The organism is Pseudomonas benzopyrenica, from assembly GCF_036884265.1.
Taxonomy (GTDB): Bacteria; Pseudomonadota; Gammaproteobacteria; order Pseudomonadales; family Pseudomonadaceae; genus Chryseomonas; species Chryseomonas benzopyrenica.
On record NZ_CP145723.1, the window covers coordinates 2444221 to 2497311 of the forward strand.

Sequence of the window (53091 nt, forward strand, 5' to 3'; positions counted from 1 at the left end):
CGCGGCCCTGCTCGCCGAGCGCGGCTATCGGGATCCACAGGTGATACCTGCCACCGTGATGGACGAATGGCAGCTGGTGGCCCGGGCGCCGAATGGCAGTGCCGTGGCCATACAGATCGCCGCCCATGGCTCCAGCACCGGCTTCAACGCCCTGGCCGCGGGCACCACGGATCTCGCCGCGGCCTCCCGGCCCATCAAGGACAATGAAGTCAGCGCCCTGGCCAATCTGGGTGACATGGGCAGCAAGGACGCGGAGTACGTGATCGGGCTGGATGGCCTGGCGATCATCGTGCATCCCGCCAATCCCCTGCGAGAGCTCGATCTCCAGCAATTGGCGCAGGTCTTCGCTGGCGATGTCACCGATTGGCAGCAACTAGGCGGCCCGTCCGGGCCGATCCGGATCTATGCGCGGGATGATCGATCGGGCACCTACGACACCTTTCGCGAGCTGGTGCTGAATCCTGCCGGCAAACGCCTGAGTACGGCCGCCAAGCGCTTCGAGTCCAATGAAGAATTGGCGCAGCAGGTGGCTGCCGATCCTGGGGGCATCGGTTTCACCAGCCTGGCGGCTGCCGTCAAGGCGCCAAAGCTCGCCCTGCGTGACGGTGAAGGCCGCGCCATAGCACCCAGCGAAGCCAGCATCGCCACCGAGGACTATCCACTCGCCCGGCGACTCTTCCTCTATGGCTCGCCCGCCCAGCGCTCGGACTGGGCGCGCAGTCTGCTGGAGTTCAGCCAGACCCCTGCCGGCCAGGCGGTGGTGCAACAAAGCGGCTTCGTCGCCCAGCGCATCGAACCCCTGACCATCAGCGATACCCGTGGCATGCCACCCGCCTATCTGGAGCTGGCTCGCCGCGCCCAGCGCCTTACGGTGAATTTCCGCTTCACCGCCGGCAGCGCGCGCCTGGATAACAAGGCACTGCGCGATGTCGAGCGCCTGGCCGCCTTCATGCGCCGGCCGGAAAACGCCCATCGGCAGCTGATCCTGGTGGGCTTCAACGACGCCACCGAGGATCCGGCACGGGCGGCGCTGCTGGCCCGTCTGCGCGCCACCGCGGTCGCCACGGCGCTGCGCCACCAGCAAGCCTTCGCTGGTGAGCTGCTCTCCCTTGGCGACCAACTGCCTGTCGCAGGGCTGTCAGCCAACGGCCGGGTAAAGAATCGGCGGGTTGAGGCGTGGATTCAATAGGGACCGGTCGGGCCTTTCCAGGAAGCGACTTGGGGCAACACGGGAACGTCTCCCGCAATGCTGTTCGGGTTCGTGCCAGGCACCCCAGGTGCCACTATCGATAGCGATAGTCATCCCGATCAAGACTTAAAGTACTTTCTCAACATACGTCTAGAATCTAAATCAAAAATCGCATCCAACTTTTTGATTTAGAACGGATATTTCCATGAATTTTTGCGATAGCGGGGTGAGGACAAGCGGGACTATCGGGAGGCAGGCGCCACCTTCTCCAGCCCTTGCAGACGCTCGCCCGCGCGAATCCCCCGCGTCGAAAACCAGCCAGCCTGGGTTTCCAGGGCATAGCGCGCCGGGGCCCGGGAGCAGTGGCGGGTATCGGTCAGCGGCTGCATTTCGACGGTATTGAGGATCTTGCCGCCGGCATCGATGAAGGCGGCGGCTAGCGCGCTGGGGGTATCGCGCATCCACAGGCAGCGTTCGTCATCCCCGGCAAAGACGAACAGCATGCCTTCGTGGGCTGCCAATGGCGGTCGCCCCATGAGTCCCTGGGCCCGCTGGGCTGGAGTCGTTGCCACTTCTACAGCGAGGCGCTGGTCGCCGATCCGCAGCTCGATGCGCTGTGCCGCCCAGGTGGGCATAGCCGCCAGTGCGGCCAGCAGCAGGCCGCTCCGACCAGGGCCCAGCGCCCGTTTCGCTCCGTCTCGACCCTGGATAAAAAATGTCATCGCATGTGACCTTTGCCAGGCGAAAGCAATCTATCCCACATTGTCAGACAACCTCTCGAGTCCGATGTCGACCGCCAGCCTACCGCCTGCACCCTCACCCGCTCTGGCCACCCGCATTACCTTGGGTACGGTCCTCTTTACCTTTATCGCCTACCTTACCATCGGCATCCCCCTGGCCGTGCTGCCGGGCTTCGTGCACGACCAGCTGGGCTTCAACTCCATCATCGCCGGCCTGGTGATCAGCAGTCAGTACCTGGCGACCCTGTTCTCGCGCTCCCATGCCGGACGCATCATCGACACCGTGGGCGCCAAGCAGTCGGTGCTCTATGGCATGCTCGGCTGCGGTCTCAGCGGCGTGCTGATGCTGGCCTCGGTACTCTTGCAAGCCTGGCCCTGGGTCAGCCTTGGTGCCCTGTTGCTCGGCCGACTGGTGCTGGGCTGCGCCGAAAGCCTCTCGGGTACCGGTGCCATCTCCTGGGCGATTGGCCGGGTCGGCCCGGCCAACACCGCCAAGGTGATCTCCTGGAACGGCGTCGCCAGCTACGGTGCCCTGGCCATAGGCGCCCCCCTTGGCGTGGTGTTGGTGGACAGCCTGGGACTGTGGAGCTTGGGCGCCAGCATCATCGGTCTGGCGGCGCTGGGCTATCGAATCGCCAAGCCCCGCCCGCCCATCGTTCCGGTGCGCGGCGAACGCCTGCCCTTCACCACGGTGCTGGGCCGGGTATTGCCCTTCGGCCTGGGCCTGGCGCTGGGTGGCATCGGCTTCGGCACCCTGGCGACCTTCATCACTCTCTATTACGCCAGTCAGGGCTGGAGTGGCGCGGCCCTGTGCCTGACGGTATTCGGCTGTTTCTTCATCGGTGTACGCCTGGTCTGCGCCAACGCCATCAATCGCCACGGCGGCTTTCGCGTCGCCATCGTCAGCCTGGCGGTGGAAGCCGTGGGCCTGGTCATCCTCTGGCTGGCCCCCAGCATGACCACCGCCCTGGTGGGCGCCGCCCTCACCGGAATCGGCTTCTCACTGGTGTTTCCTGCGCTGGCCGTGGAAGCGGTCCAGCGGGTTCCGGCCTCGAACCGCGGTGCCGCCCTGGCCGGCTATTCGGTGTTCATCGACCTTTCGCTGGCGGTGACCGGCCCCCTAATCGGCGCCGTGGCCACTCATTTCGGCTATGCCGCCAGCTTTCTCTGCGCGGCCCTGGCCGCGCTGGCAGGCCTGGCCCTCAGCGTTCGCCTCCTCTGCCGTTTCGACGAGTCCTCTCGAGAGCAGCCATGACTACGACCGCCCCGCCCGCCCCTTCGCTCGCCATCACGCTGCGCATCGTTTCCATCGTCATCTTCAGCTTTCTGCTGTTCCTGGCGATCGGCCTGCCACTGGCGATCCTGCCGGGCTACGTGCACGACGATCTCGGCTATGGGTCGGTCATCGCCGGACTGGCAATCAGTATCCAGTACCTCGCCACCCTCTTCACCCGCCCCCTCGCCGGCAAGCTGGCCGACAGCATCGGCGCCAAGCGTGGGGTGATCTACGGGCTGTTCGGCTGCGTCGCCTGCGGCGTGTTGACCCTACTGGCCACCTCGCTGCAGAGCGTGCCAGGTCTCAGCCTGGGCCTGCTGATCGTCGGCCGGGTCATCCTCGGCATGTCCCAGGCCATGATCGGTACCGGCTGCCTGAGTTGGGGCATGGGCAGCGTCGGCATGCAGCACGTGAGCAAGGTGATCTCCTGGAACGGCATCGCCGCCTATGGCGCCCTGGCTCTGGGCGCGCCCCTGGGCGTGGCCATGGTAGCGGGCCTAGGGCTCTGGAGCCTAGGCGTGGCCATCGCCCTGCTCGGTGCCCTGGGTCTGGCCCTGGCCTGGAACAAGGAGCCGGCGCCGGTGATTCCAGGCGAGCGGCTGCCCTTTCACAAGGTGTTCTGGCGAATCAGCCCCTTCGGCCTCTGCCTGTTGCTCAGCTCCATCGGCTTCGGCGCTATCGCCACCTTTGTCACGCTCTACTACGCGAGCAACGGCTGGCCCAACGCAGCCTTCTGCCTGACCGCCTTCGGTGCAGCCTTCATCTGCGCGCGGCTGCTGTTCGCCGGCACCATCAACACACTCGGCGGCTTCCGCGTCGCCCTGGCCTGTTTCAGCGTGGAGACCCTAGGGTTGCTGCTGCTTTGGCTGGCGGTCACCCCACAGATGGCGTTGGTGGGCGCGGCCATGGCGGGTTTCGGACTCTCGCTGGTCTATCCGGCCTTGGGCGTGGAGGCCATCGTCAAGGTACCGCCAACCAATCGCAGCGCGGCGCTGGGCGCCTACTCGCTGTGCCTGGATCTGGCGCTGGGGATCACCGGCCCTCTCGCCGGCGCCATCGCCAACGGCTTCGGCTTCAGCGCCATCTTCCTCTTTGCCGGTCTCATGGCCCTGGCGGGCCTGGGTCTGAGTGCCCTGCTCTATCATCGAGCGCTGCGCGAGAGCAAAGACCCGATCAAGACCTGAATGGCCGCATTGGTCGAGGGCGAAGCCCTGGATCGGGAGCGCCCAGGCTGCTGCCCCCTGTGATCTCTACAATGGGCCGGGATCCGGAATCGGTGCGGGCGGCTTGGCCGGTTCGGTAAGATTCTCGACCACCTCGTCAGGGATCTCGGTATCGATCTCTTCATCGGCCATGTCGGAGTCGTTGAGGGGTGCCTGATCGCCGCCCAGCCAGAGGGCCAGCGGAGCGGTGGTGTCGGGCGCGGGAGAAAGAGAAAGGATCATGCCGTGGCTCCTGTGCCGTTCGGTCTCAAGCTTTAGTTGGTCGACGACGCCAGATGTTTCACCCTGGCGCCTACCGCACGTCGCCCCATTCGCCAGCGGCGTCAGTGCCTTGCCAGAGCCTTCGGGCGGAGACGCCGTCCCGGTTGGCAAGTCCATACCCCGAGTAATCGCCAGTCTTTTCGGGCCATTGGCCAGCAGCCTGGCCTGCGCCTGACTAGACTCCAGGGATCCTCCCATGCCGGATTGCCTGCCTATGGATACCCCGACCCGCTCTGCCAGCCCCGCGAATCTGCTCGCGGTCGTTTCGGAAGACGAGCTGCTGCTGCAAGCCCTGGTACGCGAGGTGCTCAAGCAGGAAGGCTTCCATGTGGAAACCTTTGGCACCGCCGACGCCGCCCTGCAATTTCTGGAGCTGCACTGGCAGCAGGTGAACGTCGTGGTGTCGAACGTGCGGATGCCCGGCGTGATCGATGGCGTGCAACTGGCCAAGATCGTCAGCGAGCGTTGGCCCGCGGTGCCCTTCGTCTTGATGTCCGGCTACGCCGGCTTGAGAAATGACATCCCGTCCGGGGTGCCCTTCCTGCACAAGCCGTGGACGCTGGATCAACTGACCGAGGCCGTCTGGAAGGTGGTACCCCGGCCAGACTTCCCCGGCCCCGCCGCCAGTTAGTCCAGCGACAGCCAGCCGCCGCCTGCCCCGTACAAACCACCTCGCAGCTATGCCACAATAGGCGGCATGTCGGGCGCCGCCCGCCTTTACCGCAGCCCAGCCAGGCCGCCGCGCACCGTCGCTGCCCATCGACCCTGCCCGCTGGAGCTCTGCCCATCCGACCGGAACGCCCTGTCCAAGCCGCTTGCCGGCCCGGACAGCGGCCGAGCTCCGGTCTGAAACCCCTTACAGGTACCCCCCTTGATCTCCACCGCTAACATCACCATGCAGTATAAGTGGCGTTAGCTTGGGTTCCTAAGGCCCTGGTTTTGCTGGGTTTCTAGGCTTTCTAGGATCGCTTCCGGACCCCTAAAAACGCTCCCGAACGCAACGAGTGGTATCAGAATTGGTATCGCTCGCTGCCCCTCTCCCGGCGTTCTGCCGAACCGAAAACTCCTCCTTTCGTCACCACCTGCTCGACATCACCTCCGGTGGAATTACTGTATGCCCGAACAGTAAGGACGCGACCATGTTTCTCGACCCAGACAACCCCACCGTCACCGCCCTGCGGGATTACCTCGCCGATGAGCGCGACCGGCTCAACTTCCCGGAGATGTGGCATCGGTTCTGCACCTCGGCCGCTATTGCCCTGCTGGAGCGCAGGGCCATCAGTCATCCTTATTGCGTCGAGTTCTGCGAGCTGGCTGACGCCGGGATCGAGCACACGCTGGAGATTCACGCGACCTGGCCTCGTGGATGGGACATCAGGCTCAGCTACGAGCTGAAGTGCCCGCTGACTGGCGAGGTGTGGGCTACCTCGGGCGGTCCCAGCTTCGTCAGGCCAGAGCTCGGCCGTCTGCCGGTTGGCCAGTTCAGCCGCCGCGGCGAGGGGCGCATCCACCTGGTGGACATGCGCCAGGAGGAGGTCCTAGGCGTGTTCGTGACGCCGACCGCCGCTGAGATCGACGGCCGGCTCTACGAGATGGTGCTGGCCGGTCGATGGGACGGTGTGAGCGTTGTGCCCATCTAACAGACTGGCACACCATTCTGATGTGGCTTATCAATGCCACTGCAGATACTGTCACACTTCCCAAATACCAAATTCACTGCGTCCTAATTGACTTAAGCAGTAAATTGTTTGCCTCAAGAATATAGCTCATTGCTATTTCTGCCTTTCCGGATCTAATCTGACTTTCCCTGACCGCCTCCGGCGACAACTTATATCCTATCTTATCCATAAAGCTATTAAGCTGATGCACATAAGACTTCGTATGCGCACCTTTATCATCTCCATCGCTATTAACGACCTCATGATAGTGGTCATACTCGTAAGTTTTAGTTGCGTATAGTCGATCGAGACCATGTTCAAGCTCATAAACACGTAGCTTGAGCGCGTTTTCCTCATCGCCAGCCACCACTAGGAAATCTTGATTTTTCACCATATCCAAGATGCATGACGCGATGATGCTCGGCTTGTAGTCAGCCATCACGCGCTCACTATCAGCAGAAAACACGTCTGGAATACCTAAACAATTTGTGGCGCTAATAGCAAAGCTTTGCAGCTCTCGCCTCAACAACTCTGACTCTATTTTTGCAGCTTTCTGTTGAATATGATCTAGCTCGAGTTCCTTCCGCGCGAGAGACTCTTCCATCTGAGCACTTTTGTACAGCGGAATGACGGTATAGTAGATAGTCCAAAGCGTCGCCACAAAAAGGCCGATCTGAACCACATGCGAGATACGACCGAGATAGACGTCTAACTTATTCATGCGGGATACCTAATCACAAAACTTGATAGCTGCCTGTAATTCTCGTTCATAGCCAATACGCTGTCGACGCTCAGCCAGCAGTGCCCTCACCTTCACCTCTAGGCTGTCCTCCCTCCGCAGTCCATCCGCCGCCCAGGCCGGTACCGCCGGCGCCTTCACCCGGCACGGCACCGGGACCGGCACCTCCACGCGCACCACGCGCGGCTCTGGCTCGGCAACGCGTTGGGCGCCGCACCCCGCCAGCGCGACCAGCATCCCCACGATGATCCACCTCATAGGCCCAGCTCCTTGTCGATGATGGCCGCGGCGGCCGTGGCCGGGTCGCCGCCAGTGCGCTCCTGCTGCAGGCGATTGGCAGCCTGGTAATCGCGGGCGGCGGCCTTCGCGGCCTGCTGCTGGATCGGCTCAGCCTCCTTGGCGCGCTTCTCGGCGGCCAGGCGGAGATCGGCCAGGGCCTGGTTCTGCTGCCCGACCTGCCCTTCCAGTGTGCTGGCGGTAGTGCGGCATGACGCCAGGAAGCTGGCCGAGGCCTCCGCTGCTCTCGTCTTGGCGTCGACGATGGGCCGATAGTGGCCGGCGGTCACCCAGTAGGCCGCGCCGGCACCAGCCAGCGCACCCACGGCGAGCAACACGACTGCGGTGACCCATAGCACGGCCACCCTGTACTGCTCGACGACGGCCATTACTGCACCCGATCCAGCAGCAGGGTCAGGAAGGCCTTCGGGATGGCCTTGAGCAGGATGTGGCCCACGTCGTTGGGATGAACCTTGTCGGCGTTCACCGCCCCCTCGCGGATCTGGTCCTGACCGCTGGCGTCCCGCGCGCCGGTGATTGCCGCGGCGTAGCCGGACATGAGCACCACCCCAGACAGGCTCGGCAGATAGACCGCGTTGAAGTCCCGCCGGATGCTGTCCGCGGCGCCCACCGCGCGGTAGTCGGTGTTGCACGGCAGCGCCTCGAGGATAGCCACCAGGGGCCGCTGGCCTTTGCCCTGGAGCGTGGCCATCACCCTGGCCAGCGCACCCTTTGCCCGGCGGAGCGCTGCGGTGGTGATGCCGCCGGCTGCAACGTCGTTCACCGACCAGGGCGCATAGAACAGCACCGTGGGCCGCACGCGGTCGACGTGATCGTCCACCATTCGGCTGTAGACCGCCGGTGCCTGGGCGTGTAGGCCGGCATTCCAGTATTCGATGGGCCGCGCCGGCGTGCTCAGTTCATAGGCCGCGCGCTGGATAGCGCCATAGTCCCGGACATCGCCACCGAGGCCTTCGACGATGCTGTCGCCACAGAGCATCAGCTGGTGGCCTCGGGCCTGGCTGATGTACTGGATCGCTGGCACCACAGCCTTGGCGTCACCGCCGCTGGAATAGACGTTGTTCTGGGTGAAGGCGCCCTTGTTGGTGACGCCCTGCACTTCCTGGTTCGAGCAGCAGTAGATGCGCGGGCCGATCGAGCGCCAGTAGTAGAGGTCGTTGAAGGGGGTCGTCAACTTGGAGCCGGCCGGGTATTCGATCCGCACCACGACGATGGGCCGGCCATTCGCGACGTCCGTGCGCGCGATGCTGGGCAGCTCGATCAGATCCGACCAGGTCATGCTGTAGCGCTCGGCCTCGATCTGCTTCGGCAGGTCCACGGATGCCGCACCGTTGAAGGTGCAATCGATCCACTCGCCGCCCTCGGGCGAGGTCTGCACCAGGTAGTTCGCGGCAGGCGCCGAGGCCGAAAGCCCGACACAGGCCTTCACGCCGGTGACCGGTGCGGTGTGGATGTTGGGGATGCCGATCCGGAAGGCCATGAACGGCGCCTCCAGTTCGATCTGCATATTGAAGGTGATGGCGTTGGCGGCGTCCTGAGTCTTCATCCGGCCGAACAGGTGCTTGGTCAGAACGTTTGTCCCGGTGGTCATCAGGCCATCGAGGCGACCCTGGTCGTCGAGGCGCTTGTAGAGGTCGCCGAACAGGCGCTGGAACGGTAGATCCGAGATAGGCAGGGGCATGGTCCCTCTCCTTGAGGTGACGCGGTGGGTACAGCGGGATGGATGAATCAGGCGATAGCGCGCTTTGCTCGATCGCCGATGGCGATCGCCACTGCGGAGGTAGCGCCTAGGAACAGGGAGCGCTCGGCATTGCGCCGCTTCGTGAGGCCGTGCAGGACAGCGCCATCGTTCTTGTCCCAGCGCAGGAACTGCTCAGCGGCGCCGGTCTTGTCGCCGGCCTGGTACAGGCGCATCAGCGTCGAGCCGCGCAGCGCTGCGGCACCCAGGTTGTAGGCGAACGAGACCAAGGCATCGAACTCGGCCTGAGTGGCGGTGGGCGCCATCTTCTCGACCAGGTACTCAGTGGCCTGCAGGTCTCGCAGGAAAGCGGCGTCGGCTTGGGCCTGGGTCCATACCAGGCCACGCTTGACCTCCGGACCGGTGTGGCCCCAGCCGATGGTCCAGGGGCGGCCGTCCACGCTACCCGGGTCGGGATAGGCACTAAGGCGACAGCTTTCGTAGTGGTGCATGAGGGCGATGCCCTCCGCGGATGTGCGCATGGCCTTTTCTCCGGGCACAAAAAAGCCCGCGCAGTGGCGGGCTGATCGGGTTGTGTGTCCTCACGAACGCGAGGATTCAGGTGGTGGCGGGACTATCTGGCGCGCGATTCCGCGCGAACGTGAGGATTCAGCGCCGGCCGTACCGGCGCCGGCCACCCAGGACCGGGCCCAGGTAGAAGACGGCGGCTCGTGGGCGCGCCATGCCCTCCCCGGTCCGGGCCATGCGCCAGAGGATCTGGTCGCACACCGCTTTCGGGAAGCGCCTGGAGCGGTACAGGAAGTCGTGCATGGCGCTCATGCGGTTTCCGTAGCCGGCGATATAGGCGTACAGCAGGACAGCCAGCGCAGCGATCACCGCGGCGACGATGGCCAGCACTACCGGCAGCCCGAAGGCGGCGCTGAAGATGCCGAACACCACGGCAAGGATCGCGCCCCAGCGGAACACCTCCCGCAGGAACCGGATGCTGGCCAGGTCGGTGGGCGACGGCGCCGGGCAGGTGATCACGCCCATCACCGGGTCGTGGAAGGAGAACACCTCCTCCACCACCCACTCCCAGCGCGCCGTCTGCCGCATCAGCGGGTACCGGTCGAACTTGCCGACGGCGGGCGTCATTTGCGGGTGGTCTTGGCCGTGCTGTCCAGCGGCGGCCAGTATTTATCGTCTATGTAGTCGGCCGGGATCGGGTCCATGGCCTTCAGCGCCAGGCCGGCGCCGACCAGCAGCGTCTTCCGTCGAACGGCTGAGCGGGTGAAGGCCAGGCATGTCTGAGCATCCATCGGCACCAGGGTCCCATCCGCAGTGCTCCAGGCGAAATCGTACTCTGGGCTGGCCCAGCGCAGATCACCGGGCTGGGCCTGGTCGATAGTGATCGCTGCCAGGGAATCGGTCATCTTGCCGAGTATGTCGTCGATCTGGCTTTGGTTCTCGGTCTGGTAGGCCTTGCCGTCGTAGACGAAGCCCATGGCAGTCCGGCGATCGCGCTCGGCATCGATAATAGGAGACATGTAGGCCAGCTCTCGGGCACGTCGCTCATCCTTCTCTTCCTGAGTCAGCGGAATCTGCTCGCGAGTGATTTCCACGATGTGGTTTTCGTAGTCCAGGTGATAGGACTCATCGCCCCACTTGAAGTCTCGACCTAGCTCACCGTCAACAAACTTCGATGGCCACCATTGGGTGTCATAAAGACCTAATGCCGGATCTACCCATGTCAGATCAAGCAGGATTTCGGGTGGCAATCCATATATAGACTCTGGAACGGGAGTTCTGGATGCAACGCCGTCTTTAACCATCAGTAGGTTTTCGTACATGACAACTCCTCAAGGCCAAAGCTCAAGATAGATGGCACTATCACCACGGTTACCGGATTGTGTGCCCGCAGGGTCTCCGGTTTCCTTCGCACCGAAACCGAATCCCTTTCCAGGGTAAAATGAGCCCTGCCCTCTGCCCTCTATTCCAAAAGGCCCATTTAAGCCGCCATCAGATCCTAATGCATTCTGGCCGTCACCATACAAGGTTGCAGCCCCGCCACCTGCAATGCCAGTTGCAGAGGTGCTGGTGCTTCCCTGCCCTCCAGAATAGTTTTTCAGACCACCGATGGGCCTTGTAGTGGTATTGAACCCATATCCTGAGTTTGGCATATATATGGAAAAAGCGGAAGAATAAGACAGATACTGGTTTCCAGACTGCTCTAATAAATCAAGCGTTTTACCAGGAATCAGATTAAATACATCTGTGATTGAGCAACCAGCTCCATTACCTCCGTAATAGGTTGATCCGGAAACAGATCCTAGCCCACCTTTACCAATAAAACTAACCCTGGCCTTTTTGTACCCGTCGGGAATCTTAAAGCTCTTGCTTGCTGTATCAGTGGCAGAGATTACGATAACTAAGACCGTCGGTGGCGGAGATGAATCTGACTTTCTAGGAATTCCTCCAAGCCCGTTCCCAGCGCGCGGAGAAAGCTGAGGGAGATTAGGGCTAGGCATCAGAAATCCGTCCATTCAATGCGGAAGCAAATGCCCTGAGCGTTTGCCACTTGAGAGCCGACATAGAGCTTGTCGCCGGCGGCAAGACGAATCGGCGTTGCTTCGCTGTAGTTGGCGAACTGGGTTTCGGGCAGTGCGGCGCTGGTGGACGACGCAAAACTCGGCATTGCCTCAGAATCGATCACACGGATCGCACCGTCAGCACCAGCTAAGCAAAGAACAAGGCTGCTGGCGGAAACAGTGCCGCGAGGAATTGCCCAGACACGGGTGACAATGGCGCCGTCAGGGCCGGCCGTAGCAATTAGGCTCAGATTGGTCGGCGCATCGCTAGTAAGGTTCGCCGCTGCAGCGGTCACGACGGCAGTACCGGTGCGGGGAGTCTGGGCGAACGGGCAGGTGTAGGTCTTGGACATGAGGTGGATTCCTTGTCAGAAGCAGAGAGCGACGGCGTGAAGTAGGCCGAGGCGGATGGGGTTGCCTGCGGCGGCTTCTGCCGCTGCCTGGGCGTCTTGCGCGGCCTTCGCTGACTTGGCCGCAGCGTCAGCACTAGCCCCTGCCGCTTCCAGGGTTGGAATCAGCGGATTGAGTGCCTTAGCGAAGTCGTTGAGCTGTCCGGTGTAGGGCCCTAGGGCAGCCGCCCAGGCATCGGCCGTGGCGGGATAATCAGTACGGGACTGGCGCCGGTTGGGTGCCGGTGGGAGCGGAGTAATCAGCGGGATGGACATCAGATCAGCTCTCCTACTTCGAGCGTGCATTCAGAAAAAGAGGGTTGCGGCACGGTGACGTTGAGGTCCTTGTAGCGCCCATAGATCAGCGACCACTCGCGGTCGATGTCGCCGATGAACACCGCTGGCTTGGTCCGGTACTCGATCAACAGGTCTCGAATGCTCGAAACCATGTCGTCGTAGATGGCGATGGGATAGGTGACGCGGTTGCGGTACCCGCGCTCAATGAACGTCTCATTGCCGAAGGCATCCGCGTCCTTGGTGCTGAAGTCGGTGATGCCGAAGCCACCACCGAAGAGGGCCTCCCCCAGCTCTTCGAGAGCGCCCACCACCACCATGGCGCACTCGGCTTTTTCACCAGGACCCGCCTCGATGAGGATGCGGATGGACGCGGTACCGTAGGCCGGTAGGTCGGTGAGCACGATCCGTGAACGGCGCCGAGATCTCGTGAACAGCCACTCCCACATGTTGCTGGCCGCCGGATCCACCAGGCTGACCTCCTCCGGCCCGTAGACCACACCGTCCACCGAGTCCTGCATGGTGATCGTCACGCGGTACCCGGACAGGCCGAAGAGCGCCACGCTGTCGACGACAGTGCCTGGCTGCAGGGTGATGTCGATCGAGCCCGGATTGCTGGTCTTGGTGCCGATCTGGAAGATTTGCCGCTGAACCTGAGCGCCAGAGGCGTTGGCCAGCTGGCCGGCGGACTTGTCGAACATCCTCCACTGATTGATGGGGCCGGTGTCCAGCCACTTCGAGGGAACGGTCGTGTCGGCGGAGGGCTTCACCGCGGTGTTGCCCTTCGTATCGCTGAGCCACTCCCAGAGGTGGGTGCCGTCGATCACCTTCTCGCCCTTGGCGTAGTCAGTGCGCGCCGGCGCCCACTCGGCCGCGTCGTTCTTGGGAACGTTCGATGCCACGAGAGTGGCCGGCACGATACTGGCCGGCTTGATCATCATCATGCTGTTGCTTCCTGCTGAAGGGCGCGATCGCGCAGAACCTCGGTGTTGGTCGCGGTCTTGCGGCTGTTATCGGTGATCCAGAACAGGCGCTCATTGCCAGTGCCAACCGCGGCCAGCAGCTGGCGCAGAAGCGCCATCATTCCGGACAGGTCGGCGCTGGAGAGCATCCCGGCAGATTCCCGGGCGGTGTACACGTACCCAGGCCGCTGGAAATTGATGATCTCGGGACCACGCTCGCCGACCATGGCCAGGCCGCCGGCGTAGTCCCCGCCATTGGCGAAGGCCGGGATCTTCAGCGCCGCCTCGGCGGCCTTGTCGCCGTACTGCTGACGATAGGCGTCGATACCGTAGACCGAGATGTAATCCCGGGCGCCGGCCGCGATGGCCTTCTGCAGGTCTCCCGCAGAGAGCGCGCCGCTGGTGACCTTCTGCTTCCAGAAATCCAACCCGCCAGCGTCGACGTTACGACCAAGCATCTGGTTGTAGATCCGGCCGATCTGGCTATCCAGGGAGGCGGTACTGCCTGCCTCGTTCTGGTTCTTCTGGCCGGCATAGGCGGCGCCCAGGGCGGTGGCGAACTGTGCCAGCGCGTCCTTGACGCTGAGCACGCTGCTGTTGATGCCGTTGAGCATGTCCAGCTGCTGCTGGGCCAGGTCGATCTGGCCCTGGAAGGCCTTCATCTGCGCGTCGTAGGCCGACTTGCCCTGGTCCAGCTGCTTGTTCAGCGTCTCCAGCGTGCGCTGCTCTACCGTCAGCTGGCCGCCGGCGGCCTTGTTCAGCTCGTCGATGAGGTTGGCAGCCCGGCCCTGGTCCCGAGCGAAGTCCTCCCAGTTGCTGTAACGGTCGGCCGAGTTGCCGGTGACCGCGTCCAGCGCCTGATCGAGACCCTCGAAGTTGGCCAGCGATCCGCCCGCCTTCGCGATGGCGGCCGCCGTCTCCAGCGTGGCACGACCCTGCTGGTACAACATCGCAGTTGCCGCGTCGCTCTGGCCCAGTAGCTGCTTTAGCGCCCCACCTAGACCACTGGTCATCGAGGTCAGGCTGCTGACGATGTCGCCCGACGCCGAAATCCGGGCATTCAGCGCGTCGACCTGGGCGTTGTAGCTTTCGGTCAGCGCGTCCTGCTCGCCCTTGATGGCGCTGGTGATGGCAGACATCGCCCGCTGCGCGTCAGACGCATAGGCCTGCTGCATCGCATCGGCATAGCTGATCTTCGCCAGGCGCGCCGCTTCCAGCTGCTGAGCAGCAGCCTCCGCTGCGGCCTTGGCTGCCTGGCTCTGGGCATCCGCCAGGGCCTGCTGAGCATCCGCGGCTTCCTTGGTGCGGCGCTCGAGCACGTCATAGACCGATTTCGCTGCAGCGGCCTGGGCCAGCAGGAAGCTGAGCGTCTTCTGCCCGGCGTCATAGTCGGGGCTCATCGACTCGACGAGCGCGCGGTATTCCTTGCTGGTTTCCGGCAGCACCAGGTTCATCGCCTCGAACTGCTTGCGCAGCGCGGCAATAGCGTCATCCTCGCGCTCGGTCTGCGAGAAAAAGCCCTGGTAGTAGCTATTCACGTTGGCGCCGAACTGCTCCATCCCACCAGCGAACTGGCGCAGGGCGTCGGCGGCATAGGCGCTGGCCGGGCTCAGCTTCAACGTCGTGACGTGGATTTGCTCCAGGCCGGCATTCACCGCCACCAGGTTGTTCAGCAGCGAGGTCAGTCCGCTGAAGGTCAGCCCCTCACGGAACTGGCTGCCGGTGGCCACGTTGAGCTGGTCGGTGATGCTGTCGAAGGTGTTGTTGAACCAGTCGTTGATCAGCCCCTGGACCTCTTCCGAGGTCTTGTCCTTGGTGCTGAACGTCGTGGTGGCTACTTCCAGGCCGTCGATCGCGCTTTCAGTCAGCTCGATCCCGAACTGCTTGTAGACGTTTTCTATGCCCAGGAGGCCAGCGTAGTACGTGGCATCCAGCGCGTTCTGGTTGTCGTCCTCCAGGTCACTGTAGCGGGTGCGCTTCTTGTTCTTGCCGAACAGGCCGCCTTTCTTCTTCTGGTATTCGTACTGCTGTGCATCCAGCTCTCCGCCAGACACGCCGAGCACCAGGCCGGTATCCTTGGTCTGCCAGTCGCCGCCCCACAGCGAGCCACCCACAGTGCCTCCGAGGAACGCGCCGATGGCGGCCCCGATGGCGGTCCCGATGATCGGGATGACCGAACCGATGGCAGCGCCCGCGTAGGCGCCGGCCACGGCACCACCCGCACCAGTCACCGCGCCTTTGACGCCCGCCTGCTGGTAGCCCATGAGTGCGCCGCCGATGCCGTAACCCACAGCGCCAATGGCGGATAGGCCGGCATTCGCTGCAGTGCTGCCGGCCGCTGCACCAGTACCCGCATAACTTGCACTGCCAACCGTGCCCTGAACTACGTTCTGGCCGAGCGCATAGCCCGTGCTGCCAGCAGCGGTCCCGATCGTGTTCGCACCAACGGTGGCAGCGCCATTGCCAAGCCAGCTGCCAACGGCAGACGCACCGTAGTTGTAGAGCCCGGTGAGCCCGCCGGTGCTGTAGGCGTTCCACAGGTTCGCACCAGTGCCGGTGATAAAGTTGTAGGCGCTGGATCCGTAGTTGTAGAGGCTGGCCAGGTTCAGGCCGCCACCCGAGGAGCCGCCGCCAGTGGTGAAGCTTCCGAACAGATCGCTGATGCTGCCGACGATACCGCCGCCGCTTCCACCCGACCCGCCGACGCTGCTGATCAGCTTGCGCAGCTCGATCCGCGCAAAGTCCGCGATGATCGACTTGACCAGGTCCTTGAACGACGCCTTGGTCCCGGTGATGAACGAAAGGAGGTAATCCTCCATGCCTTTCAGCGCATCGGTGAAGGCGCTGCGAGTCTGGCCGGCGACGTCCCGGGCATTGCTCAGGTAGTCCTGCCAGGCGCCATGGGCACCGTTCGCCCAATCAGCCTGCGCCACCTGCAGCTGGGCGTAATTGTCCTGTACCTGCTTGGCGAGGGCGATCTGGTTCTGGCGCAGCTCCTGTTCGCGCTTGGCATAGGTCTCGGCGCTGATCGAACCCTCGTCCCGCTGGCGGTTGAGTGCCTTGAGGTCCTCGATGTAGCGATCGTTCAAGCGATTGAGCTGCTCGAACAGTGCGGCCTGGTCTTTGCCCATGCCGACTGCCGCAGCCGCACGCTCGCCTTGCAGGCGCAGCGCCTCCACCTGGGCCTGCAGCGAAGCGGTATAGGCGTTCGATGCCAGGGTCAGCTTGCGGAGCCTACCCTCCTCCTCGGTCTGCAGCGTGGCGCGCTTGGTGTCGAGGTCCGCAAGAGCCTTGGTTCGTGCGGTCTCCGCATCGTTGAGCTGGTTGGCCAGCTGGATGCGCTGCTGGGCAGACAGGTTGGCACGACCCTGCAGCTGCTCAATAGCATCGATCTGAGCGCCATAGGCCTCGGTGACCTTGCCACGCTCCTGGTCCAGTAGCGTCACGCGCTGCTGATAGACATCGGCCTGGCTGATCAGCCCGGCACGACCCATGGCCTCGATCTTCTTCTCGGCCGAGTCGTATTCGCCGACGATCAGCTTGAGGTTGTTCTGCAGCTGGTTGACCGACTCGGTATCGAGCGCGGGGGCTTTGACCGTAGGGGTCTTGGCGTCCTTGTACTTCTCGGCGATGTTCGCCAGGACCTTGTCCACGTTGGCCTGGGCGACCAGGTCAGAGCTCGGGTCGACGGCCTTGATCTGCCGCACCCACTCCAGATATTCCTTCTTCTCCTTGTTCCGCTTCTGCTCGTTGGTGAGCGTGGCCTCGGTCAGGGCCTTGACCTTGACCGCCGCCTCGGTGCCCGCATTTTCGCTCTGGCGCTGCCGCCCCTGCTCCGCCGCCTGCTGCTGCTGGACGGTGAGCTGCTCCTTCAGCGTGGCGAGCTGGCGCTCGTAGGCAGTGTTGTCGTAGCCACCCAGGTTCTTGCGCTTCTCGATGAACGCGGTCAGCTGGGAAATCTTGGTTTCGAGGGTGGTGTCGCGACCGATGCCCAGCATCGCGTCCCAGGCCTTTTTGGCCACGGAGCCCAGGCTGTTCCAGGCAGACTCCAGCGTCCCCAGGTTCTGCCGAACCTTCGTCGCCATCTGCTCCTGGGCGTCCGCAAAGGTCCTTTGCGCCAGTGACGCGGCTTCCTGGGTGCGGCCCTGCTCGACCAGTGCGGTGATCTGCTGATAGACCGCGGTGGTCAGGTAGCCATACTGCTCGTTGAGCTTGCGCGAAGCCTCCACCGGCGACTTGCCGAGTTCGGCGTACTGCTGGACCACGTCGCCAATGGCTGTGCCGGTGGCACTGGCGAACGAGGTGGCTGCGGATCCGATACGCTCAAGGTTGTCGGCGGACACCTTGCCGGTACCGGCAAGCAGGGTCAGTGCCTCGGCCGCCTGGCCAGTGGTGCCGCGGACGGAAGCCATGCGCTCGGCGATGACCGCCAGCTCGTTCGCCGAGGTGCCGGCGGCGTTGCCGGTGAGAATCAGAGACCGGGCGTAACGCTCGGACTCTTCGCTGCCCTGGTAATAGGCCACGCCCAAGACCGCCACAGCAGCGGCCGCGAGGGTGAACGGATTCACCAGGCCCAGGACGTAGCCGCCCAGAGCCTTCGCAGCAGGCCCTACGCCACCGAACATGTCCTTAAGCTGGCCACCCTGTTGCAGCAGTACGGTCAGCGGGGCCTGGCCGGCCTGGAGGCTGACGACGATGTCGGTCAGCTGGGCAGGGACACCACGCATGGCCGCGGCGGTGGCCTTGGCAGACATGCCGGTGCGTTCGAGCTGGGTGTCGAAGTTGCCGAGACCGGCCCGGGTCTGTTCCAGCCGGCTGTTGTACTGCTCAAAGGTGTCGGCATCGATGAGGCCGGACTTCTTGAAGCTCTGGAGCTTGCGCTGCTGGGCATCCAGGCGGTCCAGGGCCGCGACAGTGGGGTCGATCTGGCCGAGCAGACGTGCGACTTGGTCGCCCTGCTCCTTGATGGCGCGCGTGGTCTTGGGCGCGGTGGTGGCCACTGCCTGATTCTGCGCGGCAACTGCCTGCAGAGAGAAGGTCATGGCGCGAATTTCGGCCGTGGACTGGCCCACCACGGTGCCCAGGTTCTGCAACAGCTGCGCGGTCTGGCGCTGCTGGGCATTCAGATCCCGCAGCTCGGTGACGGTCAGGCCAGACGATTTGGCCAGGTCGCCCAGGACTTGGGCGGCGTACTGTTGCTTGAGGTTCAGCGCGGCCAGTTCGGCGTTGGCGCGGTTGGCGGATTGCGCCACCTCACCCATCGCCCGAGCGGTATCGCCAGCCGACTTCGCGGCTTCGCGTTGTTTCAGGTTGAGCGCTGCCATCTCCTGGGCAGTGCGCGCGCCAGACTGGACCAGCTTGTCGAGCGCATCAGAGGCCTGATCGGCCTCCTCGGAATTTACGCGGATGCCGAGTTGTGCAATGGACGGTCCGCTCATGCTTTTCTCCGGGCGAAAAAAAACCGCCCTGAGGCGGCTGTTCGTCTGTCACTTGTCGTTTCGGTTATCTGCCATCGTGCGGAGAGCTTCTTTCTCCATCACCCGGATGTCGCGGAACACCTCGCGGCGCCGGACCTTGCCCTTGATGCCGACCATGTCCATGACCACTGGCACGGCGCTGTAATCAAGGCCAGTGGCGCCACCCATGCCGGTGCGCCACTGGGTCATCATCCCCTCGAACACCGCGAACGACTCTTCGTTGGCCGCCCAGATCTCGATCACCTCCTCGCCCATGTCCTCAGGGAGGAAGCCCAGCGCCGACAGCTGGTCGGTGCTGGCGGTAGTCACGTAGAGCAGGTGGGCGACCTCGGTCAGTTTCCCTCGCGCGCTGCCTGGTACGAGGTCTTGTAGGTGTTGATGATCGCTGTAGGTACGGCGTCCCAGCCCCTGACGAGCTCGCGCAGGTTCTCCTCGTTGAATTCCTCCTCGAAGCCCCAGCCGGCCACGATCTTGGTCAGGTAGGAGACCTGGAAATCCTCCATCTGCACGGCGATGTCTGCGGCGCTAGTACCACCAGCAGAAAGCTGCTCGGCGACCTTCTGCGAGTGCAGGATCTCGCTGTCGATCATCTGGGCGACCTTCGCCCGATCCAGGAAGGTGAAGGTGAAGAGCACCTTGATGGGTTTGTCGCCGACGCGCGGGATCTCGACTTCGCGCTGGAAGGTGGGCTTTTGCTTGATGCTGATCTTGGCCATTTACTGGGCTCCGAAGGGAATGAGGGGGTACCACACCGCCGGTTAGGCGGTGTAGCGGGTGCTGCGGCTGGACAGAGCGAAGCTGATGGTGCGGGTCATCAGCTGGTTGCGGCCCATGGTGGGGAGCTGAGTGATGCTGATCGAACCAGGGATCAGGATCAGGCCGCCGCCGGGCAGGACAACGAACAGGACGGTGCCGAGCTTCGCCTCCTGGTAGCCCTCGACGACAGCGACGTAGGGGGCGTCCGGATCGTCCTGGACGGGGATGGAGACGCTCATCGGGTTCCGGTTGCTGGGGAACTGGCGATCGTCGTCCTCGCTCAGGTAGCCGACAGTCAGGAACTGCTGCTCGCCGCCGCTGGTGGTGAAGTCGGTCACCTTGGTGATTTCGGAACGAGTCATCACCTTGCTGAAGCTGCCGGCGCCACCGTTCGGCGTGTAGAGCTGGATATTCGAGGTGTCCACCTTCTCCAGCTGGAAGCTGTCAGTGGTCACGCCGGCGACCCGGGCGACTCGGTTGTCCAGCTTGCTCCAGCCACTGGAGAGCACGACGATGTCGCCATTGCTCAGGCCGTGCGCCGTCGAGGTGACGACCGCCGGCACGGCGTTGCTGATCGCGGTGATGGTCTTGGCCGCCGACAGGGTGTTGGCGACCTGGATGATGGAGCCATTGGGAAGCGGAATGCGGGTTGTCATTGAGGCGGTCCTCTATCTGGAAATGGAAAAGCCCGCAAAAGGCGGGCTTCTTCGGGGTGTTCCGCCGTGGCGGAGGGATTGCCTCAGGCCGGGCGGCGGCGCTTCGGCATAGCGGTCAAGCCGAGGGTGAACGTCACCACCATCAGCTCGTTTCGGTTCAGGGTCGGGATGTAGCCGCCAGTGGCGTAGGCCGGGAAGGTGATCAGCGCGCCGCTGGGAAGCTTGATCTGCCACGCCAGCAGGCGCCGGACGTCGCGGGCATCGGTGATCAGGGTTGCGTGAATGGAGTCAGGGTCGTCCTGAAACTCCAGGGCCATGTCGTGCAAGCTGCGGCCGGTCGGGAAGCGCTTGTCCTCGTAGCCGGAAAGCGGCTGGTAGGACGACCACTTCTCCTCACCACCAGAGGGGCTCAGGCCGGAGCCGGTGACCTTCTTCACTTCGACCCAGGTTGTATCGGTGGGGTCGGGCACCAGCATTGACCTGGGGTCGATGCTCGCCGACACGTAGACGGTTGTCCCGTTGGGTAGCGGGAGGATCTTCTGCATGGTGCACCTACGTCGGGGCGCTGCCCTGGTAGGTCAGGGTGGCGGGGATGGTGTAGACGGCGTCTTCCGGGATCACCGGGCCCTGGGCCAGCGGCTCGACCACCTGGCCCTCGAATGCGCCTTGGTCCAGGAAGGAGTCCAGCGGCAGCAGGGCATTCAGTTCGGCGATCAGGCCCTCGGGGACGCTCTGCGGCTGGCCCTTCGGTGTAACCACGCTGATCTGGTAGATGCCGCGGTACTCCAGGGCATCGGTGCCCAGGTAGCGGCAGGTGGTGCTGGATGGCAGCAGGAAGGCCCGCAGGTACGGCTGATCGGCCTGCGGCTTGAATGGCTCGACGCCATAGGCCACCCCGATGCCCTTCGCCGTGGCCCAGGCCGCCAGCTTGGTCTCGATGGCCTGGCGCGCCAGGGCATGACTCATACGGCGTTCCTCGCTACGGCTTCCGCGACGATCCGCTCGAACTCGGCGATGGTCAGGCGGACCATGCCGTTCGGTGCCATCTGGCTGTGCCCGTATTCGAGCGGGATCGCATAGATCAGGGTGTTAACGATGTAGGCAACCTGGCCGGGCTCCAGCGCGTTCGCCGCAGCGATCAGCTTGGCTATCGTCGCGTCGCCCTCTTTGTCGGTGTCGATCAGGCTGCTGTTCGCCGGCGCGCCAATGGTGAACTGCCAGTTCGCCTTGAACAGCCCGGTATCCACCGGACTCAGGTTGATCAGCGATTCGCCGATCTGGATCACGATGTCCTGGATGGTCTGCTCGATGGCAGCCAGGGCCTGCAGCCGGAACTGATCCAGATCCGCCTCGAAGTCGCCGGACAGGTCGCCATAGCGCGCCGTCATTTGGTGCTGCCTGCCCATGGCCTACGCCCTCCCCTGGACCTCGTAACCGCAGTCGACGCCGGCGAAGTTCCAGGCCTTCACGCTGATCACACGGTAGAGCGCGCCGTCGAAGCGGACAGTGTCCCCGGTGGCAGGCTTCGGCAGATCGGCGCCGGCCAGTTGCACGGGCGACACCAGCAGCTTCACGTCGCCTTGCTGAATCGCGGTGCCGTCGATCTCATCCTGGGTGTAGCTGTAGCGCAGGCCCGATCCGTCGTATGCCTTGGAGCCGGTGACCGAGCCGCCGGCGACCGGGTCGTAGGTGCCGACCGTGGCCTGGGTGAGCACCAGCGCCATGCCCTTCCCTTTCGGGCGCGGCGCCAGCATGCGGATGGCCATGGCCCGGCCTCGGTCGTGGATGTCGGTCATTTCCAGGTCACTCGGTAAGAGACCGTGCACCGGCAGTTCGCCAGGTCGGCCCAGGAAGCACCCAGCGTCTTATCGCCGGGATAGTTCAGCCGCGCGCCGGTGGGCGACTGGAACGGCTGGTTGAAGCCCACCCGCACACCGCCCAGGGTGACGTGGGCATGGCGAACGCGCAGGTCGCCCTTGTTGCGCCAGATTTTCTCTACGCTCACCGGGCGGACTGGGCCTTCCAGCAGCTGGGCGTGCAGGCGGTTGAAACCGGCGTTCAGGGCCTCGTGAGCCTGGGCCTTGGCCACCAGCAGCGCGTGGGCCTTTACCTTCCGGTCCGCGTAGGCCGTGGCGATCTTCTGGACGTCTGGGGCGGCCACCGGCTTCTGCAGCTGGATGGCGCGCTCGACGATGCCGTCCAGGCGCTTGTCCCGGTCGGCCTTGGCCAGGTACTGGCGCATGCGCTCGGCGACGCCGCTGCTGAGCTGGTCGCGGGTGCTGGCGATGGCCTGGGCTTCGGGTGCCGACAGGCCGAGCACACCACCCTCCCGGCGCCCGGTTCGGGCGTTCAGCCGCCCTACGACGTCCAGAGCGATCTGGCGCGGCGTGCGGCCGGCGGCGCGGCCAGCTGCGGTGGTCACCCGGATGGCCTCGGCCTGCTCCCGGGCAATGGTGGTGGTCAGGTCAGTGGCGTTCTGGGTCAGCCACTGCTGGGCGGCCGGCGCGTGCTGGTCGAACTGGACCCGGCGCCCGCCTGGCATCTTGATCACCACCAGAGTGCCGCCCTTGATGTAGGTCGTCCGGACCGCTTCCAGCAGCGCGGCGAAGGCGCCCAGCGCCAGGGTGGCCACCAGGCCTTGGTCATCCTGCTGCGCGATCATGCGCTCGACCTCGACGATGGTCGCCGCGTCCACCGTGGCCCGGATCTGGTCCAGGTAGGCGCGCTGTAGGGCCGGCGTCATGCCATCCATCGCGGCCAGGATCTCGGCCTCGTTCACACCACCACCATGGCGGGCAGCTCATAGCGGGCGACCAGCACCGGGGCGATGATCTCGTCGATCAGGGTGATGACCGGCCGGGCGGGCGACGCACCTGGCGCGCTGGCGTCCGGTACCGCGTACGTGGTCTCCAGCGGCCCGAGCTTCTCGCTTTTGATCAGGCTGGTGGCCACGAAGTCGGGGCTCAGGCTGCCGGGGGTCACCAGCTCGCGCAGCGCGGCCTCGTAGGTGGCTTGTTCGACCTCGGCCGGGACCTCATTGGCGCTGATGGCGGCCCCGGTGTAGTCCTGAGCGTCGGTGCGCGGCCACTCCCGAGCCTGGGCCCGCCCCAGGGCTTTCTCGCCCGGGAACAGCGACGCCCAGCGGCCGGATGGGTAGTGCTTCCGGTATCGCCCGTCGATGTAGACGGACGCCCGCAGCAGCGCGGCCAGCTTGAGGTCGTTCTCACCCGCCCAGCCGGTGTTGGCGCGGGCGGTGTGGTAGGCGTCGGCGCCCAGCAGGGAGCCATAAAAGTCTGCCATGACGTCGATCTCGAATAGGTGGGCGGCGAACCGCCCGGGGTATTACTGCGGCTGCTCGGCGAGCAGCTTCTTCAGGTCTTCCAGCTTGGCCTTGGCGTCGAACTCGACGTTCTTGTCCTGCAGCGCGGAGACGACAGCCTCGCGCTCCTGGGCTTCCTGGGCGTCGGCCAGCTTCTGGCGCAGGGTCTCGACCTTGCTATTGGCGCCGGCGTTGACGCCGAAGGCCTTCAGCTTGGCCAGCAGGTCCTGCTTTTCGATGTCCTCGGTCGAGCCGCTCTGGCCATCGACCGGGGCGCCTTCGACGGTCAGCACGCCGATGCGGACGTAGTGGGCCAGGTTCACCCGGTCCTTGATGTCGTCCCAGTTGTCGACGTCCAGCTGCTGCTTGGGACCGATGACGCCGCCGTCCGGCAGGCCGATGGGGGTGGTGCTAGTGTTGGTGATTACAGGCATGGCGATCTCCTTAGATCCCGTCGATGTAGCGCATCTGGGTGGGTTGGCGAACGTCGACACCGCCCAGGCGGAAGATGCCGGGAATTTCCCAGCGCAGCGGACCAGCCTGGTACACAGGCAGGAAGCGGTGCGGCATCGGCATGTGCAGCTTCACCACCGAGGGGTCGCGGCGGTAGGCAACCATCCGAGCGGTGCCACCGGCGCCACCCTTTTCCAGGCCGCGCAAAGCACGGATGGTCAGCGGGCGACCAGTGCTGGCCGTGTAGACGTTGTTCTGCAGCAGCCAACCCAGAATGGTCTGGGTGGACAGCTCCGTGACCATGCGGGTGCTGATCGCACTCCAGCGGTCATAGGGCAGCAGAAGAGTGTCTGCGATGGTGGTGAACAGCGTGCCCTGGGCCTGACCAGTGAGGGCGTTATTCACGTCGGCCAGGATCTTGTCCGAGGTGGCGGTCAGCCAGTTGCCATTGGTGGCGGAACCGGCCAGGACTGCCGGTGCGTTGGTGATGCCATAGAAACCCTTGCTGGCATCGCCATAGAGCGCAACGCGTTCGACCATCTCCTCGTAGGCGCGGCGGGCAGCCGAAGCATCCTCGGCATCGAGGTTGATGCCGAGCATAGAGGCCTGGCTCACCTCCTCCAGGCCGTAGCCGTAGCCGATACCGGCCATCTGCACCTGGGTCTCGAACTTGGAGCGTTCGGTGCCGGCGCGGGGAATGTCGTCGGAGTTGCCATTGATCCAATCGGCCCTACCGTACATGTCCGAGGAGAAGTAGGTGACCGTCTTGGCCCAGGGGTTGGCGGAGGTGTCCACCGGTACGAGGCTCGGATACTGGATGTCCGGGTACACGATGGCGTTGACGCCACGCTCGATGTGCGTGGCCTGGGAGATCACGAACGCCAGGGCGGCCTGGGCGTCCAGCAGCTGAAAGGGGGCGCGCATGTTCGCTCCTTACTTGATGAAGATGTTGGCGACGGCGCCGGCCGCGCCGCTGGTGTCCCAGCGTGCGTTCGGAACAGTGATGCCACCGGTGTTGCTGAAGCCGGCAGCGCTGACGGTGACCGGGTCACCCGCCGCCACTGCGACGGTCGCGGTGACGCTGATCGGACCGGTGAGCAGGATCCGCGCGGATTCGTACTGCAGGTACCCGTTCGGGCCACCAGCAGAGCGATCGAGGACGGAGACGCCCACGAACTTGGCCGCGGTGTCGCCGGCGGCGAAGGCGCGGACCGACTTGTCAGTGGTGCCCTGGAATACCGGCAGGCCGAAGCCCAGGCCGGCAGCGTCCTGAACAGTGCGGGACACCAGGTCGGCGGGCGTCATGTCCGGGATGTGGCCCGGCACGCTGGCGCGGATGTTCTCGGAATAGTTCGTCTGAATGGCAGGCATTACTGGGCACCTCCTTTCCAGGCATCAGTCAGGCGGGTCTCGTAGGCTGCCTGGCCGTTGTCGTTGGGGTTCTGGATCTGGCCGTCCTGCGCCTTCAGGTGCGTGCGCACCGGATCGCTGGAGTCCTCGACCAGGATGTCGAAGCGGGCGGTGATGTAGTCGGCGCTCTTGCCGGCCACGGCGGCGTCGCCCAGCTTGGCCACCACAGCAGCCTTGCGGATCTCGTCGTCGCTCTTACCGCTGTAGTCGGCGTCGGCGATGGACTTGGCCTTGCCGATCAGGTCGCCACGCGCCAGGACGCGAGCATCGATCTGGGCGTCGGTGAGCAGTTGCCCCTTCAGCTTCTCGATCTCGTTGTCCTTGCCAGCCAGCTCGCGGTCCTTGCCGGCGATAGCCGCGGTATGGGCGTCGGTCAGGGTCTTGACGTTGACACCCGCGTCGGCCAGCTGCTTGGTCAGCTTTTCGATCGCCTGGGCGCCTTGATCGGTGGTCAGCACGGACAGGCCATCGACCAAGACCGTGCGCAGAGAATCAGCCATGGGATGGCCTCCGTTGTGAGTGGGGTGCGCAGGGGTATTCGGCCCGGGGCTGCGCTGGTCCCCGATCCGTAGTTGCTCGCCACCTCGCGCCCGATCGACGAGCGCCAGATGATTCATCCGCATGCTTTCCACGCGGGCGTCGTAGGGCTCGCCCTCGGGGGTAAGGCCGTCCTCGAAGACGACGATGGCCTCCAGGCCCATGGAGAGCTCGCGGCGCCCGTCCTCGACGTCCTGGATCGCCGCGGCGTCCATGACCACCATCGGGACGCGGACGAATTCGCCATCGCGCAGCACCTCGGCGCCGGTCTGGCCCACGGCGAGCTGCTTCCAGTTGGCGGCGTTGACGTCGCCGTGGTGGCCGTTGGTCATCGGGCGGTAGGCGTAGGAGCGCATGGCGTCCTCGGCGAACACGGCCTCGGGCGGGCGGTACAGCCGAACGATGGGCATCTCAGGCTTGCCCACCTCGGTGCCGAGGTAGTCCTGGATGCCAGTGCGCGCTACCCGGGCCTCGGCCACGAGGTAGCCGTCAGTGGTTCGGCGGACAGCCGAAACCGACACAGAGTCGTGCAGCAGCATGGCGTTTTCCTTGGCGTGATCCGCCTAGTCAGAGGGTGTCGTCGAGGGGCTCGAAGACTTCCGGGCCCAGCTCGATGCGGCCGCGGTACGGCTCGACCTTGGCCAGGTCTACCGCGCCGGGCTGGTAGGTGATGGTGATATGGGGCTGGTAGTCCTCGAAGTCCCAGGACCCGCCAGCCTCGCGAATGGCCATGTGGCGCCAGGCGAGTTCGGAGCTGTTGAACAGGAGCACCACGGCGCCCTCGTCACCCAGCGGCTCGACCAGCCGCGCGCCACCTGGTGGGACGGTCATCGAACCATCCGGGCCGTCGCTCCAGGCAGTGCCCACCTTCATCCAGTCCACCGCCTGCTTGCTGTAGGCGATCGTGACGTGGAGCTCGTCCGCAGGGACCGTGACGTCGAAGCCCTGGCCCTTGGCCCAGGCCAGCAGCTCGGCGGTGTTGACCACCTTGCGCTGCACGTACAGCGGGCGCGGCGCGGCGTCCTGCAGCTGGGTACCACCAGGTGGTAACTCCTCGTTGCCCTCGCCGCCCTCCTCGTCTGGCAGCGCTGTGCCGTACTCCTCCATGGCTGCCTCCAGACCGGGCAGGACGCTGTTCTCTACCAGCACGTTCTCGGCGGCCTGGGAGAGCGCAGCCTCCGGGAACAGGCTGGTGTCCTTGATCACCTTGAGGGTGTCGGCGATGGTCTTGCCGATTGTGGCGCGCTCGGTCGCTGTGGGCTGCCAGAGGCTGTTCCAGTTGTAGTGGATCTCCGGGGGCCGGCTGCCGAGGGCGGAGCGAATCAGGCACTCATCGAGCACCGCCATCGCGGGCCGGGCATCCAGCTCCTGGCCAGCCTGGATCCGGTCGTAGTAGTTGCGGAGGTCGTTGTCACCGGTGGCGTTCATGCCGGCGGGCGATTGGCCCAGCAGTCGGGTAGCCGGGATGTCAGCGGCGCCAGCCACTGCCTGGAGGAAGCGGTCCATGATGTCGGGCAGCGTGCTGAAGTTGGCCGTCTTGGACTGATAGTCCTCCATGGAATCCAGCATCAGGGAGCCATTGATACCCTTCGCCATTGCCGCCAGGCGCAGGCGCTCCAGCAGCTGCTGCTCATAGCGTGGGTCCTGCAGGCTCTGCATCAGGTCCGGAATCTTGATGATGTCGACCTTCGACTCGAACACCAGGCTGGCCACGTTGGCCATCGTGCCGTCGCTCTGCTTGATCGCCTCCATGATCGCGGTGAGCACCGAGTCGCTCCAGCCGAAGGCCTCGCCCTGCACCAGCTCGGGGTCGGCGTGCTCGGCGCCCTGGAAGACCACCAGCCGCGAGGGGTGGATGGCGACTTGGGAGCCAGCCAGCCGGTAGGCCTTGGGCTTGCCGTAGAGCGGCGACATCACGTCCCGCTCGATCTCGGTGGCCTGCAGCTGGCGCCGGCTCATCACGGTGAGGTATTTCACCCCGCCCTTGCCGATGCGATCCGGCCGTAGCTCGGTCGACGTGTCGCGGTCACCGGTGCCGATGAACACCGCGGCGCCACCGAACAGGCGCCCCCGGATCATGGCGGTACGGATGCGCGCCACCAGGGCCAGGCGCTTCTCCTCGGCTTCGATGGCCTGGATCTGCTCCTTGGAGGCTTGCCACCCGCGCCAGCGCCGGCAGGCGTCGAGCGCGGGGATGTCGACGATCTTCCTGGGCAGCCAGCTGCCGCGGTAGGCCGCCAGCATCTGCTCGTCCGTCAGGATCGGCAGCGCGTAGCCGGAATGTGCAGCCTTGTCCCGCTCGGTGCCCAGGTTGGCCACGAGATTGACCAGCTTGTCGGAGAGGAACTGTTTGAAACCCATTATGCGACGCCTGCGAGGGAGTACCTGGTGATCGGGTATTCCTTGTGGATGAAGTAGCCGCCGGCATCGGGCCGGTGGTCGTTGCCCTGCTTCTTGTCGGGCTCGCCGTTCTCGGCCCAGACCTGCTGCTCCAGGTCGTCGGCATAGGTCGGGCACCGGTCCGCGTTCACGCGATAGCGCCGCTCGCCCGCTGCGTTGCGGAACATGGCGTTCATGGCGTTGATGCGGTCCTTGACCGGGGGGTTAGCGCCTGGCGCTACCACGATGAACCCGGCCTGCTTGAGCAGGGAGATGTCCGTTTCGCTGGCGCGCACCGACTTGCGCGAGTCGCCGCTGGCGTCCGGGTAGATCCGGATCTGGCGGGTGTTGCGGTACTCGGTCCCGGTGTAGAGCCAGTACCGCTCCTTGATCTTCTGGATCATGTCCGGCGTGTCGTAGCCGTTGATGATCTCGTCGACCGCGTGCGGCAGGCCTAGGCGCTTGACGTGGACGATGGCCGACATCTTGCCGACGTTGAAGTCCATCCCCACGAACAGCGGCTCCCCGGCCTGGATGGTCTCCTGGCTGCCGTTGAGCTTGCGGTCGTAGGCGGTGTAGATCGTGCCTGAGGTCAGGTTCACGAACTGGCCATCGAGGTAGGCCATGATCAGCTGCTCGGGGTAGGACTCCATCAGCGAGGGGATGTAGTCGTCCGGCAGGTTGAGTTCGTTGTCGAACGTGCTGGCCTGCACCAGCCCGTACATGCCGGCCATCGCCGGCTTCTCGCGCAGCTGCTTGACGAACTGCTGATAGACGAACTTGAAGCCCTCGGGGGTCGTGGTGACGTCCACCCCGTTCTTGAGTCCGTCCACCTTGTAGCGCATGCGCGCGATGATCTTGCGCCAGGCCTGCTGGGCCTTGGCCGCGGGCAGCACGTCCAGCTCGTCCACCAGGGCGTGGCCCACCTTGAAGCCGACGATGGTCTGGGGCTTCTCCATGGATCGGCAGATCGTGGTGCTGCGGTACTGGCCGCCGCTGTAGAACTCGACCTCCTTGTCGCTCTCCTTCGTCCGGACCTTGAGGCCCCAGTCGAAAGCGACCTCCTCGATGGTCGGGAAAAAGATGTCCCGGATCTGCGGATAGGTCGGGGCGAAGTAGCCGGAGTTGATCCGGGGCCACTCCCAGACGTGCTTGCACAGTGCGGCGCAGCCCACCCAGGTCTTGCCCGAACCGAACCCCGCCACGAACCCTCGGAACTTGTTGGGCAGCTGCAGGAACTGCGCCTGGGGCACGTTAAGCGTCGGCATCGCGGACCCTCGCGTCCACCACCTCGACCTGCACGCGGGTCGGCGGCAGATCGTCGTGCGGCATCTCGGCCTTGGTCTGACGGTTGACGTAGACATCGCCCACTTCCTTGGCGGCCTGCTCCAGCAGCTGAGCAGTCAGCGCCAGGTTGCGCATCCCCTCGGCCTTCTCGGCCATGCGACCCAGGGTGCGGAGACGGTGCGCCCGGTTGGCGATCGGGATGTCGGCGGTCTCCTCGCGGAAGCGCTTCCTGGTGTCCTCGAACAGGACTCTCCAGCGCTTGGCCAGGTCCCGCCCGGCGTACTTCGTGGGGTCGTGGCTTTCGCACTGCTGGCGGCTGACCTCGATCCCGAATTCCTCTTTGACGGCTGCTGCCACCTGGGAGGGCGTGTCGAAACAGGCCAGGGCCTGAACGATGAAGGCTTTCACATCGTTGCTCAGGGTGGCCATGGTTCTACTTCCGTCAAGGGTCTGTCAGAGGTCAAGCCGACTTGAGCAGACAGGTTCCGCAGGCCCTCACAATGTTGATTTTCTCCACCTCGGGGCGGCTGTTCGCGGCTTCCACCAGGCGCTGCACGTCCGGGCTGGCGCCATAGCGACGCACCACGCCGACGAACTCCTCGACGTCATGGCCGCGCAGCTTGAGCTTGGGCATACCGTCCCGGGTGAATGCTGGAGCACCGAAGCCATCCAGCTCCTGGGCGATGTGGTAGAGCTCGTGCTCGACCAGGGCGCAGAACTCGGTGTCGCTGCACTCGGCGCAGTAGTCGGCGGCCAGGGTGATGAGGAAGTCCGGGATGTCCCCGAACCACTCCACCATCTGTTGCTCTGCCCTCGCCTTCTGCCAGCCGCCGGCCCGGAACGCGACCTGCTCGGCCTGGCCCAGCACCAGGCGGCTCGCCTTGACGAAGCCTGTCCTGGCCCAGAGGAAACCGATGTCGGCATCGAGCAGGTGGATGTGGTCCTCGTTGCGCAGCCTCCCACCCTCACGGACAAAGGTGTCCATGGCCCATTCCCGCAGCTCGGGCGCCGGGACAATCTCCGGCCAGTGCGCGGCGGGTGGCTGAGGACGATCCATGGGGGCTCCTGGTGGTGCGTTACGACCTGGGCGCCTTCCACTCGGCCATGCGTTCACCGGCGCGGGCCTTGATCAGGTCGCGGGTCGCAGCATGGACAGCGTCGTCCAGGTTCATCTTCTCGCCGCCCATTGCGCCATCGCCGCCAGCGATCCACAGGGTGACCGGGACGCCGTTGGCCTTGGCCTCATTCAGCGCCCGGGCCAGTGCCGCACGACCAGAGTCGGTGGGCGGGATGCCGGTCTCACCGACGAAGGCGCGCAGGCCCTTGGCGGCGAAGTGGCTGTAGGCCGGGCGGAACACCTGGGCGACCTGCTCGGCCGGGAAGGCGTTGAGGTTGCCGCTGGAGTATCTGCCGCTCGAACCGCCGTCGAGATCGCCGTAGCCGTGAACCTCCGGGATCCAGTTGTTCGCCGGGTCCTTGATGCCAGCAGCGAACGAGCCGCTGACGGCTGCCCAGTTGCGAGCGGAGGCCCACTGGTTGCCACAGATGAACACCAGCTTGCTCGTCACCTTGCGGATGATCGGCAGCATGATGTTCACATCGGCGACCACCTTGGCTTCCATCGCCGTGACCGTGAGGCTGTCCAGGGCGCCGCCCGATGCGTAGGGCTCATTGCCTAGGCCGTAGCCCAGGATCATCGCCTCATCGAACGTCGCCGCCATCGAGGCGATGTGGTCGCCGAGATCAGCCGCGCCCCAGCCGTTGGCGTCGTCGATCAGCACCTGCTCTTGGCGCTTCCAGCGACCGCCCTGCCCGGCTGCCTCACCGGCCGGCAGCAGCGCGCCGGTCTGCTTGCGCACCATCCACCAGCGCGGTCTGGTTGCGGTAGATACGCCAGTAGTGGTGCGGGTCGAAGATGACCAGCGCCTCGCCGTTCGAGTCCTCACGAATCCAGCCGAGCACGGTCTTCATCTTGGCGACGAAAGTCGGATCAAGCTGGCCACCCTTCACCGGCAGGCCGGTCGAGTCGATCAGCGTGGCGCGCTGGAGCGCATAGGGGAAACGGATCAGCCGGACGCCCAGGTCACGCACGTAGAGGCGGACATCTGCGCGGCTCGGCCATTTGAAGTGGGTCCCCGCCTCGCCTGGCAGCACCTGGTTGGCATTCGAGTGCGCGGCCAGGTTGATACCGAGGAACGGGATGTTGCGCAGCACCGCAGGACCAGCGACCGGGTCCGGCTTCGGATCTGCCGGGGTCACCACAACGGGCGTCTCCGGTACCGGTTGCGGCGCTAGGGTTGGCGCGGGCTTGGCGTAGCGCTCGCGGACAGTGGCGGGCTTGCCTACCACCTTGCCCGGGTTGGCGATGGTCTGGTCGATTGCCAGCAGCAACATGGGGTCACGGTTTGCCAGCGGCTGAACCTCGACGACCCCCAGCACGTTCACCGCCTGGCCGGTTGCGAGCTGCACCACGACCCGGTCGGCGACGATGAGCTCGCTCATGGGCAGCATCAGCGACTTGTCGTAGGCGTTGATGACCTCGGTGGTCAGCGGCAGGCTGGCGGCGGGTGGCACTGGCGCCGGATCAGGCGTCGGCTCCGGTACCGGGTCAGGGGTCACGGGCTGGGCCGCGGCGAGCGCTGCCTCTATCAGGCCCTTGCCTGCGGTCTGGACATCAGCGATGGCTTGCGCGAGCTTCGCGCTGGCAGCGCCTACGGCGTCGGTCATGGTGCTTGCACTCCGGGGGTTGTGGGCGCCGGAATGCACAGCTCGGGCCGCTACTGGTTAGGGTGTATCGGGGATCGGGGTCACCGCGGCCTCTGCGGCCTTGCTTGCGGCCTCACTGGCCTGCTTCGCTGCATCGGCGGCGACCTGCGCGGCCTTGCCGGTCTGGCTGGCCAGCGTTTCGAGGCGCTGATCTTTCTTGCCCAGGGCCTGGTCGTAGGCAGCACGAATGGCCGCCAGCTCGACGAGCATGATGCGGTGGGCGTTGTACATGGCGGCCTGGTAGCCGACTGTGGCGCCACTGAGCACCAGCAGCGCAGCAAGCGCCCATAGCTCGTAGCGGCGCCACCAGGCTTTAGCTCGCTTCAGGGTTTCGCCGTTCATAACCGGTCCTCTGCAAGGCCTGCCGTAGCTGCGAGACCTCGCTGGTCAATTGGCTGATCTGGGCTTCCTGCAGGTCGAGCTGCGACTTCATCGCCTTCATGGTGCCGGTGAGCTCTCCCACCGTCCGGTACATCTCGTTGCGCTCCTTCGTCACCGTCTCCAAGTCCGTCCGAAGCGTCTTGTTCTCGTCGGTGAGGCGCTCGAGCATGTCCTTCTCGGCGCGGTCGTTGGCGACAGCGGCGTTCGTGCTCGAAAAGAATTTGCGGAGCCAGGTAAGGCCCCAGGCCAGGCCAATTCCTCCGGCCGTGAACCACCCGACCGGGTTTCCACCGCCCAGGTCAGATGGGTCCATTTGCGTACTCCAGAAAATACGAAAGGCCCGCCTGCGCGAGCCATTAAAGAATGAGAAAAGCGAGGCGATAACCACAGCAGGATACGCATTGGAGAGCGTTTCGTGGACAGCTTCTTGCCCGTACCAGATACCCCATCGAGGCAGTACCTGCTCCGCCTGCACAGGCACTTCAATGCCCGGCTCGACGAGCTTCACCGATTGAGCATGGACGACCCGAAGCTAGAGGAAATCCTTCGAGAGTTCGAAGCACTCACGCAGCGCACGAAAGAGCTGGTAGAGGAAGTAGCGGTCCGGTTAGCGCTCGACGCATCCCGCTCTTCCAGCTAAAGGTGCATCTTTGCAGCCGGACGGTATCTATTCGCTGACAAAGCCCTCTAGGACAACACTTTCAGAGCGATCAGAATCTCGCAACCATTCGCCCGGAAGGTTGCACAAAATGCTCGTGAATCTCGAAAATGCGCTTTCTGACCATCGGAAGTTGGAAAGCTGTATTGATTTGATGAGGTCGATAACGTCCCTGGATCCATTGACTCAGGAATTTATCAATCAGCTTGTCGCGCTGGCTGAGGCAGCAGCAGATCTCGTCACAGAGTCCGCGGTATCGGAAGCACTCCCGAAGTCCTAAGGGCGCTGTGCGGAAGCGCCACTTTTACTCTTGAGCGAAGCGTACCTACGCGTGCCAGACTGACTCGCATTGATCAAGCGAGGAATGGCCCATGCGCAACCAGGTCGAGAGGATGAGTTTGTGCTCATACGTGCAAGCGTTTTTTCCCACGAACTTTGACGTGACACTCAATCGAAGCGATGCCAATCCTGACCACAGGATTCTGGTCGTCCGCGACGCCATAACCCACAACACTGCGACGTTCGAAGGTCCGCTGCTTGCGATCATCGATATCTGCTCGATGGGAGATATCGCGGCACGCATGTGCAGTCAGCTTGCCGAGCAGGCAACTGGCCCACGCAAGTCCCACCTCGGGATGAAACAGCGCGCATAAAAAACCCGGCCGGAGCCGGGTTTCTGGGATTTGGGTGCTGCTTCACACATTGGCGTTCAGATTGCCCCAGCCGCAAAATTCAGTCAAGCGGCGAATTTCATGTCCCGCAGCAGCCTACCGACGGGCGCCAGCGCCATCTGATCCAGGTCGTTGCAGGCATCGAAACATGCCTGGACGAAACCATCCCATTCGCTTGCCCAGTTCCGCGAGTCCAGCTCCACCCCATAGGTGTAATCGAGGAAGTCCCGGAACCGCTCTGGCGTTGGTAGGGGATCAGGCGCCGCACTCTGGCCGCCCTGGTGCTGGCGGCGATACCGGTAGAGCACGGCCTTGGCCACGAACTCAGCTTTCGCGAATTTCTTGGCGTACATTCGGGCGCCGCGCTGGTAGGCCAGCTGGAAAACGAACTCCTCGGCGGCCTCGCGCCAGAGGTCGTTGTTCTCCGGGTGGTACATATGGTTGCCGAACGCGAACAGGTCAGCCGGTAGCCGATCAACCACATTGCGGACGTGGGCAGCGATCGTTTCGTTCACCAGGCCGGCGACGCCACGCACGCGCTCGGTGTCCTGGAACTGCCCGACCAGGGCAAGGGACTCGCAATGGCGATTGGTGCCATCGCCCGGGCGGTAGAACGCTTTGTGCCACTCTTCACGGGCTGAACTCAGGCGCATCGGGGAAACCTCGGAAATCTGGATTGCGACTTGCGCGGCCACCTGGCGGCGCAGACTACTGCTGGCGTCCCTGCCATCTCTGCCCTGGGTCGGCTTCAAGCCACCCGCCTCCTCTGCCCGTAGATCGCCAGCATCAGGTCCTCGGGCTGCGGCAGCAGCAGCTGGAGGTGCTCGGCGCAGTAGCGGTCCAGGAGGTCGAGGTACTCGGCCATCTGGGCCTGGGTAAACCCGCTGGTCTTGGCTCGGCCGACCTTGAACTCGCCGCCGGCCGGGCCAGGCATGGCCACCTTACGGACCTCGCAGGGCCACAGGCGCGCCACCAGGATCTCGTGCCATTCCTGCGCGCTGGCGAACTGACCGAAGCTGTCGGCCAGGTGCTTCTGGATCGCGTTGTTCCACATCCAGAGCAGGCGGTTCTGGGCGTCGCTGCGCTGACTGCGGATCTCGGTGATGGCGATCTTCCGCGGCTTCGACAGGTCGAGGCCGGCAAGGAAGGACACCAGGCGGTCACGGTCGGCAATGGTGCGAATGACGTGGTCGGTCATCAGGCAGCCTCCTCGGTCATCAGCGGCACGATCCGCACCCGCACACACGGCGTCTCGGCGTAGCGCTTGCGCACGATGGCGTCGACCACCTGGACGTCGTCCCGCCAGACCACGCCATTGAGGCCGTCGTAAATCGCCTTGATCACATTGTCCATGTCGGGCTTGGTGGTCGGGAACACTTGGCCGGCGACAGCCTGGGCCTTCCACTTTTTCGACTTCGATTGAGGGATCGGCAGCAGGATCTGCAGCTCGACCATGACCGGGTGCGGGATCAGGTCCCGGCCGGCCATGGCGAGCTGCCCGGCGTGGGCGATCAGGCCCTCGTAGCTCTTGGTCTTCTCGGGCGTGAACATGCGGGCATGAGCGCCGACCTTGCCGATGCGTGGGCGACCCTTGCCGATGGGCTTGCCCGGCACCACGAACTCTACCGCGGCGAACTCACGCATGGTCCTGCTCCTCGGCAGCCTGGCGCGCCGGGGCGGTGTCGCCGTGCAACGGCATCAGGTGGCGCTCCTCCACGAAATCCCAGTCGCCATTGCTGTTCACTACCACCACCCAGGCAGCGCCTTGGCCCTTGCTGACCCACCAGGCACCGTCCGGCCCGATGAAGGTCTCGCCAGGCTTCGCACGGAACCGCAGCTCGACGGTCTGGCCGACCAGGCGCGGCGATGCTCGGAAGCCCGTCACCAGGGCTAGGTCCTCAGGCTTGAAGTCACGCATGGTTGTCTCTCCGGATGCCCATCTTGGCCAGCAGCATGGCGCGGGCTTGCTTGGGGTCGTTGGGAATGCCCTGGGCTTGCATGAGGTCCCGGGCCTGCTGGTGGCTGTGGGCGAACTGCACCTGCATCGGCGACTTGTGCTCGTGCTCGATGCCCAGGGGGATCGTGTCCTCAAGCGGCTTGCCCATGACGGCGCGGGCCCGGACGATCGCGTAGTTCCGCGCAAAGGTCTTGCGCAGGGTCTTGTTATCCGGCCGCGCGGTGCGCAGGTCGTAGGTCCCGGTCTGCTTGGCAGCGACGCGCACGGCGTCGTGCTTGTACTCGCCGCGGAGCGCCTGGTCCCAGGCCTCCTCCTCGGTCGGCAGGCCAGGCACGTGCAGGCAGAGCTGGCGGAAGACGTTCGCCGGCGGCGGCCAGTCAAACTCGTCGCCCTTCTCGACCAGCAGGGTCAGCCCGTTGGCGATCTGGCGGCCGCTGATGTCGTGCAGCACGGTCGCCCAGACGCTGTCCTGGTCAGCTTTCTCGCCAAAACTCGACGTCCAGCGGTGGCCGTACATCTCCGCCATCTTCATCCAGAGCTTGTCCAGCAGCTCCTGCCGCAGCTTCTCGGGCTTTTCGGTCGGCGATGTTTTGGCGGACCCGGTCGACAGCAGAGAGCTTGCGCCCTCCACCAGCGTGAGCACCGGCTTGGGCTTGATAGGTTCTTCCGGGATTCGATTGGGCATGGCGTTGGTCTCGGATGATCTTCTGGGCGAGCTCGTGCTCCCACTGGCCTTGCGACTGGTACTTGTCAGGTCGGCAGATCCAGTAGGAGCGGAATTCGAGGAGGGTCTGGGGTTGAACGGGTGTGCCGCCTAGGCCGTTGCGCATCGCTGTGGCTTTCCAGCCTCTGGTCGATGGCTCCCAGGAGTCGTGCATCGGGAATCGGTCATCCGGGCTCATGCGCGGAGGAGGAGTAGGATTGTCTTTACCGGATACCGGAGGTGTGCCCACTTTCGGCAAATCACCCCCTGCCGCTTCCCTACCCTCTTGCTCGTCGTAACCCGCATGGTTACTGGCTTTCGAAGTGCCCTCTTCTCTGCCCGCTTCATCTGCCCACTTACTGCCCACTTTATTTCGGGCGGATTGATCCCGTTGAGCGAGCAGCAAGGAGAAAACTAGCCGTCTCTCGGCCTGGTTCTGTCCGACCAGGCCGACCTTCTGCAGCCATACCAGGGCGCGGCGAAGTTCCTTCTCGGAGGGTTCCCCGCCTTTGATGCCCTGGTGCGGCTCGACATACAGCTCCTCGGCCAGTGACTTCCACGAGATCCCCCGCTTCAGCCCCACGATGCCGGTGCCGTAGTCCATGAACGGACGAAGCCCGAAGGTGTACGTCAGCCGTGCCAGATGTGGCAGGCCGCGCAGCGCTTCTCGCTCGTCGTCGTTGATCTGGAATGTGGGCACAGCTCAATCCCAGCCCAGGGGTCCTGGGCGCTTCTTCTCAGCCTTGAGGCCGATGCGTGCCATGGTTTCGAGCGCCGAGAGGTACTCGGCCGTCACCACCACCGCACTATCTGGAACGACACGCAGGCCCAATAGCGCGAGCACTTTTGCCCAGCGCTGGTACTCGTCCTCATTCCATCGAGAAACCGTCGATTCGCTGCAACCGACTTCCAGGGCGATCTGCTTCTGACTTACGCGCGGAACGCGCTGCAAGATCAGGGTTTCGATCTCCCGTGCTATGTCATCCCTGGTAGGGCTCAATGCGGTTGTGTTCATGGCTAGGACGCTAGTTGGGAGGGCTCGGGTATCGGATAGATGTCCGGCCGCAGCTCGTGACGCGAAACCCCGGAAGCAGCCTCGATTTCGAGGACGCGCTCGGCGGGAACCTTGCCCAGCGCGCACCAGCGCTGGACTGCTTGAGGGGTGACCTTCAGCGTTCGCGCCAGGGCCGATTGGCCACCAGCCGCTACAGCTGCGCGAGTCGGCGCGTTCTGTTCCTGCTGCATAACAGGGACCTCGTCAGTTGGACTACAACCAAAAGTTACAGGCAAGGGCGAAATGATACAAGCAAAACTTGCAATGCTACCTACAAGCCGAGGTTGTAATCTGGGCCGCATGAATAGCATCGGCTCTAGAATCACAGCCGCACGCGAAGCGCGCGGGCTGAACCAATCGGAACTCGCCAGACAGCTCGGCGTGACGCCTCAGGCTGTCCAGAAGTGGGAAGCAGGAGAAACTGAGCCGCGGCGAAAGCGCGTCGAGGAGATGGCTGTCATCCTAGGCACCTCCGCGGAGCACCTGCTCATTGGCGGCTCGCGCCCGGACGCCGAACATTCCAATGTCGGCCAGCCGATCCCTATCACCTCCCCCTTCCGGCAGATCCCTATCGTCGGGACCGCCCAGCTCGGTGCGGAGGGCTACTGGACCGCATTGAGTCCCAGCGAGGGGCACATCAAATTTCCCACCCAGGACAAGGAAGCCTATGCGCTGCGCCTCCGCGGCGACTCCATGTCCCCTGCCATTCGATCTGGCTGGGTCGCGATCATTGAGCCCAACGGCGACCTGGTGCCAGGCGAATACGTTTACATCAAGCTGCACGGTGTCCACGACGAAGGCGAGAGCATGGTGAAGGAGCTGCTGCGGGCGGATGACTACGAGGTCAGCCTCATGTCGATCAACGATGCTTTCGGTCGCCGCAGCATCCCCTGGGAGCAGATCCAGCATTGCTACCCGGTGGGCGCCATCGTGCCGCCCAGCAAGATCGTGCAGTGATGCCTACCACTCCGCCCAGCTGCTGAGAGTTGATGACGATGATCAAGAGACTATTTCTGCTGGCTGCCCTTTCCGCTGGCGCCGGCCTGGTGCAAGCAGCCCCGAACATCCAGGAGCAGCTAGACGGCGCCACAGCAAAATGCCGGATAGAGGGGGCCATGGCTGACATCCAGGCCGGGATCGTTCAGCGCAATCACGGCGAGAAGAGCGCCCAATACAAGGCGGCCGTAGAGAAGTCATTCAAGGATGCTCAGGCCTGCGTCGACCGCGAGAAGGTGGCCATCAAGCCGAATGTGAAAGGCGCCATTGAGGCCACACCCGATCTCAAGCCAGAGATCATGGACGCCTACGGAAAGTGGCTGAGCTATATGGACTGGATGGGCACCCCCCGCGAGGTATCCGCGGAGTCGCCGGAGTCCCGCAACTTCACGGACGCTTCCAACCGGCTTAAGGCTGCGATCGAGCTGCGATAACCGAGCGAATGAAAAAGAGCCCGCCCAGTGCGGGCTTTTTGTTGCTCGCGGGTACCGCCCACCCTGCTAACTGCGCAGTCCGTCACGTTCCACGCCCTGCCCGCTGCAGGCGACTAGACTGCTGGCTTCTACGACATGGAGTTGAGTGATGCGCAAGATAGCAGTGCTGGTGATGGCAGTTCTTTTGGCCGGGTGCTCGGCCAAGCAGGTAAATCCGAACGTCATCAGCAAACCCCTCTACACGACGCCCAGCCCTGCCAAGGCGGAGCTGATCCTCAGCAGGGAGTTCCAGAGCAAGGTCTACAGCAGCAAACCGTCCTACGGGAGGGCATGGAGTATCTACACCTTCGACATCCACGCGGGCGGCCCCTTCTCCCAGGCGCTGATTGCTCACCTGAGGGCGAAGTATCCATCGCTGCGAGTAGGCGACGTTGCTGACGGCAACGCCTCCGACATCCAGGTCACGCCGAGCGACATCACCATCGAGTTCGGCCTGGATGATGGATCAGCAGTTCTGGCCACCGGCCTGTTCCCCCTGGCCGGCTTCGCGATGAACACCGTCGCAGGCGCGAAGACCCACGTCACCGCCTCCGTTAGAGCCAACGGGGTGACGCGCGAGGTCAAGGTGCTGGGAGCGGGAGCTGTTCCGAGCGCCTATCTCACCGTCTCGGAGCAAAAGCTCTATGACGCCATCGCAGCCTCGCTGGATGACGCGGCCAGCAGGCTGGCAGCCGAAGTGAATCAGATAGCCACAGCGAAGCCCTAGCCTTCCGGATCCTGTGCAGCCCGCCTAGCGCGGGCTTATTTGTGCCTGGAACCTTGCCGCTCCGCTACCGGTCGCATACTGTATATTTGAACAGTATCACAGTAAGGAGGTGGCTCATGCCCCGCAGCAATGCCCAAGTCGTCAAGAAACAGGTTCAGGTCTCCAGCTATGAGCGGCTGTGCCGCCGGATCAATGCCTACATCGCCGAGCCGCATGCGCAGCTTGAGCAGCGCTGTCGCGTTGAGCGCCTGGAGACGGACCACGACGATGACTGGGAGCGGGTCGTGGATGAGATGCGAGAGGTCGATGGCCTATCCGTAGAGCAGAGTGGCACCGGGTACGAATTCAGCTGGCGCGGAATGCCTGCAGCTGACTGAGCAGACCGATGCCAGAAGCCCGCCAAGTGCGGGCTTTTTTGTACCCTACAACTTTTTCTTGGAAAGAATTACAAGTTTTGCTTGCAGACTACAAAGCAGGGTTGTAACTTTAACTCACAGCCAGCTACCACTGGCCGGGCAGCTCCACCGCCCCTGCTCTTTACGACAATTCGACGTGACCCCATGACGTACCGGCTCCGGCCGGTGGCGACCAAGCTAAACCGTCATCCATGCCAGCTCTGGAACTGGCCTCGGCAATCCACCCTGCCGAGCGAATCCACGCAAGCCAGTCATCCACCGCCCAGCAGGCGCGATGACCAGAGGGACGACCCGGGCGATCCGCGTGGTGGAGAGCAACACGCGCCCAGCCCACCGTGGCCTAAAAACGGAGGCCAGCAATACCGATCGCCTGGTTCCCCAGGCTGCATCGGGGTGTGATCTTCCAGACAGGGCGCCGGCTCGCGAGGGAGGTGCTGGTTGGAGTCCAGCGAGATCACACCCCGATGCAGAAGACGGAGTCGCGCCAGCTGGCAAGCGCCAACAGGAGCTGGCACTGCATCACTACGAAATAGCGAGCGGCCGCTTCTCACTGCCGCGCACAACGGAGGATGTCGCCATGCCGTGCTTCTAGGCCATAGGGCCACAACGTAGCGCTCAGCGCTGCCGCCTGACTTCCCGCGTAAGAGGAAGGCCATGGCCGACGGACAGAATAGTCGGCCCGGAGAGCGCTGGTACGCCGCCAGCCCCGATAGCCAGCAGGCCCTGAGGGCGGTCCTGACACAGCCGGTCGATGGCATCGACGCCGGAACCGTAACCGGCACCCATTCCCCCGCGCCGTCCGGCGCACTCCGAGACCCTACCCATGACCCTCGCTATCCAGCATGAGCGGGCGCTCGAGTGCGCCCACGAACAACTGCTCCAGCTCGAGCACGACATCGACACCGGCAACCCCAGCACCATGCTGGCCTTCGCCATCCACTGCGACCTGCAGATCGACCCGCAGCGCCAGGTGGTGCTGCTGGAGACCCTGGCCAGCATGCGCGATCGCCAGTTCAACGAGGCCTACATGACCCTCGCCAGCATCTGCCTCCCGCTCGCCAAGGAGCTGATGGAGTGGCGCCGGGTGCTGCTGGCCGAGCACGAACCTTTCTTCACCGCCGAACTGGCCAAGCGCCGCAAGGAGGCTGCATGAGCACCGAGAAGGAAGTCGCCCAGCGACTGATCGAGACCTGGATCGCACGCATCCCGGCCTTCAATGATGGCATCGCCGAGGGCATGAACGAGATGGCCTACGCCCTGGGCGCCATCGATGACCGCGCCCACGACCACAACCGGGTGCGGATCTCGCAGGAAGTCGCGAAGCGCTGTGCCAAGGCGCAAGGAGCAGCAGCATGAGCATCAACGATGGAGGTCGCGCATTCCCTCGCACCAGCGACGTCTACGGCCCGGAATTCGGCATGAGCCTGCGCGACTACTTCGCAGCCAAGGCTATGCAGGGCTTCAACTCCAACCCCGACGAGAATTTGATCGGAAAGCCCTTCAGCGAGATTGCTGCTTTGGCATACCGGCAGGCTGACGAGATGTTGAAGGCCCGGGAGCTGCAATTGTGACCACCTCCCCCGTCCCCGCTATCACCGACGACCAGGTCGCCGAGGCCGAAGCGCGCCACACCCTGCTGCTGCGCGCCAAGCAGTCGCTGCCCGAGGCCCTGGGCCTGCCGCCGGAGACCCGGCTGATCGACAGCCCGATCCGCTCCCCGATGATGCGCCGACCTGGTCGGCGCTGGTCGGTGGAGGTGGCGTCGTGAACATCGTCACCATCCGCGCCAGCTCGCTGGCCGAACTGTTCGACTGCCCAGCGCGCTGGGAGGCGAAGCACCTCCTCGGCATGCGCAGCCGCTCCAGCGGTGCCGCGCACCTGGGCACGTCGATCCACGCATCCACCGCCCTGTTTGATCAGGCGACCATGGATGGCGCGCCGATCAGCGCGGACGACGCGGCCGGCCTGTTCGTCGACACCCTCTACAACCCCGAGCACGAGGTCGACTGGGAGGACAGCGGGCCGAAGCAGGTCGAGCGCATCGGCCTGACGCTGCACAGCCGCTACTGCGCCGACATCGCGCCCACCCAGGACTATGTCGGCATAGAGGTGACGTGCGAGCGGCTGGAGATCAGTGACCTGGGCCTGGCGCTCACCGGTACCACCGACCGCATCCGCCGGGTCGACGGCGAGCTGGGCATCAGCGACCTGAAAAGCGGCGCCCGCGCCGTGGGCTCCACCGGAGTCGCGGTCACCGCCGGCCACCGGCCGCAGCTCGGCGTCTACGAGCTGCTCGCCGAATTCGCGATCGGCCAGCCGCTGACGGCGCCCGCCGAGATCATCGGCCTGAAGACCGGCGCCGGCCCGTGCGTAGGCCGCGGCGAAGTCACCGGCGCCCGCCAGGCCCTGGTCGGCGATGAAGACAACCCCGGCCTGCTCCAGATGGCCTCCCGCCTGATCCATGGCGGCCTGTTCTACGGCAACCCGAAATCGGTGCTGTGCTCCGCACGGTACTGCCCGCGCTATCCCACCTGTCCCTACAAGGGGTGACCCCATGAGCAACACCTCCACGCTGCAGTCGCTGCAGCAACGCCCGGCGCGCGAGCAGATGCCGGTGTCCATGAGCTTCTTCAATCTGGAAGGCTTCGAGCTGATGCAGCGCATCGCCAAGGCCTTCGTCCAGTCCGACCTGGTGCCCAAGCAGTACCAGGGCAACCTGCCGAACTGCCTGATCGCCCTGGACATGGCCCAGCGCATCGGCGCGAACCCGCTGATGGTGATGCAGAACCTCTACGTGGTGCACGGCACCCCGAGCTGGTCGAGCAAATTCCTGATCGCCACGGTGAACACCTGCGGCCGCTTCAGCGCCCTGCGCTACGAGTGGAAAGGCGAAGCGGGCAAGCCGGACTTCGGCTGCCGCGCCTGGGCCATCGAAAAGGAGACCGGCGAGCGACTCGACGGTATCTGGGTGACCTGGCAGATGGTTAACGCCGAGGGCTGGGCCAGCAAGAGCGGCAGCAAGTGGAAGACGATGCCCGACCAGATGTTCGTCTACCGCGCCGCAGCGTTCTGGCAGCGCGCCTACGCGCCGGACCTTGGCATGGGCCTGCAGACCGAGGAAGAGGTCCGCGACGTCTTCGACGCCAAGCCTGATGCCGGCGGGAACTACGCGGTGGACATCGACGCCCTGCGCCAGGCTGAGGCCGCGCCCCGGAACGTCGATACCGCGACCGGCGAGATCCTGGACGCCGAGCCGGAGAAGCGTGACGAAAAGGCCGAATCGGTTAACACCGAGGCCGAGAAACGCGACAAATCAGCCGAAAAGGCTGACACCAAGCCGGAAAAGGCTGACACCGGCGCCGCCCAAGACGACACCGACGACTTCAGCATGGAGTGATGGCCATGGCCAGCCGGACCGTAGAGGAGCTGTTCGACCGCGTCGAGCAGTTCACCGTCCTGCTGGCCGCCGCTGAGGACGGCGCGGATACGGACTGGGAGATCCAGTTCACCACCGATATCCGCGACCAGTTCAAGCGCTACGGCGCCCACACCTACCTCAGCGACGCCCAGCTGCAGTCGCTCAACAAGATCGCCCACCAGTAGGAACCCGCCCCATGAAAATGGAACACCGCGCCATCATCGACAACGCCAAACGCCACGGCTGCCTGCCCTCGGAGCTTGCCCACGAGCTGCTGGTGCACGACCTGGTGGAGATGGCTCGCTTCGAGCTGCACAACCTCAAGGCGCCCTATCACAAGCTGAACGAGGGCCAGCAGCAGGAGGTGATTGACCGCCTGACCGAAAAGGCCGAGGAAGCGGTCACGATCGCCGTCCGGATCATCACCGCCCGGGGCGCCGCATCGGTGCCGATTGAAGTGCGCGCGATCAAGGTCGAGGCCAAGGCCCTGACCGTGACGGCCAAGGTCGATGCCACCGCGCCGGACAAGCACGAGCTGACCGACTCAGCCGGCAAGCTCTGCCTGCTGGTGCTGGCGCCGGACGATTACCGCGAAGGCCTGGACGGCATCCAGCCCGACCGCGACCAGTCGGACCTGCCGCTGGCGGCTGCCGACCTACTGGGCAGCCCGGAGGAGCTGGAGAAGCGCCTGGGCGGTGGTGGCGAGCGTGACGACCTGGAAGACGACGCCCTGCTGGAGGAGGCTACCCGCTTCGTCATCAGCACCCGCCGGGCATCGATCTCTGCCATCCAGCGCGCGCTCAAGATCGGCTACAACCGCGCCGCCCGCCTGATCGAGGCGATGGAGATCGCCGGGACCGTCTCGCCCATGGATACCACCGGCGGCCGCGAGGTAATTGCGCCGATGCCTGAGGGCGGTGCGGCAGACGGCCAGGCCAATGACGCCGAGCCAGAAGACGACACCCTGGAGGACCCCGCTGTACCGCAGCCCGCGGCCTACGGCGTTGTGCCCTACTCCGACATCTGCGCCGTCCTGGCCCGCGCCACACCTCCCGTGACCATCGACTACCTGCAGAGCCGGTTCGCCATTGGCAGCGATGCCGCCCGCGCCCTGGTGGTCCGCCTGCTCGATGACAAGGTCATCGCCCTGCAGAGCGAGGCGGAGAACCCGCTGCACAACACCTACCGCGTCACCAAGGACCTCGACGAAGTCGTCTCGATGGAGTAACCAGCATGCGCATCACGAACATCACCGCTACCAACGTCCAGGGGCTGCGAAATGCAGCCCTTGCCGTATCTGAGCCCCTGCTGCTGGTGTCCGGTGACAACGGCGCCGGCAAGTCCAGCCTGCTGGATGCGATCAGCATGGCGTTCACCGGCCAGCCGAGCCGGGTATCCCTGAAGAAGGACCTGGGCCAACTGGTCAATGACGATGCCAAGAAAGGCGAGGCCCACGTCGCCTATGTCGACGCCGCCGGCGAAAGCCAGACAGCCTGGATGATGCTGCCGGGTGGTAAATCGGTGGTAATTCCTGATGCGCCTTTCCTTCCCTTCGTGCTGGAGGCCGCGAGATTCGCGGCTCTGGATGGTAAGGAGCGCCGGAAAGTCCTGTTTGATCTGACCGGTGCGGGCGCCGGCGCCGCTGAGGTGGCCCGCCGCCTGGAAGCCAAGGGCGCCGATCTGGCGAAGTTCGAGAAGGTGAAACCGCTGCTGCGCGGTGGCTTCCCTGCCGCCGAGGCCCAGGCCAAGGAATACGCCGCCGAGTCGCGTGGCGCCTGGAAGGCCATCACCGGCGAGAACTATGGCAGCCAGAAGGCCGAGACCTGGGAGCCGGAACTGCCACCTACCACGGTCACCCAGGAACAGATCGCCGTGGCTGCCAAGGCCCTGGCCGATCTCGATAGCGACCTGGCCGAAGCGCAGCAGACCCTGGGCGGCCACAAGGCCAACGCCCAGGCCGCGGCCCAGCGCCAGGCCCACATGGCCCAGCTGCGCGACACCGCTGACCTGCTGCAGCGCCGCCAGGAGAAGCTCGGCGCCGACCAGGCCCGGGTGGACGAATGGACGCCGAAGGTAGCCGAGGCGCAGCGCGCCGCGGCCGGCAAACCGGCGCACGATCCGTTGGCCTGCCCGCACTGCCAGGGCCAGGTGCTGATGGAGCGCGGCCAGCTGGTGGCCTTTGTGGCGCCGGAGAAGGTCGCCGACCCCGAGGCCGCACGCCGCCTGACCGAGTACCAGGGCTATCTGCAGAGCGCCCAGCGCGCCGTGGCGAACAGCCAGCGCGACGTCGACCAGAGCCGCGCCGCTGCCGAGCAGCTGGCCACCCTGGAACAGCAGGCCGCCGCGGTACCGGACGCCAAGGCCATGGAGAACGCCGAGCAGGCGATCACCGAGATCCGCCAGGAGCGTGACAAGGCCCGGGCCAAGCACCAGGCGCTGGTGGAGGCCCACGGCGCCATCGCCGGTCGCGACGCTTCGATCGCCAACGCCGCCCAGCACCATGCCGATGTCGTGGCCTGGTCGCTGATCGCCGAGGCCCTGGCGCCCACCGGCATCCCGGCCGAGATCCTCGCCGGCGCGCTGGACCCGTTCAACGAGCTGCTGGCGGCCCAGGCTGCGGTGGCCACCTGGCAACCGGTGGTCATCACTCCCGAGATCGACATCACCTACGGCGGGCGCCTCTACGGGCTGCTCTCGGAATCGGAGAAGTGGCGCGCCGACACCCTGCTGGCCATCGCCATCGCGCGGCTATCCGGCATCCGCCTGGTGCTGCTGGACCGCTTCGACGTGCTGCAGCCCACCGCCCGCCCCCAGGCGCTGAAGCTGCTGCTGGCCCTGACCCGCTCCGGCGACCTCGACAGCGCGGTCATGGCCGGGACGATGAAGGAGCCCATGGCCAAAGTGCCGACGGGCATCCAGCAGGTGTGGATCCAGGGTGGCGTAATCGCAGAGGCAGCGGCAGAGGTGGCGGCATGATCGTCCTCCCTGCTGGTCTCAGCCCGCTCCGCCTGTTCCTCGCCCTGATCTGCTTCTTCCTCTGGGCAGGCCTGTCCCTCGCCCTGCTCCGCGGCTGGGCCCCAGCACTGGTCAGCAGCCGCGACACCGGGATGGTGATTCTGGGCTTCGTCCTTCCCCTCATCTGGCTGGCCGCAAGCGCGTCCATCGGCTGGCACCTGTACACACGTCGCCGCGCCGCGGCCAATCCCAAGGAGTAACACCACGATGAAACGCATCACCATGATCCTCGCCGCATGCCTACTGGGCGCGCTGGCGGGCTGCTCCAAGGTCCCAGCCGGCAACGTCGGCGTGATCGTCAACCTGTACGGCAGCGAGAAAGGAGTGGACCTCAAGGAGGTCGGCACCGGGCGCTACTGGGTCGGTTGGAACGAAGAGCTGTTCCTGTTCCCCACCTTCACCCAGACCGAGACCTGGTCCGACGCTGAGTCGATCAGCTTCCAGACCGTCGAGGGCATGAAGGTCGGCAGCGCGGTCGGCATCACCTACTCGGTGGATCAGGACAAGGTCACCACCCTGTTCCAGAAATACCGGGCGGGCATCGACGAGATCACCAACAAGTTCCTGCGCAACATGGTGCGGGATGCCTTCAACGATGTAGCGTCGAAGCAGCCGGTTGAGAGCGTCTATGGCGCCGGCAAGGCCGACCTGCTGCTGGCCGTCGAGGATCGGGTACGCCAGCAAGTGAAGCCCATCGGTATCAACATCGAGCGCATCTACTACGCCGCCGACTTGGTGCTCCCGCCGCAGGTAACGCAGAGTCTGAACGCCAAGATCCAGGCCACCCAGATGGCCGAGCAGCGCCGCAACGAAGTCGCCCAGGCCAAGGCCGAGGCGGACAAGGAGCGTGCCCGGGCCCAGGGCGAGGCCGACGCCAAGCTGACCCTGGCCGAGGCTGATGCCAAGGCGATCCAGATCCGCGCCCAGGCGCTGCGCTCGAACCCGGACGTGGTGACCCTGAACGCCGTGGAGAAGTGGGACGGCAAGCTGCCCACCTACCTTGCCCCTGGGGCGCCACTTCCATTCCTCGGCATCGCGAAATAGAGACGTGGGCGGCTACCCAGCCACCCAACTCACTGTCATAGCGATTAGATTCGATTTCGCTGGAATCCACGATCAGCTTTAAGGGAAAACTCCGGGAATATTTCCGTCCACAAAGCTTTATCTTTATGGCCTATGAACATGTAAGAGGGATTGGTGGCGTGGAACATTTGATATTGCTGCCCGCTAGCAATTACATATTGAGGCGGCGTCTTTATAGCGATTCGATACTCCTCCTCATCAGAGAACTTGTTACTCTTCCAGAAAATCAGACCATCATTCGTAGGCGGAGCGGTCATGACTACTGCTGGAAAGTAAGTAATAGGCCTGTTCAGAATCACAAGACCCTTATGTTTGACCGCCACTTTTTCATTCAAGAATTCTAGAAGGTTTGCGACATCAACTTTCAAGCACATATCGGCCTTGAATTTTCTATACATATGGTCGCTATCTGGGAGCATGCTCAAACATAGGCAGAAACAACGCGGCGTAGTCGCCTTAAGTTTCGTATGGCCTGCCATAGAGGAAGGATCAATATCTATTCCGTTGATGTTGATCGTGAAGAAGTCCTTATGCAGCTCGAACGCCCTTACAGTTTCGTCATCCCGGACATCTAAGTTCTCCATTCCCTTGTAGTGGAGAATGTCGCAAAAGCGTAGTCCGCGGTTGTCCGCAGGAAACTTCCGGAGCCCTACAAACTTCCCCAGAAATTCGACCTCCCCATATAGGTAGAGGCTCTCTGGGATCTGGTTGCTATCCATTTCATCAATCCTTCGGTGTCGGGGCCACTCAGCGCTCCTGTCTACCTCAACTTCCCCGGAGTTTCAAATGACCGTATTCCAGCGGCGGGCCTCGCTCGACTTCAAAACGCAGTATGGCCTGGGATTCAGCACCCAGGACGACGAGATCATTGTGGACTTCTTCTGCGGTGGAGGCGGCGCTGGCACCGGCCTGGAGATGGGCCTGGGCCGTCCGGTGGCCGTGGCAAAGAACCACAGCGCGGCGGCGATCAGCATGCACACCGCCAACCACCCCACCGCCCGGCACTTCACCACCGACGTGTTCGACGGTGATCCGGATGCCGAGTGCGCGGGCCGCCCGGTCGGCTGGTTCCACATGAGCCCCGACTGCACCCACCACAGCCAGGCCGCCGGCGGCCAGCCGCGCAAGCGCGAGATCCGGAACCTCAGCTGGATCGGGCTGAAGTGGGCCGGCAAGAAGCGTCCCCGGGTGATCAGCCTGGAGAACGTGAAGCAGATCCTGCAGTGGGGCCCGCTGATCGCCAAGCGCTGCAAGGCGACCGGCCGGGTCATGAAGGTCGATGGCACCGTGGCCGCCCTGGGTGAGCGAGTGCCGGTGCACCAGCAATTCCTGGTGCCGGACCCGAAGCGCAAGGGCCAGACCTGGCGCCGCTTCGTCCAGCTGCTGCAGGGCATGGGCTACCAGGTGGAGTGGCAAGTCGGCCGGGCCTGCGACTATGGCGCGCCCACCAGCCGCGAGCGCCTGTTCATGATCGCCCGCTGCGATGGCCAGCCCATCGTGTGGCCGGCGCCGACGCATGCCAAGGCCCCGGCCAAGGGTCAGAAGAAGTGGCGCAGCGCCGCCGAATGCATCGATTGGTCGATCCCCTGCCCCTCGATCTTCGAGCGCAAGAAGCCGCTGGCCGCCGCCACGCTCCGCCGGGTGGCCAAGGGCATGCGCAAGTTCGTGCTCGACGCTGCTGACCCGTTCATCGTGCCGATCGCCAACTGGTCGCAGGAGGTCGCGCTCTCGACGGCCAACCCGCTGCACACCGTCACCGCCTGGCCGCGGGGTGGCTCGTTCGCGGTAGCCAGCCCGGTCTTCGCGCCAGCCACCCACCAGGGCGGTGACCGAGTGAACGACCCGCGCCAGCCCTTGCCCACTGTTACCTGCGCCAACCGCGGCGAGCAGATGCTGGTGAGCCCCACCCTGGTCGGGCTCGGCGGCCCAGCCTATGCCGGAAAGCCTGCCGATGCTGGCGCACCGCTGGGCAGCGTCCTGACCGAGAACCACCGGGCCATCGTAGCGCCGACCCTGGTATCGGTCGGCTACGGCGAACGGGACGGCCAGGAGCCTCGGGTGCCCGGCCTGGACAAGCCGCTGGGCACGGTGATGGCCGGCGGCATCAAGCACGCGGTAGCGGCTGCCCACCTGGTGAAATTCCGCTTCGACTCAGCCGGTGCTGCAGCCGACGAGCCGATGCCCACCGTTACCAGCGGCGGCAACTGCCAGCGCCCAGCCGGCGCGGCCCATGCCATGGGTGTGTGCACCGCCTTCCTGGAGCAGGCGAACGGCGGCTTCAATGCCACGCCAGCGCACAGCGTAGAGCGGCCGATGACCACCGTGACCAACTCCGGCAGCCAGCAGCGCCTGGCAGTGGCCACCCTCGCCCACCTGCGCGGCAACTGCGATGCCCGAGCGCCGCAGGATCCGCTGCATACCATCAGCGCGGCGGGCCAGCACCATGGCGCGGTCACCGCCTTCCTGTCCCGCCAGTTCGGCGCCTCCATCGGCCAGGGCCTGGACGAGCCCGCGCCTACCGTCACCGCGGGCGGCGGCGGCAAGACCTCGGTGGTCGAGCTGCAGCTGGCGCCGGAGGTCGAAGCCGGCGCCCTGCGCGTGGCGGCCTTCCTGATGAGCTACTACGGCACCGACAACACCAGCCGCCCGGACGATCCATCCCCCACGGTCACCACCAAGGACCGACTGGCCCTGGTCACCGTCACCATCCAGGGCACTCCCTATGTGGTGGTGGACATCGGCCTGCGCATGCTTCAGCCGCGCGAGCTCTACCGCGCCCAGGGCTTCCCGGACGACTACCAGATCGACCGGGGCGCCGACGGCAAGGCCTTCACCAAGAGCCAGCAGGTGCACATGTGCGGGAACAGCGTCAGTCCTCCCCATATGGCCGCGATCGCCCTGGCCAATGACCCCTGGCGCGCCGCGGCACTGGCGCCGAGCAAGACGGCCGCCGCCTAACCCCTCCCTGCGCGCCACCCGTTGGCGCGCCGACCACAGGTATTGATCATGAGCATCATCGTGATGAGCGACGACGACTTCGAAAAGAACATGGACTTCCTAGCATCTCAGTTCAATCCGCTATTGGCGGCCAGCTTCCACGCTCGCGATGCCGCCCAGCGCGAGGCCATTGAGCGTCTGCAGGGTGAGCTGGACGAATACATCAGCAGCGTTCCGGGAATCGAGTACGAGCGCGACAATCTGCGCGAGGCACTTGCGCGGGTGGAGGCGGAGCGGGATACCGCCATCGTGCAGATACAGAACATCCGCAAAGAACGCGACCGCATCAACAAGCAGCTTGGCGACACCGGGTTCAATCTGTGCATTACCCAGCAGCAGCTGGCGGAGGCGGTGGGGCTGCTGAGTGACAGCGAGTGTGCGCATAAGCATGGCTGGCATGAAACGCACGCCAAAGAGGTAGCGTTGTTCCTCGCCCGCCACGCCCAGGCCGAGCAGCAGGAAGCCCAGGGCGCGCAGGCCGGGGATGAAGCCAGGAAGGCAGCCTTTGAAAATCACTGGTATGCGCAGAAAGCTACGGCCTTTGGTAGCACCGAGGCGCAGCGCCATTTCGATGCCGGGTGGCACGCCCGCGCCGCCCTCGCCACCCAGCCCGCTGCTGGTGAGCCGGAGGCGACGTGGGTTGCGCTCACTGCTGCCGGCCAGCTGCGCAAGGGCGACAAGATCCGGTTCCGATTCGGGGAAGAAACCCTGACGGAAACCGTGGCCCTTGTGCTGGACGCCGGCACTGAGCGGGAAGAGATCGTCTACAACCGCAAGCGCAACTTTTACTTCATCACCAGCAAGGCCCTTGCCGGGACATCCAGCGCCAAGGAGGTCGAGGTGCTTCGCATTGTGGCCGCCCCGCCCGCCGCCGCTCCTGTGGCTGTTGATGAGCCGATCCAAGTCGAGGCCGTGGCTATCACTCGCGAAGACGAGGATGGCTTGTACCTGGATTGGGTGCTGGAGGGCGGAATCTCCGCACTTGAAGCGCCGGGCGTGGTGCTGCTGGTAGCCCATGGCACGGTGACCGACGACCAAGGGAGCGGCGAGGTCTACCTGGCCCCGCCTGCCGCCGCGCATGGGGATGAGGCGGTGCGGAAGGATGCGGAGCGCCTGGACTTCATCCTGATGAAGTGCCGCAAGGTGGTCGTTGAGATGCTTCCGCGTGGCCGCGACGTCTACGTCGAAGAGGGCGTCATGGGAGAGCGCACCTACCCGGCGATCCATCGCGACAAGGACTGGCCTGCGGGATCAGCGGAGGACTTCGCGATCAAGCGCCAGGCCATCGACGCCGCCATGTACGCCCAGAGCGACGGGGAGGACAAGTCATGAGAGACGAGGCATCCCTGAATGGTGTGCGGGTCCTGAAGAACGACATGCTGCCCGAGCGAACCATGATGGTCAGCGCTGACCTGTTCCTGGCATTCACCGATCCAGAACAGGCTGAGCAGGAGCATCAGCGGCAACTCGCTGCGATGGAGGTCCTGGGCGCCGAACTAGAGCAACTGATGCGCCAGAGTAAGACGCGAAACAAACAGCCCGAGGAATCCCGCGAGAGTGAGCTCGACCGATTCGCCGGTCAGCCGATCATCGTGGTAGGCACGGGACCTTCCAGGCTGTTCGCCCGAGAGCTTGGCCAGGCGCTGCTGGAGTCCACTCAGCGCCTGATTGTGGAACCGCCTCCTGGGCTCACATCACCCCCGCCAGGCTCGATGCCCTTCTGGGCGAAGGACTGGCGCAACAAACGAGGGAGGAAACGTTGAACGCTCCGATCTACTGCCGCACCAGCGGCCAGCGCGTCGGCACCTGCGCGTGCCTGCGCTGCAATCCACCACCACCGCCTAAGCAACGTTGAGGTGACCTATGCCTGGAGGAGCCCCGCCCCGCCGCCGGCTTGAAATCCGCGGCGAGCTTCTGACCCTGCGCGAGATCGCAGAACGCTACGACATCCCCTATCGCGCCATCCATGACCGCTACTACGCCCAGTGCCTGGAGGGTGAAGACCTCATCAAGCCGCTGCGCAAGACGGCCACGGAAATCATCGACGCCTGCAAGGCCACTGGCTTGTCCTTAGGCGCTATCCGATATCGGAAGCTGACCGGTAAAGACCTGTACGCGCCAGCACGTCCACGGCTGAGCGCGGAGGAGCTGGGGCTGCTGGCCCAGATATCCCGTGAGACCGGAATTCCGCGAAACGTCCTGAGCACC

General features: G+C 64.5%; 68 protein-coding genes and 1 pseudogene (2 of these 69 cut by a window edge). 25 read left to right on the plus strand and 44 right to left on the minus strand.

Annotated elements, in window-relative coordinates; translation table 11 throughout:
* A protein-coding gene (locus V6W80_RS11500; RefSeq protein WP_338547213.1) for a substrate-binding domain-containing protein crosses the window boundary here: on the plus strand, positions 1 to 1189 show its 3' portion. 167 nt of this gene lie to the left of the window's left edge; 1189 of the gene's 1356 nt are visible here — the last part of the coding sequence; its start codon lies off the left edge, out of view; its stop codon occupies positions 1187 to 1189.
* Between the two features lie 242 nt (positions 1190 to 1431).
* Here V6W80_RS11500 and V6W80_RS11505 read toward each other — a convergent pair whose 3' ends face one another.
* Positions 1432 to 1911, minus strand: a complete 480-nt coding sequence (locus V6W80_RS11505) for a DUF192 domain-containing protein (RefSeq protein ID WP_338547214.1) — start codon at positions 1909 to 1911, stop codon at positions 1432 to 1434.
* A gap of 64 nt (positions 1912 to 1975) precedes the next feature.
* On the opposite strand from V6W80_RS11505, the gene V6W80_RS11510 reads away from it, so the two are divergent.
* Both V6W80_RS11510 and V6W80_RS11515 read left to right on the plus strand, forming a co-directional pair.
* On the plus strand, positions 1976 to 3184 hold the full coding sequence (locus V6W80_RS11510) for an MFS transporter (protein ID WP_338547216.1): 1209 nt from the start codon (positions 1976 to 1978) through the stop codon (positions 3182 to 3184).
* Entirely contained in the window at positions 3181 to 4389 is a 1209-nt protein-coding gene (locus tag V6W80_RS11515) for an MFS transporter (protein WP_338547218.1), read from the plus strand. The genes V6W80_RS11510 and V6W80_RS11515 overlap by 4 nt, the downstream gene beginning before the upstream one ends.
* Before the next feature lie 66 nt (positions 4390 to 4455).
* Here V6W80_RS11515 and V6W80_RS11520 read toward each other — a convergent pair whose 3' ends face one another.
* Positions 4456 to 4650: a hypothetical protein gene (locus tag V6W80_RS11520; RefSeq protein WP_017640548.1), complete on the minus strand. Its 195-nt coding sequence runs from the start codon at positions 4648 to 4650 to the stop codon at positions 4456 to 4458.
* Between the two features lie 235 nt (positions 4651 to 4885).
* On the opposite strand from V6W80_RS11520, the gene V6W80_RS11525 reads away from it, so the two are divergent.
* Positions 4886 to 5320, plus strand: coding sequence for a response regulator (locus V6W80_RS11525; protein WP_231893085.1), 435 nt, complete (start codon positions 4886 to 4888; stop codon positions 5318 to 5320).
* Positions 5321 to 5828: 508 nt separating this feature from the next.
* Positions 5829 to 6329 (plus strand): hypothetical protein, encoded by a 501-nt coding sequence (locus tag V6W80_RS11530; protein ID WP_338547220.1) that lies wholly within the window; start codon positions 5829 to 5831, stop codon positions 6327 to 6329.
* A 73-nt stretch (positions 6330 to 6402) separates the two neighbouring features.
* Here the strand turns inward: V6W80_RS11530 and V6W80_RS11535 are convergent, their stop codons facing one another.
* From V6W80_RS11535 to V6W80_RS11695, 33 genes are all read right to left on the minus strand, one after another.
* Entirely contained in the window at positions 6403 to 7068 is a 666-nt protein-coding gene (locus V6W80_RS11535; RefSeq protein WP_338547221.1) for a hypothetical protein, read from the minus strand.
* Positions 7069 to 7077: 9 nt separating this feature from the next.
* Complete coding sequence (locus V6W80_RS11540) at positions 7078 to 7344, minus strand: hypothetical protein (protein WP_338547222.1); 267 nt, start codon at positions 7342 to 7344, stop codon at positions 7078 to 7080.
* Positions 7341 to 7751: a hypothetical protein gene (locus V6W80_RS11545; protein WP_338547223.1), complete on the minus strand. Its 411-nt coding sequence runs from the start codon at positions 7749 to 7751 to the stop codon at positions 7341 to 7343. Before V6W80_RS11545 ends, V6W80_RS11540 begins: the two co-directional genes overlap by 4 nt.
* Positions 7751 to 9064, minus strand: a complete 1314-nt coding sequence (locus tag V6W80_RS11550) for a hypothetical protein (RefSeq protein ID WP_338547224.1) — start codon at positions 9062 to 9064, stop codon at positions 7751 to 7753. Before V6W80_RS11550 ends, V6W80_RS11545 begins: the two co-directional genes overlap by 1 nt.
* 47 nt (positions 9065 to 9111) lie before the next feature.
* Positions 9112 to 9603, minus strand: a complete 492-nt coding sequence (locus V6W80_RS11555; protein WP_338547225.1) for a lysozyme — start codon at positions 9601 to 9603, stop codon at positions 9112 to 9114.
* Between the two features lie 127 nt (positions 9604 to 9730).
* Positions 9731 to 10216, minus strand: a complete 486-nt coding sequence (locus V6W80_RS11560) for a hypothetical protein (protein WP_338547226.1) — start codon at positions 10214 to 10216, stop codon at positions 9731 to 9733.
* Positions 10213 to 10911: a hypothetical protein gene (locus tag V6W80_RS11565; RefSeq protein ID WP_338544889.1), complete on the minus strand. Its 699-nt coding sequence runs from the start codon at positions 10909 to 10911 to the stop codon at positions 10213 to 10215. The genes V6W80_RS11560 and V6W80_RS11565 overlap by 4 nt, the downstream gene beginning before the upstream one ends.
* 9 nt (positions 10912 to 10920) lie before the next feature.
* The gene (locus V6W80_RS11570; protein ID WP_338544890.1) at positions 10921 to 11589 is read right to left on the minus strand and encodes a hypothetical protein; all 669 of its coding nucleotides are present in this window, start codon (positions 11587 to 11589) and stop codon (positions 10921 to 10923) included.
* Entirely contained in the window at positions 11589 to 12002 is a 414-nt protein-coding gene (locus tag V6W80_RS11575; RefSeq protein ID WP_338547227.1) for a hypothetical protein, read from the minus strand. The genes V6W80_RS11570 and V6W80_RS11575 overlap by 1 nt, the downstream gene beginning before the upstream one ends.
* Before the next feature lie 15 nt (positions 12003 to 12017).
* A complete protein-coding gene (locus tag V6W80_RS11580; protein ID WP_338547228.1) occupies positions 12018 to 12314 on the minus strand; it encodes a hypothetical protein in 297 nt (98 codons plus the stop codon).
* Entirely contained in the window at positions 12314 to 13276 is a 963-nt protein-coding gene (locus V6W80_RS11585) for a hypothetical protein (protein WP_338547230.1), read from the minus strand. The genes V6W80_RS11580 and V6W80_RS11585 overlap by 1 nt, the downstream gene beginning before the upstream one ends.
* Complete coding sequence (locus V6W80_RS11590) at positions 13273 to 18732, minus strand: phage tail tape measure protein (protein WP_338547231.1); 5460 nt, start codon at positions 18730 to 18732, stop codon at positions 13273 to 13275. Before V6W80_RS11590 ends, V6W80_RS11585 begins: the two co-directional genes overlap by 4 nt.
* Before the next feature lie 48 nt (positions 18733 to 18780).
* Complete coding sequence (locus V6W80_RS11595) at positions 18781 to 19080, minus strand: DUF1799 domain-containing protein (protein ID WP_338547233.1); 300 nt, start codon at positions 19078 to 19080, stop codon at positions 18781 to 18783.
* Positions 19081 to 19103: 23 nt separating this feature from the next.
* Complete coding sequence (locus V6W80_RS11600; protein ID WP_338547234.1) at positions 19104 to 19487, minus strand: phage tail assembly chaperone; 384 nt, start codon at positions 19485 to 19487, stop codon at positions 19104 to 19106.
* Between the two features lie 42 nt (positions 19488 to 19529).
* A complete protein-coding gene (locus tag V6W80_RS11605; RefSeq protein ID WP_338547235.1) occupies positions 19530 to 20183 on the minus strand; it encodes a phage tail protein in 654 nt (217 codons plus the stop codon).
* An 83-nt stretch (positions 20184 to 20266) separates the two neighbouring features.
* A complete protein-coding gene (locus V6W80_RS11610; protein ID WP_338547236.1) occupies positions 20267 to 20728 on the minus strand; it encodes a phage tail tube protein in 462 nt (153 codons plus the stop codon).
* Positions 20729 to 20735: 7 nt separating this feature from the next.
* On the minus strand, positions 20736 to 21149 hold the full coding sequence (locus V6W80_RS11615; RefSeq protein WP_288356589.1) for a phage tail terminator-like protein: 414 nt from the start codon (positions 21147 to 21149) through the stop codon (positions 20736 to 20738).
* Entirely contained in the window at positions 21146 to 21571 is a 426-nt protein-coding gene (locus V6W80_RS11620; protein WP_338547240.1) for an HK97 gp10 family phage protein, read from the minus strand. Before V6W80_RS11620 ends, V6W80_RS11615 begins: the two co-directional genes overlap by 4 nt.
* Before the next feature lie 21 nt (positions 21572 to 21592).
* Positions 21593 to 21979: a hypothetical protein gene (locus V6W80_RS11625; protein WP_338547241.1), complete on the minus strand. Its 387-nt coding sequence runs from the start codon at positions 21977 to 21979 to the stop codon at positions 21593 to 21595.
* Entirely contained in the window at positions 21976 to 22962 is a 987-nt protein-coding gene (locus tag V6W80_RS11630; protein WP_338547242.1) for a hypothetical protein, read from the minus strand. Before V6W80_RS11630 ends, V6W80_RS11625 begins: the two co-directional genes overlap by 4 nt.
* Complete coding sequence (locus V6W80_RS11635; RefSeq protein ID WP_338547243.1) at positions 22959 to 23483, minus strand: DnaT-like ssDNA-binding protein; 525 nt, start codon at positions 23481 to 23483, stop codon at positions 22959 to 22961. The genes V6W80_RS11630 and V6W80_RS11635 overlap by 4 nt, the downstream gene beginning before the upstream one ends.
* 42 nt (positions 23484 to 23525) lie before the next feature.
* A complete protein-coding gene (locus V6W80_RS11640) occupies positions 23526 to 23936 on the minus strand; it encodes a hypothetical protein (RefSeq protein WP_338547244.1) in 411 nt (136 codons plus the stop codon).
* 10 nt (positions 23937 to 23946) lie between these two features.
* The gene (locus tag V6W80_RS11645; RefSeq protein ID WP_338547245.1) at positions 23947 to 24879 is read right to left on the minus strand and encodes a DUF2184 domain-containing protein; all 933 of its coding nucleotides are present in this window, start codon (positions 24877 to 24879) and stop codon (positions 23947 to 23949) included.
* A 9-nt stretch (positions 24880 to 24888) separates the two neighbouring features.
* Complete coding sequence (locus V6W80_RS11650) at positions 24889 to 25326, minus strand: structural cement protein Gp24 (protein ID WP_338546867.1); 438 nt, start codon at positions 25324 to 25326, stop codon at positions 24889 to 24891.
* Complete coding sequence (locus V6W80_RS11655) at positions 25326 to 26441, minus strand: DUF2213 domain-containing protein (RefSeq protein ID WP_338547247.1); 1116 nt, start codon at positions 26439 to 26441, stop codon at positions 25326 to 25328. Before V6W80_RS11655 ends, V6W80_RS11650 begins: the two co-directional genes overlap by 1 nt.
* A gap of 28 nt (positions 26442 to 26469) precedes the next feature.
* Entirely contained in the window at positions 26470 to 28263 is a 1794-nt protein-coding gene (locus tag V6W80_RS11660; protein WP_338546864.1) for an anti-CBASS protein Acb1 family protein, read from the minus strand.
* Positions 28263 to 29549: a terminase large subunit domain-containing protein gene (locus V6W80_RS11665; protein WP_338546863.1), complete on the minus strand. Its 1287-nt coding sequence runs from the start codon at positions 29547 to 29549 to the stop codon at positions 28263 to 28265. The genes V6W80_RS11660 and V6W80_RS11665 overlap by 1 nt, the downstream gene beginning before the upstream one ends.
* Entirely contained in the window at positions 29536 to 29997 is a 462-nt protein-coding gene (locus tag V6W80_RS11670) for a DUF2280 domain-containing protein (RefSeq protein WP_338546861.1), read from the minus strand. Before V6W80_RS11670 ends, V6W80_RS11665 begins: the two co-directional genes overlap by 14 nt.
* 31 nt (positions 29998 to 30028) lie before the next feature.
* Positions 30029 to 30625, minus strand: a complete 597-nt coding sequence (locus V6W80_RS11675; RefSeq protein WP_338546859.1) for a putative metallopeptidase — start codon at positions 30623 to 30625, stop codon at positions 30029 to 30031.
* A gap of 19 nt (positions 30626 to 30644) precedes the next feature.
* Entirely contained in the window at positions 30645 to 31430 is a 786-nt protein-coding gene (locus V6W80_RS11680) for a cellulase family glycosylhydrolase (protein ID WP_338547248.1), read from the minus strand.
* Positions 31390 to 32295 carry a hypothetical protein gene (locus V6W80_RS11685; protein WP_338547249.1) on the minus strand — a complete coding sequence of 302 codons (906 nt, stop codon included), beginning with the start codon at positions 32293 to 32295 and terminating at the stop codon, positions 31390 to 31392. The genes V6W80_RS11680 and V6W80_RS11685 overlap by 41 nt, the downstream gene beginning before the upstream one ends.
* 57 nt (positions 32296 to 32352) lie before the next feature.
* Complete coding sequence (locus V6W80_RS11690; RefSeq protein WP_338546857.1) at positions 32353 to 32676, minus strand: hypothetical protein; 324 nt, start codon at positions 32674 to 32676, stop codon at positions 32353 to 32355.
* Positions 32648 to 33223, minus strand: coding sequence for a hypothetical protein (locus tag V6W80_RS11695; RefSeq protein WP_338547250.1), 576 nt, complete (start codon positions 33221 to 33223; stop codon positions 32648 to 32650). Before V6W80_RS11695 ends, V6W80_RS11690 begins: the two co-directional genes overlap by 29 nt.
* Positions 33224 to 33744: 521 nt before the next feature.
* Here V6W80_RS11695 and V6W80_RS11700 point away from each other — a divergent pair.
* The gene (locus V6W80_RS11700; protein ID WP_338547252.1) at positions 33745 to 34026 is read left to right on the plus strand and encodes a hypothetical protein; all 282 of its coding nucleotides are present in this window, start codon (positions 33745 to 33747) and stop codon (positions 34024 to 34026) included.
* 83 nt (positions 34027 to 34109) lie between these two features.
* Here the strand turns inward: V6W80_RS11700 and V6W80_RS11705 are convergent, their stop codons facing one another.
* Genes V6W80_RS11705 through V6W80_RS11740 form a run of 8 tightly spaced genes read right to left on the minus strand, consistent with a single transcriptional unit; the run spans position 34110 to position 38069 of the window.
* Positions 34110 to 34796 (minus strand): hypothetical protein, encoded by a 687-nt coding sequence (locus V6W80_RS11705; RefSeq protein ID WP_338547254.1) that lies wholly within the window; start codon positions 34794 to 34796, stop codon positions 34110 to 34112.
* Positions 34793 to 35242 carry a recombination protein NinB gene (locus V6W80_RS11710; protein WP_338547255.1) on the minus strand — a complete coding sequence of 150 codons (450 nt, stop codon included), beginning with the start codon at positions 35240 to 35242 and terminating at the stop codon, positions 34793 to 34795. The genes V6W80_RS11705 and V6W80_RS11710 overlap by 4 nt, the downstream gene beginning before the upstream one ends.
* Positions 35242 to 35688, minus strand: a complete 447-nt coding sequence (locus V6W80_RS11715) for a RusA family crossover junction endodeoxyribonuclease (RefSeq protein ID WP_338547257.1) — start codon at positions 35686 to 35688, stop codon at positions 35242 to 35244. Before V6W80_RS11715 ends, V6W80_RS11710 begins: the two co-directional genes overlap by 1 nt.
* A complete protein-coding gene (locus V6W80_RS11720; protein ID WP_338547258.1) occupies positions 35681 to 35962 on the minus strand; it encodes a hypothetical protein in 282 nt (93 codons plus the stop codon). Before V6W80_RS11720 ends, V6W80_RS11715 begins: the two co-directional genes overlap by 8 nt.
* On the minus strand, positions 35955 to 36518 hold the full coding sequence (locus tag V6W80_RS11725) for a hypothetical protein (protein WP_338547259.1): 564 nt from the start codon (positions 36516 to 36518) through the stop codon (positions 35955 to 35957). Before V6W80_RS11725 ends, V6W80_RS11720 begins: the two co-directional genes overlap by 8 nt.
* Positions 36475 to 37404 (minus strand): DnaT-like ssDNA-binding domain-containing protein, encoded by a 930-nt coding sequence (locus tag V6W80_RS11730; RefSeq protein ID WP_338547260.1) that lies wholly within the window; start codon positions 37402 to 37404, stop codon positions 36475 to 36477. Before V6W80_RS11730 ends, V6W80_RS11725 begins: the two co-directional genes overlap by 44 nt.
* Before the next feature lie 3 nt (positions 37405 to 37407).
* A complete protein-coding gene (locus V6W80_RS11735) occupies positions 37408 to 37719 on the minus strand; it encodes a CII family transcriptional regulator (RefSeq protein ID WP_108582068.1) in 312 nt (103 codons plus the stop codon).
* A 2-nt stretch (positions 37720 to 37721) separates the two neighbouring features.
* Positions 37722 to 38069 (minus strand): transcriptional regulator, encoded by a 348-nt coding sequence (locus V6W80_RS11740; protein WP_338547262.1) that lies wholly within the window; start codon positions 38067 to 38069, stop codon positions 37722 to 37724.
* Here V6W80_RS11740 and V6W80_RS11745 point away from each other — a divergent pair.
* The 15 genes and pseudogenes from V6W80_RS11745 (at position 38059) to V6W80_RS11815 (ending at position 47847) form a co-directional block, all read left to right on the plus strand.
* Positions 38059 to 38715: an XRE family transcriptional regulator gene (locus V6W80_RS11745; protein WP_338547264.1), complete on the plus strand. Its 657-nt coding sequence runs from the start codon at positions 38059 to 38061 to the stop codon at positions 38713 to 38715. The genes V6W80_RS11740 and V6W80_RS11745 overlap by 11 nt on opposite strands.
* A 32-nt stretch (positions 38716 to 38747) precedes the next feature.
* Complete coding sequence (locus tag V6W80_RS11750) at positions 38748 to 39188, plus strand: hypothetical protein (protein WP_338547266.1); 441 nt, start codon at positions 38748 to 38750, stop codon at positions 39186 to 39188.
* Positions 39189 to 39336: 148 nt separating this feature from the next.
* The gene (locus V6W80_RS11755; protein ID WP_338547268.1) at positions 39337 to 39954 is read left to right on the plus strand and encodes a hypothetical protein; all 618 of its coding nucleotides are present in this window, start codon (positions 39337 to 39339) and stop codon (positions 39952 to 39954) included.
* Between the two features lie 116 nt (positions 39955 to 40070).
* Complete coding sequence (locus V6W80_RS11760; protein WP_338547269.1) at positions 40071 to 40331, plus strand: DUF1654 domain-containing protein; 261 nt, start codon at positions 40071 to 40073, stop codon at positions 40329 to 40331.
* Between the two features lie 862 nt (positions 40332 to 41193).
* Positions 41194 to 41523 carry a hypothetical protein gene (locus tag V6W80_RS11765; protein ID WP_338547270.1) on the plus strand — a complete coding sequence of 110 codons (330 nt, stop codon included), beginning with the start codon at positions 41194 to 41196 and terminating at the stop codon, positions 41521 to 41523.
* The gene (locus tag V6W80_RS11770; RefSeq protein WP_338547272.1) at positions 41520 to 41726 is read left to right on the plus strand and encodes a hypothetical protein; all 207 of its coding nucleotides are present in this window, start codon (positions 41520 to 41522) and stop codon (positions 41724 to 41726) included. The genes V6W80_RS11765 and V6W80_RS11770 overlap by 4 nt, the downstream gene beginning before the upstream one ends.
* Positions 41723 to 41941: a hypothetical protein gene (locus V6W80_RS11775; protein WP_338547273.1), complete on the plus strand. Its 219-nt coding sequence runs from the start codon at positions 41723 to 41725 to the stop codon at positions 41939 to 41941. Before V6W80_RS11770 ends, V6W80_RS11775 begins: the two co-directional genes overlap by 4 nt.
* The gene (locus tag V6W80_RS11780; RefSeq protein WP_338547275.1) at positions 41938 to 42138 is read left to right on the plus strand and encodes a hypothetical protein; all 201 of its coding nucleotides are present in this window, start codon (positions 41938 to 41940) and stop codon (positions 42136 to 42138) included. The genes V6W80_RS11775 and V6W80_RS11780 overlap by 4 nt, the downstream gene beginning before the upstream one ends.
* Positions 42135 to 42920, plus strand: a complete 786-nt coding sequence (locus V6W80_RS11785) for a RecB family exonuclease (RefSeq protein ID WP_338547277.1) — start codon at positions 42135 to 42137, stop codon at positions 42918 to 42920. The genes V6W80_RS11780 and V6W80_RS11785 overlap by 4 nt, the downstream gene beginning before the upstream one ends.
* A gap of 4 nt (positions 42921 to 42924) precedes the next feature.
* Positions 42925 to 43767: a hypothetical protein gene (locus V6W80_RS11790; RefSeq protein WP_338547279.1), complete on the plus strand. Its 843-nt coding sequence runs from the start codon at positions 42925 to 42927 to the stop codon at positions 43765 to 43767.
* A 5-nt stretch (positions 43768 to 43772) separates the two neighbouring features.
* Positions 43773 to 43973, plus strand: coding sequence for a hypothetical protein (locus tag V6W80_RS11795; RefSeq protein WP_338547280.1), 201 nt, complete (start codon positions 43773 to 43775; stop codon positions 43971 to 43973).
* 530 nt (positions 43974 to 44503) lie between these two features.
* Positions 44504 to 44698, plus strand: a pseudogene (locus V6W80_RS11800) (DNA translocase FtsK); the annotation flags it as partial.
* Positions 44699 to 45021: 323 nt separating this feature from the next.
* Positions 45022 to 46764, plus strand: coding sequence for an AAA family ATPase (locus V6W80_RS11805; protein ID WP_338547281.1), 1743 nt, complete (start codon positions 45022 to 45024; stop codon positions 46762 to 46764).
* Positions 46761 to 47003, plus strand: a complete 243-nt coding sequence (locus tag V6W80_RS11810; RefSeq protein ID WP_338547282.1) for a hypothetical protein — start codon at positions 46761 to 46763, stop codon at positions 47001 to 47003. The genes V6W80_RS11805 and V6W80_RS11810 overlap by 4 nt, the downstream gene beginning before the upstream one ends.
* Positions 47004 to 47010: 7 nt before the next feature.
* On the plus strand, positions 47011 to 47847 hold the full coding sequence (locus V6W80_RS11815) for an SPFH domain-containing protein (RefSeq protein ID WP_338547283.1): 837 nt from the start codon (positions 47011 to 47013) through the stop codon (positions 47845 to 47847).
* Positions 47848 to 47891: 44 nt separating this feature from the next.
* Here the strand turns inward: V6W80_RS11815 and V6W80_RS11820 are convergent, their stop codons facing one another.
* The gene (locus V6W80_RS11820; protein WP_338547285.1) at positions 47892 to 48605 is read right to left on the minus strand and encodes a hypothetical protein; all 714 of its coding nucleotides are present in this window, start codon (positions 48603 to 48605) and stop codon (positions 47892 to 47894) included.
* 67 nt (positions 48606 to 48672) lie between these two features.
* Here V6W80_RS11820 and V6W80_RS11825 point away from each other — a divergent pair, with 67 nt between their 5' ends.
* The 4 genes from V6W80_RS11825 to V6W80_RS11840 all read left to right on the plus strand — a co-directional run.
* Complete coding sequence (locus V6W80_RS11825) at positions 48673 to 50844, plus strand: DNA cytosine methyltransferase (RefSeq protein WP_338547286.1); 2172 nt, start codon at positions 48673 to 48675, stop codon at positions 50842 to 50844.
* Positions 50845 to 50892: 48 nt separating this feature from the next.
* Entirely contained in the window at positions 50893 to 52215 is a 1323-nt protein-coding gene (locus V6W80_RS11830) for a hypothetical protein (RefSeq protein WP_338547288.1), read from the plus strand.
* A complete protein-coding gene (locus tag V6W80_RS11835) occupies positions 52212 to 52646 on the plus strand; it encodes a hypothetical protein (protein ID WP_338547290.1) in 435 nt (144 codons plus the stop codon). Before V6W80_RS11830 ends, V6W80_RS11835 begins: the two co-directional genes overlap by 4 nt.
* 100 nt (positions 52647 to 52746) lie before the next feature.
* Positions 52747 to 53091, plus strand: partial view of a hypothetical protein gene (locus tag V6W80_RS11840; RefSeq protein ID WP_338547291.1) — the 5' portion only. The gene runs 123 nt beyond the window's last position; only the first 345 of its 468 coding nucleotides appear in the window; the start codon lies at positions 52747 to 52749; its stop codon lies off the right edge, out of view.

Excerpts from the sequence above, each read along its gene's own strand:
- V6W80_RS11670 (WP_338546861.1), bottom strand. The coding sequence starts at position 29,997 with ATGGCCACCCTGAGCAACGATGTGAAAGCCTTCATCGTTCAGGCCCTG.
- V6W80_RS11675 (WP_338546859.1), bottom strand. The coding sequence starts at position 30,625 with ATGGATCGTCCTCAGCCACCCGCCGCGCACTGGCCGGAGATTGTCCCG.
- V6W80_RS11740 (WP_338547262.1), bottom strand. The coding sequence starts at position 38,069 with ATGCTATTCATGCGGCCCAGATTACAACCTCGGCTTGTAGGTAGCATT.
- V6W80_RS11815 (WP_338547283.1), top strand. The coding sequence starts at position 47,011 with ATGAAACGCATCACCATGATCCTCGCCGCATGCCTACTGGGCGCGCTG.
- V6W80_RS11660 (WP_338546864.1), bottom strand. The coding sequence starts at position 28,263 with ATGGGTTTCAAACAGTTCCTCTCCGACAAGCTGGTCAATCTCGTGGCC.
- V6W80_RS11655 (WP_338547247.1), bottom strand. The coding sequence starts at position 26,441 with ATGCTGCTGCACGACTCTGTGTCGGTTTCGGCTGTCCGCCGAACCACT.
- V6W80_RS11820 (WP_338547285.1), bottom strand. The coding sequence starts at position 48,605 with ATGGATAGCAACCAGATCCCAGAGAGCCTCTACCTATATGGGGAGGTC.
- V6W80_RS11560 (WP_338547226.1), bottom strand. The coding sequence starts at position 10,216 with ATGACGCCCGCCGTCGGCAAGTTCGACCGGTACCCGCTGATGCGGCAG.
- V6W80_RS11535 (WP_338547221.1), bottom strand. The coding sequence starts at position 7,068 with ATGAATAAGTTAGACGTCTATCTCGGTCGTATCTCGCATGTGGTTCAG.
- V6W80_RS11525 (WP_231893085.1), top strand. The coding sequence starts at position 4,886 with ATGCCGGATTGCCTGCCTATGGATACCCCGACCCGCTCTGCCAGCCCC.
- V6W80_RS11540 (WP_338547222.1), bottom strand. The coding sequence starts at position 7,344 with ATGAGGTGGATCATCGTGGGGATGCTGGTCGCGCTGGCGGGGTGCGGC.
- V6W80_RS11575 (WP_338547227.1), bottom strand. The coding sequence starts at position 12,002 with ATGTCCAAGACCTACACCTGCCCGTTCGCCCAGACTCCCCGCACCGGT.
- V6W80_RS11665 (WP_338546863.1), bottom strand. The coding sequence starts at position 29,549 with ATGCCGACGCTTAACGTGCCCCAGGCGCAGTTCCTGCAGCTGCCCAAC.
- V6W80_RS11620 (WP_338547240.1), bottom strand. The coding sequence starts at position 21,571 with ATGACGGCGCGCTATGGCGACCTGTCCGGCGACTTCGAGGCGGATCTG.
- V6W80_RS11755 (WP_338547268.1), top strand. The coding sequence starts at position 39,337 with ATGCGCAAGATAGCAGTGCTGGTGATGGCAGTTCTTTTGGCCGGGTGC.
- V6W80_RS11830 (WP_338547288.1), top strand. The coding sequence starts at position 50,893 with ATGAGCATCATCGTGATGAGCGACGACGACTTCGAAAAGAACATGGAC.
- V6W80_RS11690 (WP_338546857.1), bottom strand. The coding sequence starts at position 32,676 with ATGAACGGCGAAACCCTGAAGCGAGCTAAAGCCTGGTGGCGCCGCTAC.
- V6W80_RS11545 (WP_338547223.1), bottom strand. The coding sequence starts at position 7,751 with ATGGCCGTCGTCGAGCAGTACAGGGTGGCCGTGCTATGGGTCACCGCA.
- V6W80_RS11650 (WP_338546867.1), bottom strand. The coding sequence starts at position 25,326 with ATGCCTGCCATTCAGACGAACTATTCCGAGAACATCCGCGCCAGCGTG.
- V6W80_RS11635 (WP_338547243.1), bottom strand. The coding sequence starts at position 23,483 with ATGGCAGACTTTTATGGCTCCCTGCTGGGCGCCGACGCCTACCACACC.
- V6W80_RS11765 (WP_338547270.1), top strand. The coding sequence starts at position 41,194 with ATGACCCTCGCTATCCAGCATGAGCGGGCGCTCGAGTGCGCCCACGAA.
- V6W80_RS11505 (WP_338547214.1), bottom strand. The coding sequence starts at position 1,911 with ATGACATTTTTTATCCAGGGTCGAGACGGAGCGAAACGGGCGCTGGGC.
- V6W80_RS11795 (WP_338547280.1), top strand. The coding sequence starts at position 43,773 with ATGGCCAGCCGGACCGTAGAGGAGCTGTTCGACCGCGTCGAGCAGTTC.
- V6W80_RS11805 (WP_338547281.1), top strand. The coding sequence starts at position 45,022 with ATGCGCATCACGAACATCACCGCTACCAACGTCCAGGGGCTGCGAAAT.
- V6W80_RS11715 (WP_338547257.1), bottom strand. The coding sequence starts at position 35,688 with ATGCGTGAGTTCGCCGCGGTAGAGTTCGTGGTGCCGGGCAAGCCCATC.
- V6W80_RS11750 (WP_338547266.1), top strand. The coding sequence starts at position 38,748 with ATGACGATGATCAAGAGACTATTTCTGCTGGCTGCCCTTTCCGCTGGC.
- V6W80_RS11600 (WP_338547234.1), bottom strand. The coding sequence starts at position 19,487 with ATGGCCAAGATCAGCATCAAGCAAAAGCCCACCTTCCAGCGCGAAGTC.
- V6W80_RS11510 (WP_338547216.1), top strand. The coding sequence starts at position 1,976 with ATGTCGACCGCCAGCCTACCGCCTGCACCCTCACCCGCTCTGGCCACC.
- V6W80_RS11520 (WP_017640548.1), bottom strand. The coding sequence starts at position 4,650 with ATGATCCTTTCTCTTTCTCCCGCGCCCGACACCACCGCTCCGCTGGCC.
- V6W80_RS11685 (WP_338547249.1), bottom strand. The coding sequence starts at position 32,295 with ATGACCGACGCCGTAGGCGCTGCCAGCGCGAAGCTCGCGCAAGCCATC.
- V6W80_RS11710 (WP_338547255.1), bottom strand. The coding sequence starts at position 35,242 with ATGACCGACCACGTCATTCGCACCATTGCCGACCGTGACCGCCTGGTG.
- V6W80_RS11605 (WP_338547235.1), bottom strand. The coding sequence starts at position 20,183 with ATGACAACCCGCATTCCGCTTCCCAATGGCTCCATCATCCAGGTCGCC.
- V6W80_RS11700 (WP_338547252.1), top strand. The coding sequence starts at position 33,745 with ATGCGCAACCAGGTCGAGAGGATGAGTTTGTGCTCATACGTGCAAGCG.
- V6W80_RS11615 (WP_288356589.1), bottom strand. The coding sequence starts at position 21,149 with ATGAGTCATGCCCTGGCGCGCCAGGCCATCGAGACCAAGCTGGCGGCC.
- V6W80_RS11610 (WP_338547236.1), bottom strand. The coding sequence starts at position 20,728 with ATGCAGAAGATCCTCCCGCTACCCAACGGGACAACCGTCTACGTGTCG.
- V6W80_RS11530 (WP_338547220.1), top strand. The coding sequence starts at position 5,829 with ATGTTTCTCGACCCAGACAACCCCACCGTCACCGCCCTGCGGGATTAC.
- V6W80_RS11770 (WP_338547272.1), top strand. The coding sequence starts at position 41,520 with ATGAGCACCGAGAAGGAAGTCGCCCAGCGACTGATCGAGACCTGGATC.
- V6W80_RS11720 (WP_338547258.1), bottom strand. The coding sequence starts at position 35,962 with ATGCGTGACTTCAAGCCTGAGGACCTAGCCCTGGTGACGGGCTTCCGA.
- V6W80_RS11625 (WP_338547241.1), bottom strand. The coding sequence starts at position 21,979 with ATGACCGACATCCACGACCGAGGCCGGGCCATGGCCATCCGCATGCTG.
- V6W80_RS11775 (WP_338547273.1), top strand. The coding sequence starts at position 41,723 with ATGAGCATCAACGATGGAGGTCGCGCATTCCCTCGCACCAGCGACGTC.
- V6W80_RS11790 (WP_338547279.1), top strand. The coding sequence starts at position 42,925 with ATGAGCAACACCTCCACGCTGCAGTCGCTGCAGCAACGCCCGGCGCGC.
- V6W80_RS11555 (WP_338547225.1), bottom strand. The coding sequence starts at position 9,603 with ATGCGCACATCCGCGGAGGGCATCGCCCTCATGCACCACTACGAAAGC.
- V6W80_RS11570 (WP_338544890.1), bottom strand. The coding sequence starts at position 11,589 with ATGCCTAGCCCTAATCTCCCTCAGCTTTCTCCGCGCGCTGGGAACGGG.
- V6W80_RS11760 (WP_338547269.1), top strand. The coding sequence starts at position 40,071 with ATGCCCCGCAGCAATGCCCAAGTCGTCAAGAAACAGGTTCAGGTCTCC.
- V6W80_RS11825 (WP_338547286.1), top strand. The coding sequence starts at position 48,673 with ATGACCGTATTCCAGCGGCGGGCCTCGCTCGACTTCAAAACGCAGTAT.
- V6W80_RS11745 (WP_338547264.1), top strand. The coding sequence starts at position 38,059 with ATGAATAGCATCGGCTCTAGAATCACAGCCGCACGCGAAGCGCGCGGG.
- V6W80_RS11735 (WP_108582068.1), bottom strand. The coding sequence starts at position 37,719 with ATGAACACAACCGCATTGAGCCCTACCAGGGATGACATAGCACGGGAG.
- V6W80_RS11640 (WP_338547244.1), bottom strand. The coding sequence starts at position 23,936 with ATGCCTGTAATCACCAACACTAGCACCACCCCCATCGGCCTGCCGGAC.
- V6W80_RS11580 (WP_338547228.1), bottom strand. The coding sequence starts at position 12,314 with ATGTCCATCCCGCTGATTACTCCGCTCCCACCGGCACCCAACCGGCGC.
- V6W80_RS11725 (WP_338547259.1), bottom strand. The coding sequence starts at position 36,518 with ATGTACGGCCACCGCTGGACGTCGAGTTTTGGCGAGAAAGCTGACCAG.
- V6W80_RS11810 (WP_338547282.1), top strand. The coding sequence starts at position 46,761 with ATGATCGTCCTCCCTGCTGGTCTCAGCCCGCTCCGCCTGTTCCTCGCC.
- V6W80_RS11515 (WP_338547218.1), top strand. The coding sequence starts at position 3,181 with ATGACTACGACCGCCCCGCCCGCCCCTTCGCTCGCCATCACGCTGCGC.
- V6W80_RS11835 (WP_338547290.1), top strand. The coding sequence starts at position 52,212 with ATGAGAGACGAGGCATCCCTGAATGGTGTGCGGGTCCTGAAGAACGAC.
- V6W80_RS11550 (WP_338547224.1), bottom strand. The coding sequence starts at position 9,064 with ATGCCCCTGCCTATCTCGGATCTACCGTTCCAGCGCCTGTTCGGCGAC.
- V6W80_RS11590 (WP_338547231.1), bottom strand. The coding sequence starts at position 18,732 with ATGAGCGGACCGTCCATTGCACAACTCGGCATCCGCGTAAATTCCGAG.
- V6W80_RS11645 (WP_338547245.1), bottom strand. The coding sequence starts at position 24,879 with ATGCGCGCCCCCTTTCAGCTGCTGGACGCCCAGGCCGCCCTGGCGTTC.
- V6W80_RS11565 (WP_338544889.1), bottom strand. The coding sequence starts at position 10,911 with ATGTACGAAAACCTACTGATGGTTAAAGACGGCGTTGCATCCAGAACT.
- V6W80_RS11680 (WP_338547248.1), bottom strand. The coding sequence starts at position 31,430 with ATGGTGCGCAAGCAGACCGGCGCGCTGCTGCCGGCCGGTGAGGCAGCC.
- V6W80_RS11585 (WP_338547230.1), bottom strand. The coding sequence starts at position 13,276 with ATGATGATGATCAAGCCGGCCAGTATCGTGCCGGCCACTCTCGTGGCA.